Source organism: Pseudomonas sp. LBUM1657 (assembly GCF_059716075.1).
In genome coordinates this window covers 5,161,151-5,218,274 of sequence record NZ_CP166799.1, presented here as the reverse complement: position 1 = coordinate 5,218,274, position 57,124 = coordinate 5,161,151, and the positions used below count along the sequence as shown (strand labels likewise).

General features: G+C 59.3%; 53 protein-coding genes (1 of these 53 only partly in view). 26 read left to right on the top strand and 27 right to left on the bottom strand.

The window, feature by feature from the left end; translation table 11 throughout:
* Window positions 1–127 precede the first annotated feature (127 nt).
* Together ACA055_RS24125 and ACA055_RS24120 are read left to right on the top strand one after the other, a co-directional pair.
* Window positions 128–1,045: a flagellar protein MotY gene (locus tag ACA055_RS24125; RefSeq protein WP_497680910.1), complete on the top strand. Its 918-nt coding sequence runs from the start codon at window positions 128–130 to the stop codon at window positions 1,043–1,045.
* A 120-nt stretch (window positions 1,046–1,165) separates the two neighbouring features.
* Window positions 1,166–2,383: an argininosuccinate synthase gene (locus ACA055_RS24120; RefSeq protein WP_007898502.1), complete on the top strand. Its 1,218-nt coding sequence runs from the start codon at window positions 1,166–1,168 to the stop codon at window positions 2,381–2,383.
* A 141-nt stretch (window positions 2,384–2,524) separates the two neighbouring features.
* Here ACA055_RS24120 and ACA055_RS24115 read toward each other — a convergent pair whose 3' ends face one another.
* Window positions 2,525–3,208 (bottom strand): hypothetical protein, encoded by a 684-nt coding sequence (locus ACA055_RS24115; protein ID WP_497680909.1) that lies wholly within the window; start codon window positions 3,206–3,208, stop codon window positions 2,525–2,527.
* Between the two features lie 564 nt (window positions 3,209–3,772).
* On the opposite strand from ACA055_RS24115, the gene ACA055_RS24110 reads away from it, so the two are divergent.
* The gene (locus ACA055_RS24110; protein ID WP_497680908.1) at window positions 3,773–4,399 is read left to right on the top strand and encodes a response regulator; all 627 of its coding nucleotides are present in this window, start codon (window positions 3,773–3,775) and stop codon (window positions 4,397–4,399) included.
* A 92-nt stretch (window positions 4,400–4,491) separates the two neighbouring features.
* Here ACA055_RS24110 and ACA055_RS24105 read toward each other — a convergent pair whose 3' ends face one another.
* The 8 genes from ACA055_RS24105 to metG all read right to left on the bottom strand — a co-directional run bounded on the left by ACA055_RS24105 (window position 4,492) and on the right by metG (window position 11,570).
* A complete protein-coding gene (locus ACA055_RS24105) occupies window positions 4,492–4,671 on the bottom strand; it encodes a PA3496 family putative envelope integrity protein (RefSeq protein ID WP_084322711.1) in 180 nt (59 codons plus the stop codon).
* Between the two features lie 106 nt (window positions 4,672–4,777).
* A complete protein-coding gene (gene nth / locus ACA055_RS24100; RefSeq protein WP_497680907.1) occupies window positions 4,778–5,416 on the bottom strand; it encodes an endonuclease III in 639 nt (212 codons plus the stop codon).
* 25 nt (window positions 5,417–5,441) lie between these two features.
* Entirely contained in the window at window positions 5,442–6,029 is a 588-nt protein-coding gene (locus ACA055_RS24095) for an Rnf-Nqr domain containing protein (RefSeq protein ID WP_497680906.1), read from the bottom strand.
* Entirely contained in the window at window positions 6,022–6,633 is a 612-nt protein-coding gene (locus ACA055_RS24090) for an RnfABCDGE type electron transport complex subunit G (RefSeq protein WP_497680905.1), read from the bottom strand. The genes ACA055_RS24095 and ACA055_RS24090 overlap by 8 nt, the downstream gene beginning before the upstream one ends.
* Window positions 6,630–7,622 carry an RnfABCDGE type electron transport complex subunit D gene (locus tag ACA055_RS24085; protein ID WP_497680904.1) on the bottom strand — a complete coding sequence of 331 codons (993 nt, stop codon included), beginning with the start codon at window positions 7,620–7,622 and terminating at the stop codon, window positions 6,630–6,632. Before ACA055_RS24085 ends, ACA055_RS24090 begins: the two co-directional genes overlap by 4 nt.
* Entirely contained in the window at window positions 7,609–8,823 is a 1,215-nt protein-coding gene (gene rsxB / locus ACA055_RS24080; RefSeq protein WP_497680903.1) for an electron transport complex subunit RsxB, read from the bottom strand. Before rsxB ends, ACA055_RS24085 begins: the two co-directional genes overlap by 14 nt.
* Window positions 8,820–9,389, bottom strand: a complete 570-nt coding sequence (locus ACA055_RS24075) for an Rnf-Nqr domain containing protein (protein WP_497680902.1) — start codon at window positions 9,387–9,389, stop codon at window positions 8,820–8,822. Before ACA055_RS24075 ends, rsxB begins: the two co-directional genes overlap by 4 nt.
* A gap of 129 nt (window positions 9,390–9,518) precedes the next feature.
* On the bottom strand, window positions 9,519–11,570 hold the full coding sequence (metG, locus tag ACA055_RS24070; protein WP_497680901.1) for a methionine--tRNA ligase: 2,052 nt from the start codon (window positions 11,568–11,570) through the stop codon (window positions 9,519–9,521).
* A gap of 254 nt (window positions 11,571–11,824) precedes the next feature.
* Between metG and apbC the strand changes: the two genes are divergently transcribed.
* Window positions 11,825–12,919 (top strand): iron-sulfur cluster carrier protein ApbC, encoded by a 1,095-nt coding sequence (gene apbC, locus ACA055_RS24065; RefSeq protein WP_497680900.1) that lies wholly within the window; start codon window positions 11,825–11,827, stop codon window positions 12,917–12,919.
* A gap of 145 nt (window positions 12,920–13,064) precedes the next feature.
* Here apbC and ACA055_RS24060 read toward each other — a convergent pair whose 3' ends face one another.
* The gene (locus ACA055_RS24060; protein WP_497680899.1) at window positions 13,065–13,823 is read right to left on the bottom strand and encodes an SDR family oxidoreductase; all 759 of its coding nucleotides are present in this window, start codon (window positions 13,821–13,823) and stop codon (window positions 13,065–13,067) included.
* Between the two features lie 165 nt (window positions 13,824–13,988).
* On the opposite strand from ACA055_RS24060, the gene ACA055_RS24055 reads away from it, so the two are divergent.
* From ACA055_RS24055 to groL, 4 genes are all read left to right on the top strand, one after another.
* Window positions 13,989–14,720: a HugZ family pyridoxamine 5'-phosphate oxidase gene (locus tag ACA055_RS24055; RefSeq protein WP_497680898.1), complete on the top strand. Its 732-nt coding sequence runs from the start codon at window positions 13,989–13,991 to the stop codon at window positions 14,718–14,720.
* A gap of 66 nt (window positions 14,721–14,786) precedes the next feature.
* Window positions 14,787–15,263, top strand: coding sequence for an FxsA family protein (locus ACA055_RS24050; protein WP_497680897.1), 477 nt, complete (start codon window positions 14,787–14,789; stop codon window positions 15,261–15,263).
* A gap of 247 nt (window positions 15,264–15,510) precedes the next feature.
* Window positions 15,511–15,804, top strand: a complete 294-nt coding sequence (locus ACA055_RS24045) for a co-chaperone GroES (RefSeq protein ID WP_007898444.1) — start codon at window positions 15,511–15,513, stop codon at window positions 15,802–15,804.
* A gap of 49 nt (window positions 15,805–15,853) precedes the next feature.
* A complete protein-coding gene (gene groL / locus ACA055_RS24040) occupies window positions 15,854–17,497 on the top strand; it encodes a chaperonin GroEL (RefSeq protein WP_008155543.1) in 1,644 nt (547 codons plus the stop codon).
* Window positions 17,498–17,687: 190 nt separating this feature from the next.
* Here the strand turns inward: groL and ACA055_RS24035 are convergent, their stop codons facing one another.
* The gene (locus ACA055_RS24035) at window positions 17,688–18,431 is read right to left on the bottom strand and encodes a phosphatase PAP2 family protein (RefSeq protein ID WP_497680896.1); all 744 of its coding nucleotides are present in this window, start codon (window positions 18,429–18,431) and stop codon (window positions 17,688–17,690) included.
* Window positions 18,432–18,650: 219 nt separating this feature from the next.
* Here ACA055_RS24035 and colR point away from each other — a divergent pair, with 219 nt between their 5' ends.
* From colR to ACA055_RS24010, 5 genes are all read left to right on the top strand, one after another.
* Complete coding sequence (gene colR / locus ACA055_RS24030; RefSeq protein WP_008032118.1) at window positions 18,651–19,334, top strand: two-component system response regulator ColR; 684 nt, start codon at window positions 18,651–18,653, stop codon at window positions 19,332–19,334.
* Entirely contained in the window at window positions 19,324–20,607 is a 1,284-nt protein-coding gene (locus ACA055_RS24025; RefSeq protein WP_497680895.1) for a sensor histidine kinase, read from the top strand. The genes colR and ACA055_RS24025 overlap by 11 nt, the downstream gene beginning before the upstream one ends.
* A 161-nt stretch (window positions 20,608–20,768) precedes the next feature.
* Window positions 20,769–21,437, top strand: a complete 669-nt coding sequence (locus ACA055_RS24020; protein ID WP_497684478.1) for a class I SAM-dependent methyltransferase — start codon at window positions 20,769–20,771, stop codon at window positions 21,435–21,437.
* 4 nt (window positions 21,438–21,441) lie between these two features.
* Entirely contained in the window at window positions 21,442–22,155 is a 714-nt protein-coding gene (locus tag ACA055_RS24015) for a lipopolysaccharide kinase InaA family protein (RefSeq protein WP_497680894.1), read from the top strand.
* Window positions 22,156–22,157: 2 nt separating this feature from the next.
* Window positions 22,158–22,385, top strand: coding sequence for a hypothetical protein (locus ACA055_RS24010; RefSeq protein ID WP_497680893.1), 228 nt, complete (start codon window positions 22,158–22,160; stop codon window positions 22,383–22,385).
* A 107-nt stretch (window positions 22,386–22,492) separates the two neighbouring features.
* Here ACA055_RS24010 and ACA055_RS24005 read toward each other — a convergent pair whose 3' ends face one another.
* The 7 genes from ACA055_RS24005 to ACA055_RS23975 all read right to left on the bottom strand — a co-directional run bounded on the left by ACA055_RS24005 (window position 22,493) and on the right by ACA055_RS23975 (window position 34,219).
* Complete coding sequence (locus ACA055_RS24005) at window positions 22,493–25,531, bottom strand: multidrug efflux RND transporter permease subunit (RefSeq protein ID WP_497680892.1); 3,039 nt, start codon at window positions 25,529–25,531, stop codon at window positions 22,493–22,495.
* Between the two features lie 13 nt (window positions 25,532–25,544).
* A complete protein-coding gene (locus ACA055_RS24000; RefSeq protein WP_497680891.1) occupies window positions 25,545–26,693 on the bottom strand; it encodes an efflux RND transporter periplasmic adaptor subunit in 1,149 nt (382 codons plus the stop codon).
* A gap of 123 nt (window positions 26,694–26,816) precedes the next feature.
* Window positions 26,817–27,914, bottom strand: coding sequence for a DUF1513 domain-containing protein (locus ACA055_RS23995; RefSeq protein ID WP_497680890.1), 1,098 nt, complete (start codon window positions 27,912–27,914; stop codon window positions 26,817–26,819).
* Between the two features lie 14 nt (window positions 27,915–27,928).
* Window positions 27,929–28,993, bottom strand: a complete 1,065-nt coding sequence (locus ACA055_RS23990; protein WP_497680889.1) for an imelysin family protein — start codon at window positions 28,991–28,993, stop codon at window positions 27,929–27,931.
* A gap of 27 nt (window positions 28,994–29,020) precedes the next feature.
* Entirely contained in the window at window positions 29,021–30,448 is a 1,428-nt protein-coding gene (locus tag ACA055_RS23985) for a di-heme oxidoreductase family protein (protein ID WP_497680888.1), read from the bottom strand.
* Between the two features lie 187 nt (window positions 30,449–30,635).
* Window positions 30,636–31,991 (bottom strand): imelysin family protein, encoded by a 1,356-nt coding sequence (locus ACA055_RS23980; RefSeq protein ID WP_497680887.1) that lies wholly within the window; start codon window positions 31,989–31,991, stop codon window positions 30,636–30,638.
* 176 nt (window positions 31,992–32,167) lie between these two features.
* Window positions 32,168–34,219, bottom strand: coding sequence for a putative bifunctional diguanylate cyclase/phosphodiesterase (locus tag ACA055_RS23975; RefSeq protein ID WP_497680886.1), 2,052 nt, complete (start codon window positions 34,217–34,219; stop codon window positions 32,168–32,170).
* Window positions 34,220–35,040: 821 nt separating this feature from the next.
* On the opposite strand from ACA055_RS23975, the gene ACA055_RS23970 reads away from it, so the two are divergent.
* Window positions 35,041–35,304, top strand: coding sequence for a DUF6124 family protein (locus ACA055_RS23970; protein WP_497680885.1), 264 nt, complete (start codon window positions 35,041–35,043; stop codon window positions 35,302–35,304).
* 226 nt (window positions 35,305–35,530) lie between these two features.
* On the opposite strand, the gene ACA055_RS23965 is transcribed toward ACA055_RS23970, so the two are convergent.
* From ACA055_RS23965 to ACA055_RS23955, 3 genes are all read right to left on the bottom strand, one after another.
* The gene (locus ACA055_RS23965; protein ID WP_497680884.1) at window positions 35,531–36,127 is read right to left on the bottom strand and encodes a superoxide dismutase; all 597 of its coding nucleotides are present in this window, start codon (window positions 36,125–36,127) and stop codon (window positions 35,531–35,533) included.
* A 176-nt stretch (window positions 36,128–36,303) separates the two neighbouring features.
* Complete coding sequence (locus ACA055_RS23960; protein WP_497680883.1) at window positions 36,304–36,906, bottom strand: LysE/ArgO family amino acid transporter; 603 nt, start codon at window positions 36,904–36,906, stop codon at window positions 36,304–36,306.
* A gap of 5 nt (window positions 36,907–36,911) precedes the next feature.
* Window positions 36,912–37,313, bottom strand: coding sequence for an ACT domain-containing protein (locus ACA055_RS23955; RefSeq protein ID WP_497680882.1), 402 nt, complete (start codon window positions 37,311–37,313; stop codon window positions 36,912–36,914).
* Window positions 37,314–37,409: 96 nt separating this feature from the next.
* On the opposite strand from ACA055_RS23955, the gene ACA055_RS23950 reads away from it, so the two are divergent.
* From ACA055_RS23950 to ACA055_RS23935, 4 genes are all read left to right on the top strand, one after another.
* On the top strand, window positions 37,410–38,303 hold the full coding sequence (locus ACA055_RS23950; protein ID WP_497680881.1) for a LysR family transcriptional regulator ArgP: 894 nt from the start codon (window positions 37,410–37,412) through the stop codon (window positions 38,301–38,303).
* 54 nt (window positions 38,304–38,357) lie between these two features.
* Window positions 38,358–39,350: an NAD-dependent epimerase/dehydratase family protein gene (locus ACA055_RS23945; protein ID WP_497680880.1), complete on the top strand. Its 993-nt coding sequence runs from the start codon at window positions 38,358–38,360 to the stop codon at window positions 39,348–39,350.
* Between the two features lie 107 nt (window positions 39,351–39,457).
* Complete coding sequence (locus ACA055_RS23940; RefSeq protein WP_497680879.1) at window positions 39,458–40,333, top strand: ATPase; 876 nt, start codon at window positions 39,458–39,460, stop codon at window positions 40,331–40,333.
* Between the two features lie 90 nt (window positions 40,334–40,423).
* Window positions 40,424–41,272, top strand: coding sequence for a cache domain-containing protein (locus ACA055_RS23935; protein WP_497680878.1), 849 nt, complete (start codon window positions 40,424–40,426; stop codon window positions 41,270–41,272).
* A gap of 44 nt (window positions 41,273–41,316) precedes the next feature.
* Here the strand turns inward: ACA055_RS23935 and ACA055_RS23930 are convergent, their stop codons facing one another.
* Both ACA055_RS23930 and pobA read right to left on the bottom strand, forming a co-directional pair.
* Entirely contained in the window at window positions 41,317–42,834 is a 1,518-nt protein-coding gene (locus tag ACA055_RS23930; protein ID WP_497680877.1) for an MDR family MFS transporter, read from the bottom strand.
* Window positions 42,835–42,914: 80 nt separating this feature from the next.
* Window positions 42,915–44,099, bottom strand: a complete 1,185-nt coding sequence (gene pobA, locus ACA055_RS23925) for a 4-hydroxybenzoate 3-monooxygenase (RefSeq protein WP_497684477.1) — start codon at window positions 44,097–44,099, stop codon at window positions 42,915–42,917.
* 187 nt (window positions 44,100–44,286) lie between these two features.
* Between pobA and ACA055_RS23920 the strand changes: the two genes are divergently transcribed.
* The gene (locus ACA055_RS23920) at window positions 44,287–45,183 is read left to right on the top strand and encodes a helix-turn-helix domain-containing protein (protein WP_497680876.1); all 897 of its coding nucleotides are present in this window, start codon (window positions 44,287–44,289) and stop codon (window positions 45,181–45,183) included.
* Window positions 45,184–45,191: 8 nt separating this feature from the next.
* Here the strand turns inward: ACA055_RS23920 and ACA055_RS23915 are convergent, their stop codons facing one another.
* Both ACA055_RS23915 and ACA055_RS23910 read right to left on the bottom strand, forming a co-directional pair.
* The gene (locus tag ACA055_RS23915; RefSeq protein ID WP_497680875.1) at window positions 45,192–45,368 is read right to left on the bottom strand and encodes a hypothetical protein; all 177 of its coding nucleotides are present in this window, start codon (window positions 45,366–45,368) and stop codon (window positions 45,192–45,194) included.
* Window positions 45,369–45,587: 219 nt separating this feature from the next.
* Window positions 45,588–46,493 carry a LysR family transcriptional regulator gene (locus ACA055_RS23910; RefSeq protein ID WP_497680874.1) on the bottom strand — a complete coding sequence of 302 codons (906 nt, stop codon included), beginning with the start codon at window positions 46,491–46,493 and terminating at the stop codon, window positions 45,588–45,590.
* A 114-nt stretch (window positions 46,494–46,607) separates the two neighbouring features.
* On the opposite strand from ACA055_RS23910, the gene ACA055_RS23905 reads away from it, so the two are divergent.
* Window positions 46,608–47,486, top strand: coding sequence for an MBL fold metallo-hydrolase (locus tag ACA055_RS23905; protein ID WP_497680873.1), 879 nt, complete (start codon window positions 46,608–46,610; stop codon window positions 47,484–47,486).
* A 112-nt stretch (window positions 47,487–47,598) separates the two neighbouring features.
* Here ACA055_RS23905 and ACA055_RS23900 read toward each other — a convergent pair whose 3' ends face one another.
* Window positions 47,599–48,480 carry a LysR substrate-binding domain-containing protein gene (locus ACA055_RS23900; protein ID WP_497680872.1) on the bottom strand — a complete coding sequence of 294 codons (882 nt, stop codon included), beginning with the start codon at window positions 48,478–48,480 and terminating at the stop codon, window positions 47,599–47,601.
* 159 nt (window positions 48,481–48,639) lie between these two features.
* On the opposite strand from ACA055_RS23900, the gene ACA055_RS23895 reads away from it, so the two are divergent.
* From ACA055_RS23895 to ACA055_RS23870, 6 genes are all read left to right on the top strand, one after another.
* Window positions 48,640–50,277 (top strand): 5-guanidino-2-oxopentanoate decarboxylase, encoded by a 1,638-nt coding sequence (locus ACA055_RS23895; protein WP_497680871.1) that lies wholly within the window; start codon window positions 48,640–48,642, stop codon window positions 50,275–50,277.
* Window positions 50,274–51,722, top strand: coding sequence for an aldehyde dehydrogenase family protein (locus ACA055_RS23890; RefSeq protein ID WP_497680870.1), 1,449 nt, complete (start codon window positions 50,274–50,276; stop codon window positions 51,720–51,722). The genes ACA055_RS23895 and ACA055_RS23890 overlap by 4 nt, the downstream gene beginning before the upstream one ends.
* Window positions 51,723–51,940: 218 nt before the next feature.
* Window positions 51,941–53,044 carry an ABC transporter substrate-binding protein gene (locus ACA055_RS23885; RefSeq protein ID WP_497680869.1) on the top strand — a complete coding sequence of 368 codons (1,104 nt, stop codon included), beginning with the start codon at window positions 51,941–51,943 and terminating at the stop codon, window positions 53,042–53,044.
* Between the two features lie 193 nt (window positions 53,045–53,237).
* Window positions 53,238–54,146 (top strand): ABC transporter permease, encoded by a 909-nt coding sequence (locus tag ACA055_RS23880; protein WP_497680868.1) that lies wholly within the window; start codon window positions 53,238–53,240, stop codon window positions 54,144–54,146.
* Window positions 54,143–54,991, top strand: a complete 849-nt coding sequence (locus ACA055_RS23875) for an ABC transporter permease (RefSeq protein ID WP_497680867.1) — start codon at window positions 54,143–54,145, stop codon at window positions 54,989–54,991. Before ACA055_RS23880 ends, ACA055_RS23875 begins: the two co-directional genes overlap by 4 nt.
* A 13-nt stretch (window positions 54,992–55,004) precedes the next feature.
* A complete protein-coding gene (locus ACA055_RS23870) occupies window positions 55,005–56,060 on the top strand; it encodes an ABC transporter ATP-binding protein (protein WP_497680866.1) in 1,056 nt (351 codons plus the stop codon).
* 141 nt (window positions 56,061–56,201) lie between these two features.
* Here the strand turns inward: ACA055_RS23870 and ACA055_RS23865 are convergent, their stop codons facing one another.
* Window positions 56,202–57,124: the 3' portion of an AraC family transcriptional regulator gene (locus ACA055_RS23865; protein ID WP_497680865.1), read on the bottom strand. 7 nt of this gene lie beyond the right edge of the window; only the last 923 of its 930 coding nucleotides appear in the window; its start codon lies off the right edge, out of view — the gene reads right to left on this strand; its stop codon occupies window positions 56,202–56,204.

The window sequence follows — 57,124 nt, the reverse complement described above, 5'->3', positions numbered from 1 at the left end:
ATGCTACCGGAAAAGACTCTTGCAGGCACTCGCTATCAAGTTTTGCAGGAAGCTTCCGATATCCAACAGGTATGCCGTAAACATGTGTGTGTCGGTCTTTTTGTTGTAGAAGCCAGTGGAGCCTCCCGTGCGCCAGCGTTATTTAGCCTTGCTCAGTGTGTTTGCCAGCCTCCCTGCGATGGCGCTCACTTTCCAGACCCGTCTGGAGAGCATCGAGTGGACGGTCGAAGGTGACAAGTTCGAATGCCGCCTGACTCAGCCGGTCACCGATTTCGGCTCGGGTGAGTTCGTGCGTCGCGCCGGCGAGCAAGCGACGTTTCGGCTGAAGGCCTACAACTCGATGATCGGCGGTGGCTCGGCGACCTTGCTGGCGGCCGCTGCGCCCTGGCAACCGGGGCGTGGCGACATTAACCTCGGCTCCGTACGCATCGGCAGCGGCAATGTGCTGTTCAACAGTTCGCACGTACAGGCCGGGCGCCTGATCAGCGGCTTGATGGACGGCCGCAGTCCCGTCGTCAGGCATCACGCGGGCGATGGTCGGGTGGCGGAAGTGCGTTTGCTGCCGGTCAAGTTCAGCCAGGCTTACGCCGACTATCAGGGGTGCGTGGCCAAATTGCTGCCGCAGAACTTCGAGCAGGTGAAGCAATCCGAAGTCGGTTTCCCGGGCGGCGGGATCGATCTGGATGCTGATGCCAAAGCCAAGCTGCAAGTGATGCTGGAATACATGAAGGCCGATCCGACGGTCAATCACATCGAACTCGACGGCCACTCCGACAACGGCGGCAATCGCCTGACCAACCGTGACCTGTCGCGCCGCCGGGCGCTGGCGGTCATGGACTTCTTCAAGGCCAACGGCATCCAGGAATCGCAGATCACCCTGCGCTTCCACGGCGAGCGGTATCCGCTGGCGCCGAATACCAATTCCTCGAACCGGGCGAAAAATCGTCGGGTCAATGTGCACCTGGCGCGGGTCGCACCTACCGAGAAACCGGCCTCTCAGGCCACGGCATCGGCAAGCGCCACGTCGACCTCCGTAAACCGCTGAAATCGTCGCTCGCTCGACATAATCTGTCGCTTCGTCGTCATAAGCTGTCGCGCCTCTGTAAATTATTCTGCATGACCGGTAGACTTGACGGCTTTCCGTAGAACCCCGTGGAGTGATGGCATGGCGGACGTAAACAAGGTCGTTCTGGCGTATTCCGGCGGCCTGGACACTTCGGTGATCCTCAAGTGGCTGCAGGATACTTATAACTGTGAAGTCGTAACCTTCACCGCTGACCTGGGTCAGGGCGAAGAGGTCGAACCAGCACGCGCCAAGGCTCAGGCCATGGGCGTGAAAGAGATCTACATCGACGACTTGCGCGAAGAGTTCGTGCGCGATTTCGTTTTCCCGATGTTCCGCGCCAACACCGTTTACGAAGGCGAGTACCTGCTGGGTACTTCCATCGCTCGTCCGTTGATCGCCAAACGCCTGATCGAAATCGCCAACGAAACCGGCGCTGATGCCATTTCCCACGGTGCCACCGGCAAGGGTAACGACCAGGTTCGTTTCGAACTGGGCGCCTACGCCTTGAAGCCAGGGGTGAAAGTGATCGCTCCGTGGCGCGAATGGGACCTGCTCTCCCGTGAAAAGCTGATGGATTATGCTGAAAAGCACAACATCCCGATCGAGCGTCACGGCAAGAAAAAATCCCCGTACTCGATGGATGCCAACCTGCTGCACATCTCCTATGAAGGCGGCGTGCTGGAAGACACCTGGACCGAGCACGAAGAAGACATGTGGAAATGGACCGTCTCCCCGGAGAAGGCTCCTGACAAAGCGCAATACCTGGAACTGACCTACCGCAACGGCGACATCGTTGCACTGGACGGCGTCGAAATGACCCCGGCCACCGTGCTGGCGACCCTGAACCGTATCGGTGGCGAACACGGCATCGGCCGTCTGGACATCGTCGAAAACCGCTACGTCGGCATGAAGTCCCGTGGCTGCTACGAAACTCCTGGCGGCACCATCATGCTGCGCGCTCACCGTGCGATCGAATCGATCACGCTGGACCGCGAAGTGGCCCACCTCAAAGACGAGCTGATGCCTAAATACGCCAGCCTGATCTACACCGGCTACTGGTGGAGTCCTGAGCGTCTGATGCTGCAACAGATGATCGATGCGTCCCAGGCACACGTGAATGGCGTTGTGCGCCTGAAGCTGTACAAGGGCAATGTGATCGTCACCGGCCGCAAGTCCGACGAGTCGTTGTTCGACGCCAACATCGCGACCTTCGAAGAAGATGGCGGCGCCTACAACCAGGCCGACGCGGCGGGCTTCATCAAGCTCAATGCCTTGCGCATGCGCATCGCGGCAAACAAAGGCCGGAAGCTTTTCTGAGACCTTTGAGTTCGTAACGGGATGCGTGGCCTTGGCGACAAGGCCACGCATCTGAAAAGGGGGGGCGTTCTGCCTGCGTTTTCGATTCGGTTTTTTTATTTTCTGTTAATACCTTTCCGGCAATTTCCCTCTGGTTGATCTTCAAGCGCTTACTGACGGCTGCGTGTCCGTCGGAAAATTTTGATCAATTAGCGTCACGCCCTGTGAATTCCAGTTGTAGGCAATACAGAAACTTGCGCCACTGCGTTTCTTTGCGTGCCTTGAATGTTTCAGTGCGATTTCCTTCAGTAATGCCTCCGATTCGGCACAGGTTAGAAATACGATCACATGCGCAGGTTTTCCCTGTCCTTTTTGTATCTTCTCTATCAAATAACTGAACTCGACTTTTTTGCTCATCCCCCGTGCATCAATGATGTATAGATCCTTCAGTCGCTCGGGCAGACGAACGTAGTGCTGAGCGCAGAGGGGCGTGTGCAGTCGGCCCTCGGCTGGCGGGTCCTGTGGGTTACAGGGACGGTGAGCGGCTCGCCAGTGAGGCGCCCCGGGCGCGTTGCTATCCGAGCGCTCGGTATTGTCCATGACCTTTATGAAATGCTTTCCTTTTTCGAAATCGGAGGGCGCGTAAAGCGATCTATAGTTGAAGTTGAGTGTGACGAAGAACAGAAACAGCAGATAAAAAGGAAAGCTGATCAAAAACCAGATATAGATCTCTCTTTCCTTGTTGTCGAGGAAAGGTAGAGAAACGGCCGCCGATGTTTCAGACAGTGTTGCGAATATCGCGATGACGGTCATGGGATTGGTGATTCTTTTTTTGAGTTTTGTCATGTTGTGAACTCATGAAAGTTGTCTTTCTCTCGTTGCGTTGATGGGGGGGTTGGGTGTTGGTTGATATATTAGCTATATTGTCTGTGATTCGGATATATCTGTTTTTCTTGTAGTAAGAAGTGCCTGGTGTTTTTTGCGGCGGTTTGCGTTGTCGTTTCTTCATTTTTATTATCTGTTTCATCATTGTTCATGTGCGAATTTTTGCTGTAAGAGTAAGCGGATACTTTATGTGTGATATTTCTGGAATGAAGACTGAAGCTGAAAATATCGGTTACTTTTTAACCGAGGTGCAATAGCCAATCTCTTTCGGATGGCTGTTGCCAGGCCTTGTTATTTAATTTTCAGGTTGTAAATCGATACAAAAAATTGTTTAAAAGTGAAATTCCAGCAAGCGGATAAATTTTCTGATGCATTGTATTCGAGGATTTTTTGTAAGATTAATCCGCGTTGTTTGTAGGGAATGTCTCTTGGTGTGGGTGGCCGAGGGGGGCGGCATGCCATGGATGAAACGACTAGGCTATTGTGCGGGCTCTAAAAATTCGAACAGCGAAACTGGACTTGCCCATGAATAAAGTGCTGATCGTGGATGATCACCCCGTCATTCGTCTTGCGGTACGTATGCTAATGGAGCGTCATGGCTACGAAGTCATTGCAGAAACAGATAATGGCGTGGACGCATTACAACTTGCCCGTGAACATATGCCGGACATTGTTATCCTGGATATTGGAATACCGAAACTGGATGGGTTGGAAGTCATTGCGCGTTTGACGTCAGCAGCGATGACAATGAAAGTTCTGATATTGACTTCGCAGGCGCCTGGACATTTTTCCATGCGTTGCATGCAATCGGGTGCAGCCGGGTATGTCTGCAAGCAACAGGATCTGACCGAATTGCTCAGTGCAATAAAGGCTGTATTGTCAGGCTACAGTTACTTTCCTAATCAGGCTTTGCACACCGTGCGCTCCAGTCTGGGGAATGCCAGTGAAGCCGATATGGTGGATCGTCTGTCAGGGCGGGAAATGATGGTGTTGCAACAATTGGCCCGAGGCAAGACCAACAAGGAGATAGCAGACGGGATGTTCCTCAGTAATAAAACCGTCAGTACCTACAAGACTCGTCTGTTGTTGAAACTCAATGCTCGCTCACTGGTGGACCTGATCGAGTTGGCGCAACGCAACGGGTTGGTGTGATTTGCCTCAGCGTTTGGCGAGGCGCAATGAGCGGGTATTTATCAGCGTTCGGCACTTAGTAAAAAGCCTCCGTTTCGGGAGGCTTTTAGGTGTCATAAGTCAAAATCGTAATCGGCCAATTGCTTTTGCAGTCGGCGCTCCTCCAGCAGGTTGTCGATGGTGCGGCGTTTGCTCAGGTTGGTCTTTGCCACTTCAACCACCGGTTCAGCGTCATCGGCCTCAACGGGGGTGAAGTCTTCTTCTACGTCCAATTGCTCTTTGCCAGTGCTCATTTTGTTACTCCAGGCTAAGACTGCCTTTGGCGCTCCTTATAACGACAATCTCCCGGCGGGTAAAAAAGATTTTTTCAATCGATAAATCAAAAAACCTAATAGCGCCTCAATCGTCCGAGGTCTTGTGCTTGTATTCGCACAAGTCTTCGATCCGGCAACTGCCGCAGCGAGGCTTGCGGGCCAGGCAAACGTAGCGTCCGTGCAGGATCAGCCAGTGATGGGAATCGAGCAAAAACTCCTTGGGCACGAACTTCATCAGTTTTTTCTCAACCTCGACCACATTCTTGCCTGGAGCAATGCCTGTACGGTTGCTGACCCGAAAAATGTGGGTGTCCACGGCCATGGTCAGCTGACGGAATGCGGTATTGAGCACGACGTTGGCTGTCTTGCGGCCAACACCGGGTAGCGCTTCCAGCTCTTCGCGGGTCTGCGGCACTTCGCCTCCATGGCGTTCCACCAGCAAGCGACACGTTTCGATCACGTTTTTCGCTTTGCTGTTGAACAGGCCGATCGTCTTGATGTACGCCGACAGCCCCTCGACGCCCAGGGCATGAATCGCTGCCGGGGTGTTGGCCACCGGGAACAGTTTGGCCGTGGCCTTGTTGACACCGACATCGGTCGACTGCGCCGAGAGAATCACGGCAATCAGCAATTCGAACGGCGAGGAATAGGCCAGTTCCGTCTTCGGTTCCGGGTTGTCTTCGTGCATCCTGCGGAAAATTTCCAGACGTTTTGCGGCATTCATGGGCAGAGCGTTTCCTCGAAAGCAGTCAGAGTGAAGGAGTCGGACGGGCGCAGGCCTGCCATGCGGCAATCAGCAGACCGAGCAAAATAAATCCACCAGGGGCCAGGATAGCCAGTTGCAAACCGCCGTCGGCGGTCAGTACCCAGCCTTGCCAGTCCGCTTGTGTCGCACCGGCCAGCCACGACAGATGGCTGCCGAATGTTCCGCTGCCGATGAATTCGCGCAGCAGGCCCATGCCCACCATCAACGTGCCGAACAGGCCACACAGGCGCAGACGATCACGCCATGGGCTCTGGAAAAAACCAGTGTGTTCCAGCACGACGCATTGCAAGGCGATCAAACCTGCATAGAAACCCAGATTCCGATGCCATTGCAGCGACCAGGCTTGTGCAACAATTTCCGCGCAGCTGGTCAACGTTGCCGCCAGCAGGACGCCGGCCAGCAAGTGTGTCGCCGGGATGAGTCGGGATCGCAATGCGGCCATGCTCGCGCCAAAGGCACTGATCACCACCACGAACATCACCCACACGCCCAGCGCGGTCACCAACGAGTGGGTGGCACCGATCAGTGGGGCAAGCATCAGCGAGTTTTGCAGCGTCGATGACTTATTCATGGGCATTGCTCCCGATCAGCTGTTGCCGGTGTTCATCGAAGTAGCGCAGCGCATCATGGATGGCGTTGATCACCGCCCTTGAGGTGATGGTCGCGCCCGCCATTTGATCGAATTGCCCCTGATCTTTTTTCAATGCCCAGCCGCTGTCGACCGGTTCGGTTCGGGACTTGCCGGAAAATATTTGAAGCCAGGTGTTGGGCCAGTCGGCAAGTCGACCACCGAGCCCGGGGGTTTCTGATTGTTTGAGGGTTTTAACGCCCAACAATTTGCCGTTGGCACCGATGGCGATCAGCAGCTCGATGGAGCCCGCGTAGCCCAGGGTCTGGCTGCGCAACAACACGGCGGTGGATTGGCCGACCTTGGTCGCCCGGTATCCACCCAGCAGTGTGCTGCTGTCCAATGCAATGTTTTCGAAGGCGAGCGGTTGTTCCAGCGGCTGATTGTCGTAGCTGTCAGGGGGGAGCATGTCCAGCAGATTGCGGCTGTCGATCAGACGCTGTTCGGCCGCTATCCGCGGCGCACTGGCGTGTTGCGCAAAGTAGGTCGCGCCAATCCCTACGCAGGCCAGTAACACCAGGGTCGCAACGCTCGTCGTTCGGTTCATGGTGCAACCCGTTCCTGTCTGGATACGACGAGTCGTTCCAGCGCCGGCACACAAAGGTTCATCAGCAACACCGCGAACGCCACGCCGTCCGGATAACCGCCCCATGTACGAATCAGGTACGTCAGCAGGCCCACACCCGCGCCGAAAAGCAGTCGGGCACCGGGGCTCTTCGCACCCGACACCGGCTCCGTGACGATGAAGAATGCACCCAGCATGCTCGCGCCGGTGAGCAGATGAAACAGCGGCGAGCCATGGGAATCGGAGCCCGAACCGTTCCAGCACAGCAGGCTGATGATAAACAGGCTGGCGATCATGCCGACCGGCGCGTGCCAGCTGAACACTCGTTGTTGCAGCAGAAACACGCCGCCCGCCAGAAAGGCCAGATTGACCCATTCCACGCCGCGCCCACCGAATTGGCCGAACGCCGGGTTGCCGGCGAACAGTTCGTCCATGGTCAGGCTTTTGTTGATCCGCAGGCTGTCCAGCGCCGTGGCTTGAACCCAGGCATCCGGCGTCTGGCTGAAGCTGAAACCGAACACCTGCTGCAAACCACCGAGCAGGTCCATGCCATGGGACGACGGCCAGTGAGTCATCTGTTGGGGAAAGGTCACCAGCACCAGGGCGAAACCCAGCATTGCCGGGTTGAATGGATTCTTGCCGACGCCGCCGTACAGGTGCTTGCCGAACACCATCGCGAAAGCCGCAGCACAGACCGTCAGCCACCATGGGCAATAGGGCGGCAAGGCCAGCGCCAGCAGCGTCGCACTGACCAGGGCGCTGCCATCGCTCAAGGTTGGTTTGAGCGGCCGCTTGCGCAGGTGCAGCACGGCAGCTTCGACGGCCATTGCAGTAATGCCGGCCAGAATCAGGTTGATCAATACGCCCCAACCATAAAACCAGAATAACGCCAGCGTTCCCGGCACGGTGGCCAGCAATACCAGCTTCATGGCCTGCTGTAGGCGTTGGTCGACCGACTCAAGGGGCGACATAGGCATCCACCTGACGCTCGGCTTCCTGCAGGCGGGCACGCGCCTTTTCGAGCAGCTCGACGGGGGTGTCGATGCGCCGTTCGAGTTTGTTGACGTCGGCGCGGGCGTAGGCCAATTCGGTTTTCAACTGTCGAAGTTGACTGTCGATGGGACGTTTTTCGATGCGCGCCAAGTCAGGCAAAGGTTGTTCACTGGCCGCTTCAGCAGCGTGCAGGTTTTCCTCGGCTTCACTGAGTGCGCGCTCCAACGTTTCAATCTGCTCAACCGGTGCTTCGCTGGTTTGAGCTTTCTTGAGTTCGGCGCGGCGCATGGCCAACTGGATTTTTGCCCGTTTCAATTCGGCATCCTTCGCCGGAGCAACAGGCGTCGCCGGTGGCGGTGTGATGCTTTCCAACCGGGCCAAAGCTTGTTCAGCGGCTTCGAACTGCTGTTGCAGAACGATCAACTGCGACTGCTGTTCGAAGGTCGGCGGATGTCCGAATGCCTTGAGCGACTTGTTCAGTTGCGCCCGACTCATGGCCAGATCGATCTTGGCTTTTTTCAACGCCGCATCGGCATTCGCTGCTTTCTGGATGCGAACCCGCTCCAGGGCGGCTTGCACTGGGTCGATCGTCACTTCGCTGAGCGGCTGCGGGGCGCGATGTGCCCGGGCCTGACGTTCGGCAAGTTTCTGTTGTTCTTCGCGCTGTAAACGGGCGTTGCGCTGTTCGAAGCGCCGCCGTGCATGGTTACGTTTGGCGGTGCGAGCCCGTTGCTCTTCAAGATTGAACGCCAGGCCACCGACAATCGGCACCACAGTGGCCAGAGGCAACGGCCGCATCTCGATGCAATCCACGGGGCAGGGCGCTACGCAGAGGTCGCAACCGGTGCATTCATCGACGATCACCGTATGCATCAGTTTGGCCGCGCCGACAATGGCGTCTACCGGGCACGCCTGGATGCATTTGGTGCAGCCGATGCATTCGGCCTCGCGGATGTACGCGATCTGCGCTGGCGCCGAGCCGCGACTGACGTCCAGCTCCAGCACCGGTACTTTCAACAGTTCGGCCAGGGCCGAGATGGTTTCACTGCCACCGGGTGGGCACTTATTGATCGGCTCGCCGTTGGCGATGCCTTCGGCGTACGGCTTGCATCCGGGATGGCCACACTTGCCGCACTGAGTCTGCGGCAAGAGGGCGTCGATGCGTTGAATCAGACTCATGTTTTGATCAGTCCACTGAATCCGAGAAAGGCCACTGCGATCAGTCCGGCGCCGATCAGATCGATCGGCAGGCCGCGAAAGGGCAGGGGAATATCGTTGTCGAGTGTGCGTTGGCGCAAGTCGTTGAACAGACTCAACACCAGCCAGAAACCCAGCCCGACGCCGAGGCTCAGGGCCGCGGCGTGGAAGAAGCCTTTGTCATCCCCGGCATTGAGCAGTGCCAGTCCGAGCACGCCGGCGTTACCCAATAGCAGCGGCCAGAGGCCCTCAAACGAAAGCTTTGCAAACAGTCGTGAAAGCAGCGTCAACAATGGACCGATCAGCAGAACGCTCAGGGGCAGGAACACGAACAGGCGCAGCGCCGTCAGCTCCAGCGGTAGCAGCAGCCAGCGGTAGAGCGCATCACCCAGAATCCCGACGATCAGCATCAAACACGTCGTTGCCAAGCCCAGCGCATGGACCTGACGACGCGCGCTGGCCAGCAACGGATCGACGCCCAGCGGCCAGTGCAACACGAGGTTGTTGATCAAGGCTGCGCTGATAAGCGTAAGAAGTATCTCGGTCATGATCGTGCCGGCAAGAACAGGGCTGTCTAACAAGACTAGGCATTATCCGGCAAGGAAGGAGGGTGGGCCAGACATGAAAATCCCACAGTCGCGCCAGGCACGACTGTGGGATCGATTTACCGCAGAACCTTACTTGATCCGCTGACCCGGCTTGGCGCCGCTGTCGGGGCTGAGCAGGTAGATTTCTTCACCGCCAGGGCCGGCAGCCATCACCATGCCTTCGGAGATCCCAAACTTCATTTTGCGTGGCTTGAGGTTGGCGATCATCATGGTCAGGCGACCTTCGAGCTTGGCCGGGTCCGGGTAAGCGCTCTTGATCCCGGAGAGCACGTTGCGTTGCTCATCACCGATGTCCAGGGTCAGGCGCAGCAGTTTGTCGGCGCCTTCAACCGCTTCGGCCTTGAGGATCAGGGCGACGCGCAGGTCGACAGCGGCAAAGGCATCGAACTCGATTTCTGGCGACAGCGGGTCCTTGGCCAGTTCGCCGTTACCGACCGGTGCAGCATCGCCGGTGTCGGTCTGGCTGGCGGTCAGGTCTTCTTTCGAAGCGTCGGTCATGGCTTGCACTTTTACTGGGTCGATTCGGGTCATCAACGGCTTGAACTCGTTCAGCTGGTGATTGCTGAGCAAGGTCGCGTGGTCGTTCCAGGTCAGCGGCGCGACGTTGAGGAACGCCTCGGCGTCGGCGGCCAGCAGCGGCAGTACCGGCTTGAGGAAGATCACCAACTGGCGGAACAGGTTAATGCCCAGGGCGCAGATTGCCTGGACTTCTTCCTGCTTGCCTTCCTGCTTGTTCAACGACCACGGTGCCTTGTCGGCGATCCAGGCGTTGGCGCGGTCGGCCAGGCCCATGATCTCGCGCATGGCGCGGGCGAAGTCGCGAGCCTCGTAGGCTTCGGCGATGCTCGGCGCGGCCGCCAGGAATGCTTCGGTCAATTCCGGCGCGGCGTTACCCGCCACCAGCACACCGGCGTTGCCTTTCTGGATGAAACCGGCGCAACGGCTGGCGATGTTGACGACTTTGCCGACCAGGTCGGAGTTGACCTTCTGCACGAAGTCTTCGAGGTTCAGGTCGAGGTCGTCGACACCACGGCCCAGCTTGGCCGCGTAGTAGTAGCGCAGGTATTCCGGCGACAGGTGATCCAGGTAGGTCCGGGCCTTGACGAACGTGCCACGGGACTTGGACATTTTCTGGCCGTTGACGGTCAGGTAGCCGTGCACGTTGATGCCGGTCGGTTTACGGAAACCGGCGCCTTCGAGCATGGCTGGCCAGAACAGGGCGTGGAAGTTGACGATGTCCTTGCCGATGAAGTGGTAAAGCTCGGCGGTGGAGTCTTTGTTCCAGAACGCGTCGAAATCCAGTTCCGGCGTGCGGTCGCAAAGATTCTTGAAGCTGGCCATGTAGCCGATCGGCGCATCCAGCCAGACGTAGAAATATTTGCCCGGCTCGTCGGGAATTTCGAAGCCGAAGTACGGTGCATCACGGGAAATGTCCCACTGTTGCAGGCCAGCATCCAGCCATTCGGCGATCTTGTTGGCGACCGCGTCTTGCAGCGTGCCACTGCGGGTCCAGGCTTGCAGCATTTCCTGGAAGTCCGGCAGTTTGAAGAAGAAGTGCTGGGAATCCTTGAGCACCGGGGTGGCGCCGGAGATCGCCGACTTCGGGTCCTTCAGATCAGTGGGTGCGTAGGTCGCGCCGCATTTTTCGCAGTTATCGCCGTACTGGTCTTCGGTGCCACATTTCGGGCAGGTGCCCTTGATGAAGCGGTCGGCCAGGAACATTTTCTTTTCCGGGTCGAAGTACTGGGTGATCGAACGCGTGGCGATGTGCCCGGCGTCGCGCAGCTTCAGGTAGATCTGGCTCGACAGCTCACGGTTTTCTTCGGCGTGAGTGGAGTGGAAGTTGTCGAAGTCCACCAGGAACTCGGCAAAGTCGGCGCTGTGTTCAGCCTGGACGTTGGCGATCAGTTGTTCCGGGGTAATGCCTTCCTTTTCCGCGCGCAGCATGATGGCCGAACCGTGGGCGTCGTCGGCGCAGACATAAATGCATTGATTGCCACGGTGCTTCTGGAAGCGCACCCACATATCGGTCTGGATATATTCCAGCATGTGGCCAAGATGGATCGAACCATTGGCATAGGGCAGGGCGCTGGTGACGAGGATCTTGCGTGGCTCGGACATGGGGCTCGGCTACTTGATGAAACGGAGGTCGGCCACTATAAAGCGCTGGCGCATATTTTTCACCCCGTGCACCTGTTTCATTGGATGAGTAACGAGCGAAGCAATCAAAAGATCGCAGCCTTCGGCAGCGCCTACAGGGCTTGCGGTGAACTTGTAGGCGCTGCCGAAGGCTGCGATCTTTTCGGCATCCCGCCAAACGATCAGAACAGGTACGATACCCGCCTGATTTTCCAGTCTTGCTATCGGAGTTGCCCATGAGCGCCGTCAATCGCGCAGCGGTGGAAGCCGTCCTTCGCCAATACACCGACCCTTACCTGAACCAGGACCCGGTCAGCGCCGGGTGTGTGCGCAGCATCGACATCCAGGGTGATCGCGTCAGCGTCCAGCTGGAACTGGGCTACGCCGCCGGTCTGTTCAAAAGTGGCTGGGCGCAGCTGCTGCAAATGGCCATCGAAGGCCTGGACGGCGTGACCATCGCTCGCGTCGACATCACCAGCGTGATCGCTGCACACAAGGCCCAGGCGCAGATTCCGGGCCTGGCGAACGTCAAGAACGTCGTGGCCGTGGCGTCCGGCAAGGGCGGTGTGGGTAAATCCACCACCGCCGCCAACCTCGCACTGGCCCTGGCCCGCGAAGGCGCCAAGGTCGGGATTCTCGACGCGGACATCTACGGTCCGAGCCAGGGCATCATGTTTGGTATTCCCGAAGGCACCCGACCGAAGGTCAAGGATCAGAAATGGTTCGTGCCAATTGAGTCCCATGGCGTCGAAGTGATGTCCATGGCATTCCTGACCGATGACAACACGCCGATGGTCTGGCGTGGGCCGATGGTCTCCGGCGCGCTGTTGCAACTGGTCACGCAAACGGCCTGGGGCGACCTGGATTACCTGGTCATCGACATGCCGCCAGGCACCGGCGACATCCAGTTGACCCTGGCGCAAAAAGTCCCGGTGGCCGGTGCGGTGATCGTCACCACCCCGCAGGATCTGGCATTGCTGGACGCACGCAAGGGTGTGGAGATGTTCCGCAAGGTCAACATTCCGGTGCTGGGCGTGGTGGAAAACATGGCCGTGCACATCTGCTCCAACTGCGGGCATGCCGAGCATCTGTTCGGTGAGGGCGGCGGGGTGAAACTGGCCAACCAGTATGGCGTCGAACTGCTGGCATCGTTGCCGCTGTCGATGGTCATCCGCGAGCAGGCCGATGGCGGCAAGCCAACGGTGATCGCCGAGCCAGACAGCCAGATTGCGATGGTTTATCAGGAACTGGCCCGCCACGTCGGCGCGCGGATTGTGTTGCAGGAAGCGGTATCGCCGGCGATGCCGAACATCACCATCAGCGACGATTGATCCGCTGAACAAATGCGATTCATTATGGGAGCGGGCTTGCTCGCGAAAGCGGTGTGTCATTCAACGGATAAGTTGACTGATCTACCGCATTCGCGAGCAAGTCGAATCGTCGCACCGCCGCTCCCATATTTGTTTTGCGGTGGCCTTAAATGCGCAACCCGCCATCCAATTCCAGAATCCGCCCGGTGTAGTAATCGTTCTCGAAAATGTAGGCCGCCGAATGGGCGATCTCTTCCGGCTTGCCCATGCGCTTGAGCGGAATCCCTGACGTCATCTTCTCCAGCGCTTCCGGTTTCATGCCCAGGGTCATCTCGGTTTCGATGAAGCCCGGCGCAATGCCCGCCACACGAATGCCGTAGCGCGCCAGTTCCTTGGCCCAGGTCACGGTCGCCGCGGCCACACCGGCCTTGGCGGCGGAGTAATTGGTCTGGCCGACGTTGCCAGCACGGGAGATCGACGAGATATTGATGATGGTGCCGCTGTTGTTCAGCTCGACCATTTTCGCCGCGACTTCACGGGTGCACAGGAACACGCCGGTCAGGTTGACGTCGATAACCGCCTGCCACTGGGCCAGGCTCATCTTGGTCATCTCGCCGTCCTTGACCTTGAGCAACAGGCCATCGCGCAGAATGCCGGCATTGTTGATCAGGCCATGGATCGCGCCGAAATCTTCGGCCACCTGGGCAACCATGTGGGTCACTTGCTCTTCATTGGCGACGTTGCACAGGTAGGCGCGGGCCTCGACGCCCTTGGCCTTGCACGCGGCGACGGTGTCGTCGAGCTTTTCCTGGTTCAAATCGACCAGCGCCAGTTTCGCGCCCTTGCCGGCGAAATACTCGGCCATGGAACGGCCTAAACCCTGGCAACCGCCAGTGATAATGATTACTTTGTCAGTGAGTTGCATTCGCATGCCCCAATAGCAGGTCAGAGTGGTTTCCTTCTAGAGGGCCTCTCGATCTGCACCTGATGTGGCCTGGTTGCACATGAGAACTGCCCCGATGGTGTCACTGGAACTTATCCCCAGGCACCTGTCCGTTTTTTCGACGGATTCTATATAAGGAGTCATAAATTGAGCGTTGAAGCGGCTAAGAATGCACGAGAATTGCTTCTCAAGGAATACCGCGGAGTGCTCTCGACGCACTCCAAGGCAATGCCCGGTTTCCCGTTTGGCTCTGTGGTTCCGTACTGTCTGGACGAGCAGGGCCGGCCGCTGATCCTGATCAGCCGCATCGCCCAGCACACGCATAACCTGCAGAAAGATCCGAAATGTTCACTGTTCGTGGGCGAGCGTGGGGCCGAAGACGTGCAGGCCGTTGGTCGCCTGACCTACCTGGCCGAAGCGGAAAAACTCGAAGACACCGCCGCCATCGATACCGCCGCGCAGCGTTACTACCGTTACTTCCCGGATTCGCAGAACTATCACAAGGCCCACGATTTCGATTTCTGGGTACTCAAGCCGGTGCGTCACCGTTACATCGGCGGTTTCGGGGCGATTCACTGGGTCGATCAGCTGACCCTGGCCAATCCGTTCGCCGGCAAGGCTGAAGTGAGCATGGTCGAGCACATGAACGCCGATCACGCCAAGGCTATAGCGCACTACGTCGAGCTGGCCGGTCTGCCGAAGACCGAGCCGGCGCAATTGGCCGGTATCGACACCGAAGGCATGCACCTGCGCATTGGCCAGGGGCTCTACTGGCTACCGTTCCAAGCGCCATGTAATACGCCGACACAAGTGCGGGAAGCCTTGGTTTTTCTGGCTCACGCTGAACATTGGCCGAAAAATGAAGTGGCCGACGCTTGAATTCACGAAACGGCGACGTCATCTAGGGGAGACTGGCAAGGCATTCTTGCGTTGAGGAACCATTTGATGCGCCCTTTTTTATTGCTCTTTGTACTGTTCCCGGTGTTGGAGCTGTTCGTATTCGTCAAGGTCAGCGGGGCGATCGGGTTTTTCCCGGCCCTGCTGCTGGTCATTCTCGGCTCGATGCTCGGCGTGTTCGTGCTGCGTATCGCCGGTCTGGCAACCGCGCTGCGTGCGCGTGAAAGCCTGAACCGCGGCGAGCTGCCGGCCCAGACCATGCTGGAAGGTTTGATGCTGGCACTGGCCGGCGGCCTGTTGATCCTGCCGGGCTTCGTCACCGACGTGCTGGGCCTGATCATGCTGCTGCCGATCTCGCGTCGACTGCTGGCCAATAAAATGCGCCTGCGCGCCGAAGAGGCGGCGATCCGTCAGCGTGCATTTGCTGATGATCTTCAGCCCCGTGGCGGTCCCGCTCCGCGTCAGCCGCTAGGCCGCGAACCCGACGTGATCGAAGGCGAGTTCGAACACCGCGATTCCAAGTAAACCGATTCACCTGCACGGCACCTTCGGGTGCCGTGTTCGTTTTCGGGGTAACAATGTAAAAAATTTCGATCCCCGCCCTTGTAATCAGCTTGTGCGCCCTTATGTAACGGTCACCGCAAGGTTTCTGGCGATCACGCCAGACAGACTTCCGCGGTTCGCTTGACGAACCGCACCCGGCACCGCCGGATTTGTTAAACCCGCCGGGAATACACCGGCCGATGAAAACCACAATTAGGAGAGATCGACAATGAAGCTTCGTCCTCTGCATGACCGCGTCGTCGTCCGTCGCAGCGAAGAAGAAAAGAAAACCGCTGGCGGTATCGTCCTGCCAGGTTCGGCTGCTGAAAAGCCAAACCAGGGTGAAGTCCTCGCTGTAGGCCCAGGCAAAGCGCTGGACAACGGTGAAGTGCGTGCGCTGGCCGTGAAAGTGGGTGACAAGGTTGTGTTCGGCCCTTACTCCGGCAGCAACACAGTGAAAGTCGACGGCGAAGACCTGCTGGTAATTGGCGAGAGCGAAATCCTCGCTGTTATCGAAGGCTGATTCCCCGCTCATTTTCCCGCTACTACAAAGTATTTAAGGAATATCGATCATGGCTGCTAAAGAAGTTAAATTCGGCGATTCCGCCCGCAAGAAAATGCTCGCCGGTGTCAACGTCCTGGCTGACGCAGTAAAAGCGACCCTGGGCCCTAAAGGCCGTAACGTGATCATCGAGAAGAGCTTCGGCGCTCCGACCATCACCAAGGACGGCGTTTCTGTAGCCAAAGAAATCGAGCTGAAAGATCGCTTCGAAAACATGGGCGCGCAGCTGGTCAAAGACGTTGCCTCCCGTGCCAACGATGACGCAGGCGACGGCACCACCACCGCTACCGTTCTGGCTCAATCGATCGTCAACGAAGGCCTCAAAGCCGTCGCTGCCGGCATGAACCCGATGGACCTCAAGCGCGGTATCGACAAAGCGACCATCGCTATTGTCAAAGAGCTGAAAGCCCTGTCCAAGCCTTGCGCTGACACCAAGGCCATCGCTCAGGTCGGCACTATCTCGGCCAACTCCGACAGCTCCATCGGCGACATCATTGCCGAAGCCATGGAAAAAGTCGGTAAAGAAGGCGTGATCACCGTTGAAGAAGGCTCGGGCCTGGAAAACGAACTGTCGGTTGTTGAAGGCATGCAGTTCGACCGTGGCTACCTGTCCCCGTACTTCGTCAACAAGCCAGAGACCATGACTGCCGAGCTGGACGGTCCGCTGATCCTGCTGGTCGACAAAAAAATCTCGAACATCCGCGAAATGCTGCCAGTACTGGAAGCCGTTGCCAAAGCTGGCCGTCCACTGCTGATCGTGGCCGAAGACGTTGAAGGCGAAGCCCTGGCGACTCTGGTTGTGAACAACATGCGTGGCATCGTTAAAGTCGCAGCCGTCAAGGCTCCAGGCTTCGGCGACCGTCGCAAGGCCATGCTGCAGGACATCGCTGTTCTGACTGGCGGTACCGTTATCTCCGAAGAGATCGGTCTGAGCCTGGAAAGCACTACCCTGGAACACCTGGGTAATGCCAAGCGCGTGATCCTGTCCAAAGAAAACACCACCGTGATCGACGGTGCCGGCGTTGAGGCTGATATCCAGGCTCGCGTTCTGCAGATCCGTCAGCAAGTGGCCGACACTTCGTCCGACTACGACCGTGAAAAACTGCAAGAGCGTCTGGCCAAACTGTCCGGCGGCGTTGCAGTGATCAAGGTTGGCGCTGGTTCCGAAGTTGAAATGAAAGAGAAGAAAGCCCGCGTTGAAGACGCCCTGCACGCTACCCGTGCAGCCGTTGAAGAAGGCGTGGTACCTGGCGGCGGCGTGGCACTGGTTCGCGCTCTGCAAGCTATCTCCGAGCTGAAAGGCGACAACGATGACCAGAACGTGGGCATTCAGTTGCTGCGTCGCGCTGTTGAAGCGCCACTGCGTCAGATCGTTGCCAACTCCGGCGACGAGCCAAGCGTAGTTGTAGACAAGGTCAAGCAGGGTTCGGGTAACTACGGTTACAACGCTGCGACCGGCGAATACGGCGACATGATCGAAATGGGTATCCTGGACCCGGCCAAAGTGACTCGTTCGGCTCTGCAAGCGGCTTCGTCGATTGCCAGCCTGATGATCACCACCGAAGCCATGATCGCCGAGATCAAGGAAGACGGCCCAGCTGGCGGCGGCATGCCAGACATGGGCGGTATGGGCGGCATGGGCGGCATGATGTAAGCCAGCCTTACCCCTGTACTAAAAACCCCGTCTGCGAAAGCAGGCGGGGTTTTTTATTGCCCGGATTTTGAGCGCAACATCGGTTTAGCGTGGGAGAGGGCTTGCTCGCGAAAGCGGTGGATCAGTCAGCATATCCGTTGCCTGACACACCGCTTTCGCGAGCAAGCCCGCTCCCGCATTAGATCTGTGTTCAGGCGCTGACCGATTCCGCTTCGGGCACTCGCTCAGCCTTGGAAGCCGGTCGATACAGGATGTAGTAATACGCCCCCAGACAAATCAGCCAGCAGAAAATCGCTGTCCACACGTTGTGCGAAAAGAAGTGCGCACCCTGCATCATCCGGCTGATGGAAAACACAGAACCCAGGGCGAAAGCAAAGACTAACGCCTTGCGTGCCAGTCGTGGTCGACGGTCGCGCAACACGAAGAACAGTGCAAACAACGTGAAACCGGTCGCTGCGTGACCGCCGGGCCAGCAACGGCCAGGTTTGTCGGTGGGCGGACGATGGCTCAGCAACTCGCTGTAGGTTTCGTGACCGCCGAACTGTTCGAGGCTCCAGGGGCATTGCACCGCCGTCACCGCTTTGACTGGTGTGACAAAGGAGGTCGCCAGCCCCAGGGACAGCACCAGGCAGCCCAGTTCCCGTTTGAACGGTTTGAGCCTGTTCATGAAGAAGGAGCCGATGTAACCCAGGATGGCCAGCACCGAAAAGGCGATAACCACTTGCTTGGCGCGGTCATGCAGGATGTTTTCGAGGAAGTAACTGTGTCGCCCGATGAAATTCCCCGCGACCGGGTCATAGAACAGCCTGGCCAGGTCCATGTCCAGGGAGGTCAGTTCGAGCAGCACCAGAATGATCGCCGCAACGGCGGGAACACCCAGGCACACCCAGAAATTGAGGGGGCGGGAGGCGGGGCGGACAGTAGTCGACACCATGGCAGTTCCTTGGTCGGTTAAAGGGTCTGAAGAGCGCAACCGCGCGGAGTCTGAGCCTGCTCCTGTCGCCAGCCTGTGAATCGATAGTGAAAAAGTCGTTAACGTGAAAACGGGTTTAATGGCGGGATTGACCACTGCACGCAGTCCTAGCCCTGAGCCACACTTGGCCTTAAGCTGCGCGGTCCAAGACGGCCGTAACTGTGTACGGAGGAGGTGCCCATGCGAATTCTATTGGTTGAAGACAACCGCGATATCCTGGCCAATCTGGCGGATTACCTGGGACTCAAAGGCTACACCGTGGATTGTGCACAGGACGGTCTGTCGGGTCTGCACTTGGCTGCCACCGAGCACTACGACTTGATCGTGCTCGACATCATGTTGCCCGGCATCGACGGCTACACGCTGTGCAAGCGCCTGCGCGAAGACGCCCGCCGCGACACACCGGTGATCATGCTCACCGCCCGCGATCAACTGGATGACCGGTTGCAAGGCTTCAAATCCGGTGCGGATGACTACCTGATCAAACCCTTCGCCCTGTCCGAGTTGGCCGCGCGTATCGAGGCGGTCATGCGTCGTGCCCAAGGTGGCGGTCGCCGAACGTTGCAAGTGGGCGATCTGAGCTACGACCTCGATACCCTGGAAGTGACCCGCGAAGGTCGTCTGCTGAAACTCAACCCGGTAGGCCTGAAATTACTGGCCGTGCTGATGCAAAAAAGTCCTCACGTGTTGCGCCGCGAAATTCTCGAAGAAGCGCTGTGGGGCGATGACTGCCCGGACAGTGACAGTTTGCGCAGCCACGTCCATCAACTGCGCCAGGTGATCGACAAGCCGTTCGCCAAACCGTTGCTGCAAACCGTGCACGGTGTGGGTTATCGCTTGGCTGAGGGTCGTGATGGAGTTTAGACAGAGCCTTGCTCAACGGATCATCATCGCCTTCGCGCTGATGAGCGCACTGGTCGCGGGCGCCTTCGCCATGGGCATTGTGGCGACCGTGCACCTGGTGGAAGAAAAACTGATCTCGGCAGGTCTGGGCGGCGATCTTCAACGTTTGTTGTTGATGGACAGTGTCTCGGACTGGAGCCATCGCCCGGAGCCGGACCAGTTGTTCTATTTCAGTGGCGGGCCGGGCGACTTCGAGCTGCCCAAGGATTTGCGACACCTGGACCCCGGTTTTCACGAAGTATTTCGCGAGCAGCTGTCGTACCACGCGATGGTTGAAGTCGTCGATGGCCGTCGTTATGTGCTGTTGCAGGATCAAAGCGATTTCGAAGAACGTGAGCGCGTGCTTTTCGCGGTGGTGTTGGTGGGCTTCGTACTGAGCCTGGCGTTGGCGGTGTTCCTTGGCTGGGTGCTGGCGCGCAAGGTGATGGCACCGGTGGTGCGTCTGGCTCGTCAGGTGCGTCACCGCGATCAGCTATTGGGTCTGGCACCGCCGTTGGCACCGGATTACGCCGCCGATGAAGTGGGCGAACTCGCCGTGGCCTTCGACGCCACCCTTGGGCGCTTGCGTCAGGCACTGACCCGGGAGCGGCTGTTCACCAGTGACGTCAGCCACGAACTGCGCACACCCTTGATGGTCCTGGCCAGTTCCTGTGAACTGCTGCTGGAAAACCCCGGTATCGATCAGCGTGGCCGGGCTCAGGTCGAGCGGATCGCCCGGGCCTGCGGGGAGATGCGTGAGTTGGTGCAGACCTTTCTCATGCTGGCCCGTGCTCAACATGAAGATACCAGTATGTCGCCACAGCAAAACCTGAGCCAGGTGGCTGACGGGCTGGTCAATCAATGGCGTGAGCCGATCGAGGCCAAGGGTTTGACGCTGATCTTTGAGCCGGGCCATCCGACAGGCACCTGTTACAACGCAACCCTCCTGCACGCAGTGATGGGCAACCTGTTGCGTAATGCACTGCATTACACCGAACGCGGGTTCATCCGCTTGACCTTGACTGCCACCGGATTCGTGGTCGAAGACAGCGGGGTGGGCATTCCCGAGGAAAAACGCTTAGCGATGTTCGAACCTTTCGTGCGCGGCAACGAAAAGCGCGGAGAGGGCCTGGGGCTTGGGTTGTCGCTGGTGCAACGGATCTGTGAGAACCAGGGATGGAATGTCAGCCTGACGAACATGGAACCCAATGGCTGCCGTTTTCAGGTGGACCTGGATTCAGCGGCGGTGAACTGATAGGTCTCTAGGGGGTGGTGGCCCAGAGCCATTACCGGCTCCCTGTAAAACGCTGAAATAGTTCGGGCTGTTACATGACAATTTTTTCACAAAGGCACGACCTGACGCTGACACGGCGCTACCTAACGTAGTGGTCATAAGCAGCTCAGGAGCCCTTGATGATGGATAACCCGATCAAACTCGATTTTTCCGAAAAGTACGACGATCAACACGCACAAGAATACCTGCTCAAGCATCAGGATGGCCTCAGTCGCAAACTGTCCCATTGGCGTGACGAGCAACTGGCGCGAAAAGCACTGACGCTGGTGGGTGAGCCGGGGCTGGTCCTCGATTTGCCGTGTGGCGTGGGGCGCTTCTGGCCGTTGCTGGCGGAAAAACCCAATCGCGTGATCATCGGGGCCGACAACTCCGAGTCAATGCTGAAGGTGGCTACCAAGGCACAACCCGCCGATGTGGTGAAAAGGGTACAACCCTTGCACACATCTGCATTCGACATCGCCTTGCCTGATAACGCCGTCGACAGCATTTTCTGCATGCGTTTGCTCCATCACATCGGTGAAGCCACGCATCGACTGGCCATTCTCCGTGAATTCGAGCGCGTCACGCGAGACAGCGTGATCCTTTCGTTTTGGGTGGACGGCAATTTCAAAGCCTGGAAACGCAAGCGCCTCGAGTCCACGCGTGAGCAGGAAAGTTACCAGAATCGATTTGTGTTACCGGCTGCCACGGTTGAACAGGAGTTCGAGCAAGCAGGTTTTCGCATCCAGGAACGACTGGATTTTTTACCGCTCTATGCCATGTGGCGGGTCTACGTTTTACGCAAGAGGTAACACAATGGCAGTGCCATGTGCAGCACAAGCGCAAGTCGCTCCTGAGGATCGCTTCGACTACTTCTGGAATCTGCGCGGTGAGTGGGTAGAAGAACCCAACGTTCGTCGCGGTGGGGAAAGTGGCGTCCAGCGCGTCCTGGACAGTAATGGACAGCTGCTCTACACCAAACGTCAGACCGGGCACATCTATCGCAGCGGGAAGCATCCGTTCGGCCGGCCGACTGTGCTGCGCGAGCGTGATGCTCTGATTGGCCTGAGCAGGATCGATGTTCGCGTTCCGGAAATCGTTTACTGCGGTGCACAGCGTGATCCTGTGCACAAATGGCGCGCGTTGCTGGTGACCAAATCGCTGGACGGCTTCGAGGAAATCGAGCACTGGTACGCTGGTGGCGGTCGCGAGCGGCACGGCGAGGTGGCGCATGATCGGATCTTGAAGGACTTGGCCGACAATCTGGCCCGAATGCACAAGGCCCGTTGGCAACACAGCTGTCTTTACGACAAGCATGTATTCGTCCGTGTTATCGGCGAAGGAGAGTCTGCCAAGGCCGAAGTGGCCTTGATCGATCTGGAGAAGTGCCGGCAGCGATTGACCGCCCGTCTTGCGGCTAGCCATGACATGAAGCAACTGCGCCGCCACTCGTCGTTCAGCACGACGGACTGGCAAAAACTCGTCTATTTTTATGAGACGGCGTTTGGCAGCGCTATCAAAGGTTTATAGCAATGAAACTCGAAATTGCACGAGGTGTATTTTTGTTAGGAGCCTTGGCAGTTGCTTCACTGGCGGTGGCGGCTTGGGAGCAGCCTCGCCCGCAAGTTTTGAGTTCAGTAAACGGTGACGCGCACTGTCCGTTGCCACGAGTTGCCAAGGCATCCGTGGCCACCCAACCCGATCATGATTTATTGCTGTTCATGTTCGGACTTTCTCAAGGACTGAGGCCACAAAGTTGAACAAATTGAAGCCCAAATAAAAGGCCTCGCCAATGCGAGGCCTTTTTTATTGCCCTAACTTCAAAATTCACGCGGTCAAAAGTGGGAGCAAGCCCGCTCCCACAGGTTCATCGATGATCTTCAGGTTTATCGGGTTTAGCCAGCAAGGTGTACACGCACGGCAATACGAATAACGTAAACAACGTCCCGATCGACATCCCCGTGGCGATCACCGTGCCGATGTCGAACCGGCTGACTGCACCCGCACCCGTGGCGATGATCAGCGGCACCATGCCGAACACCATCGCGGCGGTGGTCATCAGCACCGGGCGCAGACGAATGGCCGCCGCTTCCTCCACGGCCTCGCGCGGTGTCAGCCCTTTTTCCTTGCGCAACTGGTTGGCGAACTCGACGATCAGAATCCCGTGCTTGCTGATCAGCCCGATCAACGTCACCAGGCCGACCTGGGTGTAGATGTTCATGCTCGACCAGCCCAGGAACAACGGGATCAACGCGCCGCAGATTGACAGCGGCACGGTCACCAGAATCACCAGCGGATCGCGGAAGCTTTCGAACTGGGCCGCCAGCACCAGGAAAATGATCGCCAGTGCCAGGGCGAACGTGACCCACAGCGCACTGCCTTCCTGAACGTATTGCCGTGACGCACCGGCATAGTCGAAGGCATAACCCGCCGGGGCTTCTTCCCCGGCGATCAGGCGCACGGTGTCGATGGCTTCACCCATGCTGACCAGCGGCACCCCGGACAGGATCGCCGAGTTGAGCTGCTGGAACTGATTCAACTGGCGTGGCCGCGCTCGGTCGGTCACGGTGATCAGGGTCGACAAGGCCAGCAGTTCGCCCTGGGTGTTCTTGACGTAATAGTTGTTCAGCCAGTCGGGGTTATCCCGGAAAGGTCGCTCGACCTGAGCGATGACTTTGTAGCTGCGACCTTCAATGGTGAACCGGTTGATCTCCGCCTCGCCCAGCAACGTCGCCAGTGTTCCGCCCAGATCCTGCATCGAAACGCCCATCTGTGCAGCCTTGGCGCGATCGATATCCACCACTACTTCAGGCTTGTCGAAGGCCAGGTCGACGTCGACGAACGCGAACTTGCCGGATTCCATCGCGCGCTTTTTCACCCGGTCGACCACTTGCAGCAGCGACTCGTAATCGTTGGCGGAGTTGATGACGAACTGAAACGGCAAGCCCTCACCGGTGCCCGGCAGGGACGGCAGGTTGAAGCCGAAAATCTGCAGCCCCGGAATGCTCTCCAGTTTCGCCTGAACCTCGGGCAGGATCGCCATCTGGGTTCGGTCCCGGTCGTTCCACGGTTTGAGCAGGAAACCGCCGATCCCCGATTGCACGCCGTTGAAGCCATTGATCTGGAACGAAGAGTAGTACTCGGGAAACGCCTTGAAGATGGTGATGAACTCGTCGGTGTAGGCGTTCAGGTAGTCGAGGTTGGTCGGTTGCGGGGCGTTGGCTAGCATAAAGATAATGCCCTGGTCCTCATCCGGTGCCAGCTCCGCCTTGGTGAACTTGAGCAGCACCGGAATCAGGCACAGCACAATCACGGCGAACACCAGCACCACCGGCCGGGTGTTCAGCGTGCCGTGAAGCATGCTTTGGTAGCGGCGTTTGAGACCTTCGAAAATCACGTCCAGGCGATGGGCCAGGCCGGTAGGGTTTTCATCGTGACGCAACAGGAAGGCGCACATCATCGGCGACAGGGTCAGGGCGACGACGCCGGAAATCACCACCGCCCCGGCCAGGGTCAGGGCAAACTCCTTGAACAATGCCCCCGTCAGCCCCGTCAGGAAGCCGATCGGCGCATAGACCGCCGCCAGTGTGATGGTCATCGAAACCACCGGCATGGCGATTTCCCGTGCGCCCTCGATGGCCGCATCCAGCGGCGTCTTGCCTTCTTCGATGTGCCGATGGATGTTTTCCACGACCACGATGGCGTCATCCACCACCAGGCCGATGGCCAGGACCATCGCCAGCAGCGTCAACAGGTTGATCGAGTAACCCATCATCTGCATGAAGAACATCACGCCGATCATCGACAGCGGGATGGTGACCACCGGAATCACCACCGAACGCAGGGCGCCGAGAAACAGGAACACCACCACGATCACGATCAGCACCGCTTCGAACAGGGTTTTCACCACTTCGTCGATCGAGGCCTGGATGAACAGAGTGGCGTCGTAGGCGATTTCACCTTTGAGATTCGGCGGCAGCTGGGCTTCCAGGTCCGGCATGATCTTGCGCACTTCCTTGATCACGTCCAGCGGGTTGGCACCGGGCGTGGCCTTGATGCCGATGTACACCGACGGCGTGCCACCGAAAGAACTGATGGTGTCGTAGTTTTCCGCACCCATTTCCACCCGTGCGACATCGCTGAGCAGTACACGACTGTCGCCATCGACCTTGAGCGGAATCGCGGCAAAGGCCTCGGCGGATTTGAGCTCGGTGTTGGCGTTGATGCTGGTGACCACGTACTCGCCTTTCACTTCGCCGGCGGCGGAGAGGAAGTTGTACTGGCGCACCGCATCGGTCACGTCGCTGGCGCTCAGGCCGAAACCGGCGAGCTTGATCGGGTCCAGCCACAGGCGCATGGCGAATACCTGGTTGCCGAGAATCTCGGCTTCGGCCATGCCCGGCAGGGTCGCCAGTTTCGGCTGGATCACCCGCGACAGATAATCGGTAATCTGCGGGTTGTTCAGCTCCTTGCTGAAGAAACTGATGTACATCAGCGCCGAGGCGTCGGCGGCTTCCTTGCTCAGGACCGGGTCTTCGGCGTCCTGGGGCAGCTGGTTCTTGACCTCGTTGGCCTTGGCCAGCAACTCGGTGAACAAGCGGTCGCTGTTGGCGCCGATGCGCGCATAAATCGAGATCACCGAGAAGTTCTGACGACTGACCGAGGTCATGTAGTCGATGCCCTCGGCGCTCGCCAGGCTCTGTTGCATCGGTTGGGTGATGTAGCCCTGGATGGTTTCGGCGTTGGCCCCGGGATAAGCGGTGGTCACCGTGATCAGGGCGTTTTCCATTTGTGGATATTGGCGCAGCGGCAACTTGCTCCAGGCCTGGAAACCCAGCAGCACAATCAACAGGCTGACCACGGTGGCGAGCACCGGGCGGCGGATGAACGGGTCGGTAAAAGCCATGGGGATTCCTTGATCAGTCCGCGCGCGGCGGACTGCTCTTCTCGGCTAAAGTCTTGTCTTCGCTGATGGCAATGTGTGCGCCGTTATCCAGTTTGATCTGGCCGGCCGTGACCACTTTTTCGCCGTTCTGCACGCCTTTGGTAATCACCACCACCCCGTCGCGTCGCTCGCCGGTTTCGATGAAGCGCCGTTCGGCGATCAGGATCGGTTGGCCCTTGTCGTTTTTTTCGACGCTGCCGTCTTCGGCTTTTTTCTGCGCGACGACGTAGAGCGAGTTGCCGTAAAGGGTGTAGGTGATCGCGCTTTCCGGCACGACGATGCGTGGCTGCGGGTCTGGCAACATCACTTGCAGGTTGGCAAACATCCCCGGTAGCAGTTTGCTGTCGGGGTTGGCCAGGGTGGCGCGCACCAGCACGTTACGGGTGGTGTCCTCGACTTTCGGGTTGATTGCGCTGATGGTGCCGGGGAAGTTTTGCGTCGGGTAGGCCGAGACAATGACCTGCACCGGCTGGCCGATCGCGAGCTTCGGCACCGACTGCTCGGGCACATAGAAGTCGACATAGAGACTGCTGAGGTCTTGCAGGGTGGCGATCATGGTGCCGCTGGCGAGGTAGTCGCCGACGTCCACCTGACGAATGCCGATGGTGCCGCTGAACGGCGCGACGATGCGTTTTTTCGCCAAGGATGCCTTGAGCTGATTGACTGTGGCTTTGTTCTTTTGCAGTTGCGCCGAGAGGCGGTCGAATTCGCCTTTGGATATCGCCCGGCTGCCCACCAGTTGCGCGCCGCGGCCGTAATCCAGCTGGGCCAGCCCGAGGTCCGCCTGAGCGGTTTCCAGCAGGGCGCTTTCGACGTCGCTATCGAGTTGCAGCAGCGGTTGTCCGGCTTTGACTTTCTGCCCTGACTGGAACTGCACATCCGTGACGGTGCCCGCGATCTCCAGGCTCAGGTCGACGCCTTGCAGCGCGGTGAGTGTGCCGACTGTCGGCAGGCGCGCTTGCCACGGCTGTTCGGAGGCCGTAGCCACGGCCACATTGATCGGCGGTTTCGGCGCGGAGAAGCCCTGAATCATCGTGTAGATGGAGAAGGCTTTGTAACCGGCCAGGACCAGCACGATCAGCAGAACAACACCCAACATGATCAGCATGCGGCGGCGCAGCATATTTCCACTTCCTTGGAGAAAATCAGGTGACAGGCGGGCACATTACTCCGAGTGGGAGGGTGATTCCAACTGACACTTCTTGCAGGCAGACCCTGCGCCGAAATCGACGCAGGGAAGGGAAGGTCAGATCAAATGAAGATGGTTGTCCCAGAGACCTGCCGGAAGCTCCAGGGGTTTTGCAACCAAATCTGTCTGACGACAATCGTAAAACCGGCAACGCCCCTGACCCGACGTCACGACAAAACCATCGGCCACCGCCCCGACGCCGGCGCAATCGGGAAGCGGCGCATCCAGGCGCACTTCACCGCTGTCCAGGTCCCAGATGAAAAAACGGTTGCCCCGAGGCGCCGTCAACGCGACCAGGCGCAGCTCGCTGTGCACCGCGACGCTGGCGGTGTAATGCCCCATGGCCTGTAGTTGATGCTCGGGCACGGGAAAGGCTACGAACGGTAGGCCTGGCCGCTTGATCGCAAGCAGCTCCGAAGACTCATGAGACGGCCCCATGAACTGTTGACCGGCAACGATGGTGCCATCGCTGGCGATCCCCAGGTGACGCACGCTGTTCATCTGTTGGGCCAGGGTTTCCTTACTCAGCAGGGTGCCGTCGCGTTGCATCAGGACCAGGCTCGGTTCCATGGCGTTGAGGTTCATTTCGACCCGGCTTTCGGCCTCGGTGCGAATCCCGCCGTTGGCCACCACCAGGGTTTCGCCATCGGGCATCCACGACACCTGATGCGGGCCAACGCCGTGGGTGGGGATCTCGCCGCTGTGGATAAGTCGCTCACCGTCGAACTTATACACACCCAGCAAGCCACGACCCGGATCGGAAGTGTCGTTCTCGGTGGCGTACAGCCAGTCACCGCCCTTGTGAATTACCGCGTGCCCGTAGAAATGCCGGTTCGGCTGCGAGACCACGGTTTGCAGCAGCGAGCCGTCGCGCAGGTCGATCAGGTAGCTTTCGGTGCCCGGACGCCGGGCAACGAACAGCGCGATCGGCAGCGTCGGGTGGTTGATGATGTCGTGGCAACGCTGGCCGACCTGGGTGGCGAACACCCGGGTGCCGTCCAGCCGATAACCGACGGCGTAGTGTTTGCCGTCGGTATCGTCCCGCGCCGAGAGCAGCAGTGGGCTCTTGTCCTTCTGCTTGAACAGCGTCCAGCCGCCCAGTGTCACCGCACCCAGCAGCAAACTACCTAACGTCAGAGCCTGGCGTCGCAGCATGGCACTCGCCCTCATCAGTCACCGTCGTTGGCGTTGAAGCCCAGTTGAATGCCCAGCGCCTTGGCCAGTTCGCCTTCGTGCAGGCGGTGGACGACGTTGAGGCTGTCGTAGATAGCGTTGAGTTGCTGGCGCCCGGCATCATCATTGAGCATTTCGGTCAGCGAGCGCTGGTTGCTGGCAAACAGCTTCAGCGACGCGGCATAAGCGGCGTCGATCTTGTCGGCCAACGGCTTCTGCTCGCTCGGCAAGAGGCCGCGCAGGCCTTTGTTGTCGACGCCTTCCCACACCGTTTTGGCAGCAGCGAGGCTGGCTTCGAGGCCGGCCAGGGACGACTGGCTACGCCAGGCATCGGCCTGGAACGGTTGCGGCACACCCTTGCTCTGACGGCCCATTGGCGTGCCGAGTTTTTTCTTCAAGCTGTCGAGGGCGGTAACTTGCACGCGCAACAGATCGGCGATGGCTTCGTGGGAATCGGCGTAGCGCTGGTTCGGAAACTTGCTCATCTGCGCGAGCATGCCGTCGGTGTTGTTCCAGCTTTTCAGAATGTCTTCGGCCAACAGTTTCTGCCGCTCGCCAATGGCCTTGAGCAACGGGCAGTACTTGGCTTTCTGTGCGTCGTTGGCCACGTCAGGCTTGCTGTCGAACAGGATGTATTCGTAGGCCGAGAGACCTTGAACCACGACGCTGGACTTGGCCAGGCCGGCGGCATCGATCTGCGGCTGCGCGGTCACCAGTTGCTCGACCTGACGACCGACGAGGTTTTTCTTGTCCGGCCAGAACTGCACCTGCCAGGCTCGATTGCCTTCGGCCAGCGGCCCGATCAGCAAAGGCTGCAACTCGGCCCAGGCTTTTTGCGCGTGTAGGAAATCGGCGCGGGCGGTGTCCAGGTTTTCCTTGCCTTCGCAGTAGGCGAGGGCGCTGACGGCCAATTGGCGATCGGCTTCAACCCAGCGCGTGTAGGTCGGCAGGATCACCGATTTGGCGATGGCCGCCGAGGTGACGGCCTGCGGATCCTGCGGCGAACAGGCGCCCAAGGCTAGCGCGGCAAGGCTGGTGAATAACAATTTGGGACGGAACATGTCGGGCTCCCGCTGATGAAAGGGGTATTAAAGGGAATTCAAAAACGCCAGCAACGCAGCACGCTGCTCGGCATTGAAAGACAAAACTTGTTGTTGCGCCGCCTTCGCCTCGCCGCCGTGCCAAAGCACGGCTTCGAGTAGATTGCGAGCACGGCCGTCATGCAAAAACTGGGTGTGGCCACTGACCGCCTGCGTCAAGCCGATGCCCCACAACGGCGGGGTGCGCCAGTCGCGGCCACTGGCCTGGAATTCTGTGCGGTTGTCCGCCAGACCGTCGCCCATGTCATGCAGAAGCAGATCGCTGTAAGGGCGAATCACTTGATTGGCCAGTTCAGGTTCGGCGGCATTGGCAGCGGTGGTGTATTTCGGGGTGTGGCAGGACTGGCAACCGGCCTGGAAAAACAGATTCTTGCCGGCCAGCACTTCAGGCGTACCGACATCGCGGCGGGCCGGTACGGCGAGGTTACGGCTGTAGAACAGCACCAGGCGCAGGATGTTATCGCTGACTTCCGGCTCGCCATCCGGGCCGTTGCCGTTGGGCGCCTGCTTGCAATCGGTTTGCGCGTCGCTGCAGTCATCAACCGGCCTGAGGTGGGTGGTCAGGCCCATATCACCGGAAAACGCGTGAACATTCTGCTGATTGAGGTTCGGTTGCCCGGCCTTCCAGCCAAACCGGCCGAGGACGGTTTTCTGCTGGGCGTCATCCCAGACCTGATTCGGGCGTCCGGCGATGCCCTTGTTATCTTTTTCCTGAGCGTCGGCGTTGGCCAGGATCGCCTCGTCCGGGATGGCTTCGAGCAGGCCCAGGCCGATCATTGGCGGTGCAATGCGGGCCGAGAAACGGGTGTCGGGGTGCATCGGGCCATAGCCCAACTGGGTGATATTCAAGCGAGGTTTGCGCAACTCGACTTCAGTGCCGTCCTTGAAGCGGATCGGCACCGGGGTGTAGTCGACGCGCACTTTGCCTTCCGGAGCGACGCCGGGCACGGCCATGTCCTGGAACTGTCCGCCATAGACCGGTTCGGGCACCACGCCGAGCTGCTCGATGACCTTGGCATACGCCGGTGCATCGGGGATTGACAGGCGCACCAGCATCGACACGGCATTCGGCGCATCAGGCGTCGGCGGATGACCGCGACCGTCCTTGATGTGGCAGTTCTGGCAGGCGTTGGTATTGAACAGCGGTCCGAGGCCATCCCGGGCGGTGGTGGTCGACGGGGCGATCACCCAGGGGCTGCGGAAGAAACTGTTGCCGACACTGAAATCCACGCGCCGCGATGGGGGCAGGTTGGCGGATGGCAGGGAGAATGAGTTCTGATCGGTCTTGCGTACCGTCGCGCTGCCACCGGACCGGGCTTCACCGGGTTCGGCCTGGGTAAAACGTGGGGCGTCATCGCAGGCACTCAGGCCCAGGGCCAGAAACAGTGCGGACAAGCGAAGAGGCAGCGAGGGCATCAGACATCCTGCAAGACGAGCAAAACAAAGGCGCAAAGTCTAACAGGGCAGGGGAGATTGAATAAGAGGAATTATCGTTTGGTTGATGTGGGGCAGGTTTAGCCTGGCCGACGATCTCCTGTGGGAGTTCGGCCCAACAAAAAAGGCGACCCGAAGGTCGCCTCTTTCGTCACTCAGCCAGCGTTGATCAGAACTCGTGATCAGCGTTGTCCGGGTTCAGGTCGCTGATGCCCAGTTTGCCGGCAGCCGCTTCGATCGAACCGGTCTGCTTGACCAGGGAGGCGATGGCGTCACGAACGATCTGGTTGCCAGCGGTGTTGCCGGCCGCGATCAGTTGATCGTAGTGCTCACCCTTGTTGGCGTGATCGACGATGACCTGCATTTTGGCTTCGGTTGCAGCCAGGTCGGCTTTCAGCGCGGTGTCGGCAGCCGGGTCGGCTTTGGCCACCAGGGACGACAGGCTGGCGCCGGTCATTTTGGTGCCGTCGACGCGGGTGTATTCGCCCAGGTAAACGTTACGAACGCCTTTGGCATCGTAGAACTGCGAGTTGTGGGTGTTGTCGCTGAAGCAGTCGTGTTCGTCTTCCGGGGAGTTGGCTTCCAGGGAAACCTTCATGCGCTCGCCCGCCAATTCGCCCAAGGACAGGCTGCCCATGCCGAACAGCATTTTGCGCAGGCCGGTTTCAGCCGGTTCCGCTTCCAGGGTGGCGCGGTAGTTGTCGGCCACGTTCGGCTTCCAGTTACCGACCATTTCTTCCAGGTCGTTGACCAGCAGTTGGGTCACGGACTTCAGGTAAGCGCGACGGCGATCGTTGTGACCGCCGGTGGCGCCTTTGCCTTCCAGGTAGTCGGACACCGGGCGGTTGCCGGCGCCAGGGCCGGTGCCGTTCAGGTCCTGGCCCCAGAGCAGGAATTCGATGGCGTGGTAGCCGGTGGCGACGTTGGCCTCGGAACCACCCAGCTCATTCAGGCTGGCGAGTTTTTCCGGGGTGATGTCTTTCACGTCGATCTTGTCTTCGCCGACCTGAACCTGAGTGTTGGCGATGATGTTGGCGGTGGCGCCCGGGTTACCCAGTGCGTGCTCGTAGGATTTGTCGACGTAGTCGATCAGGCCTTCGTCCAGGGGCCAGGCGTTCACCTGACCTTCCCAGTCGTCGATGATGGTGTTGCCGAAGCGGAACACTTCGCTCTGCAAGTAAGGAACGCGGGCTGCGACCCAGGCAGCCTTGGCGGCTTTCAGGGTGTCGGCGTTCGGCTTGGCCAGGAAGGCGTCGACGGCGGTTTGCAGGGTTTTCGCGGTGGATTCGGCATCGCTGTAAACGGCGAAGACGATGTCGGCGTAATGCGCGACAACGGCTTTGGCAGCGGCTTCGTCGACTTTACTGGCAGCGGCAGGTGCCGTGGCAGGCGCAGCCGGAGTAGCAGTGCTGGCGGCCGGTGTAGGCGTTTGCGGAGCGGCAGCCTTGTCTTTGCCTTCGCCGCAACCGGCGAGGGAAATAGCGATGGCCAGCAGACTGGCGGTAGCCAGAGGCATACGAATCATGGCGAACATCCTGCTTCGGTGATTGATTGGACAGGCGCGGGGTGCGCAAAACTGCGACATAATGCAAATCTTTCGCATTATGTGTAAAGAGTTGTACCTGTAAATATTTCTTATTCACGGTACGTGACTGTAGCAGCTGGCGAAGCCTGCGCCAGAGGCTAAACGGGCACGCCAGATCAGTGAATGGCCGCGCTACTGCGCTGGGCCTGCTTCAGATAGGCACTCAATTCCCGTGCCGGTAGCGGTTTGCTGTAGAGGTAACCCTGACCTTCGTGGCAGCCTTCGGAGATGATGTAAGCTTCTTGCTCCGGGGTTTCCACGCCCTCGGCAATCACCTGCATGCCAAGGCTCTTGCCCAGCTGGATGATGGCCCGGACGATGGTCGCATCGTCGTCGTCATCGAGCAGGTCCTGAACGAAACTCTTGTCGATCTTGATCTTGTCCAGGGGCAGGCTTTTCAGGTAGCTCAGGGACGAATAACCGGTCCCGAAATCGTCGATAGCGATCAACGCACCGGACCGGCGCAGGCTCAGCAAGTGCTGAGCGGCGGTGCTGATGTCTTCCATCAGGCCGGTTTCAGTGACTTCCAGCTCCAGGCTGCGCGGAGGCAGGCGGTACATCTGCAGCAGGTTATTGACCACCCGAGGCAGCTCGGCGTGGTGCAGCTGTACGGTGGACAGGTTCACCGCCATGCGCAGGTCGACGAAACCCTGATCATGCCAGTCGCGCAATTGCTTGCACGCCTGATCCAGCACCCATTCACCGATGGCGATGATGGTGCCGTTCTGTTCGGCCAGCGGGATGAACAGGTCTGGCGGAACCAGGCCATGTTCCGGATGTTGCCAGCGAATCAACGCCTCGACGCCCACCACCCGGTTATCGCGGTAGCTGATCTGCGGTTGATAAACGAGAAAGAACTGGTCACGGGTCAGGGCATCACGCAGGTCTTTTTCCAGTTCACGCCGGCGGCGCATTTCGGTGTCGACGCTGGCGATATAGAACTGATAGCGGTTGCGCGAGCGTGTCTTGGCCAGGGTCATGGTCTGCTCGGCTTTTTGCAGCAGCTTTTCGGTGCTGTCACCGTCTTCGGGGAACAGGGTGATGCCGATGGTGGCGCGCAGGCGAATTTCTTGATGATCGAGGGCAAACGCCGCTTCCAGGTCATCGAGAATGCTTTGGGCCAGTTCGGCCGCTTCGTAGGGTTGTTCAATGTCGGCCTGAACCAGCGCGAACTGGTCGCCGCCGAGGCGGGCGAGGGCGCCGAGGCGACCGCTGTGGGCCCGCAAACGATCGGCCAGGGCCAGTAGCAGTTGGTCGCCGGTCTGGTAGCTGAACTGTTCGTTGATGCCCTTGAAGTCATCAAGGCCGACCACCAATACCGCGACCCGTCGTTGCAGTTTGCCGGCGTCGACGAGGATTTTGTCCAGCTGTTGCTGCAACTGCTGGCGGTTCGGCAGACCGGTAAGGAAATCGTACTGGGCCATGCGCAGCAGGCTGTTTTCCGCTTCGTGGCGCAGATGAGTGTTGCGCTCGATGGACTCGAGCAACTGGTTGGCGGTGTTGATCCAGATGCCTAGTTCGTTTTTTTCGTGGCCCTTGAGCAGCGGAATCTTGTGTTCGCTGGGGCGGTCCGGATTGATTTCCGTCAGGTGCTCGATGATCCGCGACAGCGGTTTAGTCAAAAGCCAGTGATAGACCAGGTACAGCACCAGCCCCATGGCGAGGGCGCGCAACACGCCGGAGATGAAGATAATGACCGAACTGACGATAAAACCCTGGCCGTAGGTGGCGGTATCGAGGGTGATGCTCAGATCGCCGTAGTACTCGCTGTAAGGACCGCGACCCACCAGTTGAGTGGTGAAGGTGCGTTCCTTGCCGAGGATCAGATCGGTCAGCCAGCGACTGCTTGAATGCTGCAACTCGCGAGACTTTTGCGCGAGCATCGCTTCGTTGGGATGGCCAATGGAGGCCTGGCGCACGGCGTCGTCCTGAAACAGGCCTTCGATCACCTGCATACCCATTTCCCGGTCCAGGCTGTAGACCGCCTGGGTCGAGGGATCGCGGAACATGTCGAGGATGCGCTCGGCGTCGCTGGCCACGGCCTGGCGTGTTTTATAGGCATCAAAAACGATCTGCGCGCAGCTCAAGACCACGCCGACGATCAATGCCGACAGGAGCACGACCCGGAGCAACTTCACCGACAAGCTGTTCTTGAGTTCCAGCTTCAAAGAGTCATTCCTTGTTCCGTGCGGGTAGCATCAAGTTGCCATGAGTATTGGCAATCCGGTGATGGCAGTCAAAGGGACAATCAATCACAGGGGAATTTGCCTGTGGGCTTGGCCGATATGCTGTTGTTTGGAGTAATTGCCCTATTAGTACTGTGTCGGTTGTCGAGTCCTTCAACTTGAGGGGGATTTGGACATATTTTCCATTTGGTTGATGGTAGACGGCTGTGGCGTTGGGGCAAGGGGTTGAATGCTGGTTTCATTGTGGGAAATTGCCCCAGTTTTTTCGGATGTATGCGTTTTAACTGTGGGAGCGGGCTTGCTCGCGAAGGCGTCCTGATAGACGACCTGATTTAGACATGTGTACTCGATTTACTGTGGGAGCTGGCTTGCCTGCGAAGGCGACCTGACAGCCGACCAATCCCTTTCCACTACCCCCAACTGATCATTTCCACGCTCCCGCCTGGGAATGCCGCCAGAGACGTCCGCGTTCCACTTTTGCGTGTTTATACAATGTGTAAATCGCCAGACGTTTCCCACGCAGTTTTCAGGTTGTCCGTCGGAAGCGGGCTGAATAACCTTTGGCTGTCGCTGAACCTCAGCGATCGGGTGTGAGAACCCGGCAACTTATGGTCATACAGAGCCCGTACACGCATAATTGCGGCCAGCTTATCCTGTCGTAAATGCGTTATGGCGGCTGTGTGCGGGCAGACTTTTGTCTGGCCCGGGTGTCCATGACCGGTTTCTCACCCCGCACATAGCTGCCACCTCTCCACCGCGTGAGAACGGTAAGTGGTAGCCCTCAACGCGTGAGGAATTGTTCCATGGATAAATTAATCCCAGACCCACCCTTCAACACCACCAAACCCCATCACACCACCCCCATGTTCATGATCGCCCCCGACATGGATACCGAAAGTCTCCTCGCCCACGCCTGTGAGTCATTGGCTTCAGCCAGTGTCATGGCCAGTGATTTCGCCACCTATCTGACCGGCCCTCAGCGCAGCACGGCGCTGGCCATTGCGCAGATCGTTATGTTGGCGGAGCTGGCAGTGAACCGCGCGCTGGATAACGTTGATCCGCAGTAGTCAGCAGGCTAACCGCGTTATCGTTCTTCGCGAGCAAGCCCGCTCCCACATTAGATCTGCAGTGATCACAGAATTGTGTGCGACGCGGATCAAGTGTGGGAGCGGGCTTGCTCGCGAAGACGGCCGGACAATCGACTGATTTTTTATGGCTGTACCCGCTTCCCGGATTTTCCCGCGTCCATAAAAAACCCCGGCATAAAGCCGGGGTTTTTGTCTGGCATCGAGCTTAAGCGGTGAAGGTTTTGCCTTCGAACTGCTCAGCCACGAATTTCCAGTTGACCAGGTTCCAGAACGCTTCGACGTACTTCGGACGCAGGTTGCGATAGTCGATGTAGTAAGCGTGTTCCCAGACGTCGCAGGTCAGCAGCGGGGTGTCGCCGCTGGTCAGCGGGTTGCCGGCGCCGATGGTGCTGGCCAGGGCCAGGGAACCGTCAGCCTTTTTCACCAGCCAGCCCCAACCGGAACCGAAGGTGCCGATGGAAGTCTTGCTGAACTCTTCCTTGAACTTGTCGAACGAACCGAAAGCCGTGTTGATGGCTTCAGCCAGTGCGCCGGTTGGTTGACCGCCGGCGTTTGGCGCCAGGCAGTTCCAGTAGAAAGTGTGGTTCCAGACCTGAGCGGCGTTGTTGAAGATACCGCCCGAGGAAGTCTTGACGATTTCTTCCAGAGTCTTGCCTTCGAACTCGGTGCCTGGCACCAGGTTGTTCAGGTTCACGACGTAGGTGTTGTGGTGCTTGTCGTGGTGGTATTCCAGAGTTTCCTTGGAAATGTGCGGCTGCAGGGCATCGTGTGCGTACGGCAGCGGCGGCAATTCGAAAGCCATGATGATTCTCCTAATCAGGTCAGTTGCGGTGAGCGCAAGGCCGATCACGGGCGGCCAAACAAGCGCCGGGGAGTTTGTACTCTTTGCGGCGCAGGGTTCGGATCATAGCACCGGGGGTGCGGCATAACCACGCAACAACTGTGTGGAATAGAGGTTCCAGAGCCTTTTGGAATAAATCAGCCGCTGGTGATTAGTTGAGCCGCCACAGTGAACATCATCACCGCCACCAACAGATCAAGAATTCGCCAGGTACTCGGGCGAGCAAGCCACGGCGCGAGCCACGCCGCACCGAGCGCCAGGGTGAAAAACCACAGCAACGAAGCACTCGCCGCGCCCACTACATAGGCGCCGGGCTCGGTTTGTTGCGCGCCAAGAGAGCCGATCAACAAAACGGTGTCCAGATAGACATGCGGGTTGAGCAACGTCACCGCCAGTGCGCTGAGCATCACCGCCCGCAGCGAGCGTACGGTCTGGTTTTCACCCTGTTGCAGACTTTGTTTCGAACAGGCCCGACGCAACGCCAGGCTGCCGTACCACAGCAGAAACGCCGCGCCACCCCAACGGGCGATGGCCAGCAATGTGGGGTTTTGCGCCAGCACGGTCGCCAGGCCGAACACGCCGGCGGCCACCAGTAGCGCATCGCAAGTCACGCAGAGTGCCGCCACTGGCAGATGGTGTTCGCGCCGCAGACTTTGAGCCAGCACAAATGCATTTTGAGTACCGATCGCCATGATCAGCCCCGCGGCCACTAGCAGGCCATTCACATAGCTTTGCCACATAGTAATTACTCCGCGTTGGCTGCCAGGTCGCGCAGTACTTGCATGGCGCGTTCTGCATCGGCTTGGCCGACGAATAAATGGTCGTGGTAATAGCCGGCGATCACGTTGCAGCTGATGCCGGCCTGGCCCAATGCCGTGGCGAATGCGGCGGTCAGGCCGACGGCTTCGAGGGCTGAGTGCACGTTCAAGGTGATCCAGGCGGCGACGTAATCGAAACTGAAACCGGCCTTATCGGCGTGGGATCGTTCCAGAATGACCGTCAGACCTTCTTGCTCGCGGAAGCTGCCGACAATCTCAAGACCCGCCGGCAACTGACCATCGCGCAGGGTGCAGAACACGTATTCGCCGGCGTTGAGCTGCGGGCTCATGCTGCGCAGCAGGGTTGTCAATGAGGTTTCGCCAGCCATGTCGGTGATCCTTGTTCAAGAGTTCTTGCTGGCCATTCTCCGGTGTCAGGCTGTATAAGAAAAACCAATCATGCTGATCGCTCATTAGGAAAACTGATGTTCGACTATAAATTACTTTCTGCCTTGGCCGCCGTGGTCGAGCAGGCCGGATTCGAGCGCGCGGCGCAGGTGCTGGGGTTGTCGCAATCAGCGATTTCCCAACGCATCAAGTTGCTGGAGGCGCGGGTCGGTCAGCCAGTGCTGGTGCGGGTTACACCGCCAGCCCCAACGGAAATCGGCCGACGCCTGCTCAACCATGTGCAGCAGGTGCGTTTGCTTGAACGCGATTTGCAAACCCTGGTGCCGGCGCTGGACGAAGAAGGCCTGCCGGAGCGTCTGCGTATCGCCCTGAATGCCGATAGCCTCGCTACCTGGTGGGCTGTGGCAGTGGGCGACTTTTGCGCGGAGCAGCATCTGTTGCTGGACCTGGTGGTCGAAGACCAGACCGTCGGCCTCAAACGCATGCGCGCCGGTGAAGTGGCAGCGTGCGTTTGCGCCAGTGAACGCCCGGTGGCCGGTGCGCGCAGCGTGTTGCTGGGGGCCATGCGTTATCGGGCGTTGGCCAGTCCGGCGTTTATTGCCCGGCATTTTCCTCACGGTGTGCGCGCCGATCAGTTGTCGAAAACCCCCGCGCTGGTCTTTGGCCCGGATGATTTCCTACAGCATCGCTACCTCGCGTCTCTCGGCGTCGATGGCGGTTTCGAGCACCATTTATGCCCATCGTCCGAAGGCTTTATCCGTCTCACGGAAGCGGGTCTTGGTTGGGGACTGGTGCCTGAATTGCAGGTGCGCGAACAACTGGAACGCGGCGTATTGGTGGAGCTTTTGCCAGATAAGCCGATCGATGTGCCGCTGTACTGGCATCATTGGCGCAATGGCGGTCAGCTGTTGGGTTTACTCACCGATCAATTGGTGCGCTCGTCGAAGCAATGGCTGGTGCCGTTGGACTGACGGGCAGCGTCAAGACCTCACGAAATACGCAAAACGAAATATTCGGAGCAATTCATGAAGATTCTGGTTACCGGCGCAAGCGGCTTCATCGGCGGGCGCTTTGCGCGTTTCGCCCTGGAGCAGGGCCTGGACGTGCGGGTCAACGGTCGCCGGGCCGAGAGCGTGGAGCATCTGGTGCGCCGTGGCGCCGAGTTCATTCAGGGGGACTTGAGCGACCCGCAACTGGCGCGCGATTTGTGTTCCGACGTCGAGGCGGTGGTCCATTGCGCCGGTGCCGTCGGCTTGTGGGGGCGTTATCAGGACTTTCATCAAGGCAACGTCCAGGTCACCGAAAACGTGGTCGAAGCCTGCCTGAAACAGCGGGTCCGGCGACTGGTGCACTTGTCGTCGCCCTCGATCTACTTCGATGGCCGCGATCATCTGGGGTTGACCGAAGAACAGGTGCCCAAGCGCTTCAAGCATCCCTACGCCGCGACCAAATACCTGGCCGAGCAAAAGGTGTTCGGCGCCCAGGAATTCGGCCTCGAGACCTTGGCCCTGCGCCCGCGTTTCGTGACGGGCGCCGGCGACATGAGCATCTTCCCGCGCCTGTTGAGGATGCAGCGCAAGGGACGGCTGGCAATAATCGGTAACGGTTTGAACAAGGTCGATTTCACAAGCGTGCAAAACCTCAACGAAGCGTTGCTCAGCAGTTTGCTGGCCAGCGGTTCGGCCTTGGGCAAGGCCTACAACATCAGTAACGGTGCGCCGATTCCGTTGTGGGACGTGGTTAATTACGTCATGCGCAAGATGGATGTCCCACAGGTGACACGTCACCGTTCTTACGGTCTGGCCTACACCGTCGCGGCGCTCAACGAAGGGGTGTGCAAGCTGTGGCCAGGCCGTCCCGAGCCGACGCTGTCGCGACTGGGCATGCAGGTCATGAACAAAAATTTCACCCTGGACATCAGCCGAGCCCGGCATTATCTGGACTACGATCCGAAAGTCAGCATCTGGACGGCCCTCGATGAATTCTGCGGCTGGTGGAAGGCTCAGGACATTCACTGACAGCCCCCGGCACTGAACGGAGTTCGGGGTTCAGGGTCAATCGATGCGGCAGTGGGGTTTATACTCGCCGCATCACGCCATCACCGCGTTCCACAAAGGTTGACTCAATGTCCATGCGTAACGATGCCAACGACGATTTCGACGATGTACCGAGCCTGCGTGCCGACAGCCTCGACGACGATGATTTTGTGCCTGCTGCTCGCACCCCTGTGCATTCGCGGACCGCTCCGGTGGCCAAGGTCAAAGGCCCGAGCACCGGCCCTCTGTGGGCGCTGGTCGGCGCCTTGTTCTTTGCCTTCGCCGGCCTTGCCTGGTGGAGTTTTCAGCAGATTTCGCTGATGGAACAGCAACTGGTGGCGACCCAAGAAAGTTTCGCGCGTATCAGTGAGGAAGCGGCGGGGCGTTTGCAGGACATTTCCGGCAAGGTGGTCGCCAGCCAGACCAACGTCACCAGCGGCAGCGAAGCCCTGAAGCTGCAAATCAAACAGCTGGAAAGCAAACTCCAGGATCAGAGCAAGCAGCAGCAAGGTGTTGTCGGCCAGGCTTCGGAACTGGACAAGCGTCTGGCGCAAATGACCGCGCAGACCACCGATCTGGACAAACGCCTGACGCAGATGACCACCCAGAACACTGAACATCAGACTGCCAACACGCAATTGCAGGCGCAGGTCAAAGAGTTGAACAGTGAATTGGCCGCGCTGAAAAACGCTCCGGCCGACACCAGCAAAGTCGACGCGCAGTTGAAAAGTCTCGGCGCCGACATCGCTGCGCTAAAGAAACAAGGCAACCCGAATGCAGCCATCGAGAGCCTGGAACAGGACTTGATTGTGCTCAAAAGCCAACAGGACAACCGTCCGGCCGCCACTCAAGGCGCCACCAACACCGCCGAGTTCGACGCCTTCCGCGCTCAGGTCACCCGCAACATCAACACCCTTCAGGCGCAGATTCAGAATCTGCAGCAGCAGTTGCGCGCACGACCGTAAGAATCGGTTACAGAGCGCTTCCCTGAATACTCGTACATATCCCCAAGCCGTCTACGCTCTTGAAACACCGAAAAGAACGAGGGATGCGCAATGGGGGTTCTGCATAAGTTGGCCTGGCTGGGCGCGATGCTGTTGCTGTGTCTGGGTCAGGCGCAAGCCGCCGGGACGGAAAAGGATGACAGCAAGGCCGCCATCGCCTTGCTGGAAAAGGCCCTGGCCTACTATCACGACAATGGCGACAAAGCCTTCGCGGCATTCAGTCGCCAGGGCGAATTTGTCGACAAGGATCGTTATGTCTTCGTGGTCGACACCAAGGGTGTGATGCTTGCCAGCGGCGGACCGTCCTCGGCGCTGATTGGCCGGGATGTGTCCGACGTACTCGGGCCGGACTTGCAGAAAGCCTTCAAGAATGCCTTGAAAGTGCCCGAGGGCAACGGCATTCAGCAGGCGGAATATCGCTGGCAGAACTGGTCCGACGGCAAGGTCGAGCGCAAGCATGTGTTCTATCAGCGTATCGGCGAACGGATTCTGGCGGTCGGTTACTACCTGCCACGAGCTTCGGCGGAGCAGGCGATGGCCTTGCTGAACAAAGCGGCGACGGATCTGGCGAAGGACGAGAAGGGCACCCTCACGGCGATCAATTCCCTCAAGGGCGGATATTTGCAGGATGACCTGTATGTGTTCGTCGTCGATCTGGACACCCAGCGTTATGTCGCTCACGGCACCAACTTGCGATTGATCAATACCGATTTCGGCAAGATCAAGGACCCGGAAGGCAAGCCGGTGGGTGAGCCGATCCTGGCATTGATCAGCAAGCAGGATTACGGCGAATACGAATACCGCTGGAAAAACCCGGTGACCGGGAAGGTCGAAGACAAGCATGCCTATCTGAAAAAGGTCGGGCATTTTCTGGTGGCTGTCGGGTATTACAGCCCTTGATTCGTAGTGACTGACAGGCCGCATTCGCGAGCAACTCGGTCCAACTATCGAACCTTGTCCTCCCGCCCCCGCAACAACATATTCGGCATGGCAATCGCCGCCGCCAGCCCCAGCAACGACACCGCCGCGCTGACCATCAACAAATGCCGGAACGTCAGCAGCAGCTCCGCCCGCAAGGCGTTCTGCGCATCTCCCGGTGCCGCGTTCAAACCGTCCAGCAAGACATTCCCCGAACTGCCCTCGCCAATCATCGAAGAGCCGGCCAGGTGAGCGAAACTCGAATCCTGCAGCAACGCCAGCAGCAGCGCCGACATCAACGCCACACCCACTGCGCCGCCCAGCGAACGGAACAGGTTGGTGGTGCTGGTGGCGACACCGATGTCCCGTTGATGCACCGAGTTCTGCGTTCCCACCAACGAGGTCGGGAACTGCATGCCGGAGGCGATCCCACTGAGCACCATGAACACACTGCTGAACAAAAATGCCTGAGGCGGACTGAACGCCATCCCGAGAATCGAGATCGGCATGAGCACGGCGCCGGTCAGGATCATTGGCTTGTAGCGACCGGTCACCGAGGTTCGGCGTCCGGCGAAATACGCACCGATCGGCAAGCCCATGGCCAGCGGCAACAGGTGCAGCGCGGCGCTGTCGGCCCCGGCGCCGGTCACGCTCTGGAAGCGCAATGGCATCAGCACGATCAGCGAGATCGCCTGGAAACTGGTGAAGAAAATCGTGCACCAGCACAGGATCGCATTGCGGTTGGCGAACAGGTGCATCGGCAGCAGGGGCTCCCGCGTCCGGCGCTCATGCCAGACGAACAGCCCCAGCCCCACCACTGCACAACCGAGCAGGCCCAGCACTTCGACGCTGTGCCACGAATGTCCCTGACCCACCTCGGTTATGCCCAGCAGCAACGCGGTCAAACCGATGATCATCAACAACGTGCCGAAGTAATCGATGATCGGTTTACGCTGCGGCACCGGCAATCCCACCAGCGTGCGACTGGCCACCAGCCAGGCACCGAGCCCCAGCGGCAGGTTTATCAGAAATACCCAGCGCCACGACAGATACTCGGTCATGTAACCGCCGAGCACCGGGCCGGCCACGCTGGCGACCGCGTACATGCTGCTGAAATAGCCTTGATAGCGGCCGCGCTCCCGGGGCGGCACGATGTCGCCGATGATCGCCTGGCTGACCGAAATCATCCCGCCCGCACCGATGCCCTGAAAAATCCGTGCGAGCACTAACTGCTCCATGCTCTGGGCCATGCCGCAGAACAACGAAGCAAGCGTGAACAACCCCATGCCGAACAGCATCAACTTGCGCCGACCGTACAGATCGCCCAGCTTGCCGTAGATCGGCACTGCCACGGTCATCGCCACCATGTAGCCGGAAATCACCCAGGCCAGCAGGCTGACATCTTTGAACTGCGCGGAAATGGCCGGCATCGACACCGCGACAATGGTCTGGTCCAGCGCGCCGAGAAAGATCGCCAGCATCAGGGCAATCAGCACGCTGCGAATGGCCGGTTTGGGCGTTTCAGGCTGGCTGAGATTGGTCACGGGTTAAAACCTGCGGACAGAAATTGACCCGCAAGGAGCAAGGCGAGCGGGAATACTCGCCAGTGTAAGTCGATAGGAAGCTATTCGATAGCCTCATATGGAAGGCCGACGTAATTTTCGGCAATGGTTTTTCGGCCGGCCTCGGAGTCGACGAAGTACGCCAATTCCGACTCGGCGATGCGCTGACTGAAGGCGTCATGATCATCGAAGCGGTGCAGCATCGAGGTCATCCACCAGGAAAATCGCTCGGCTTTCCAGACCCGGCGCAGGCAGACCTCAGAGTATTTTTCCAGCAAATCCACACGCCCCTCGCGGTAAACCTTCAGCAGGATGTTGAACAGCGTGCTGACGTCACTGGCCGCCAGGTTCAGGCCTTTGGCACCGGTGGGCGGGACGATGTGCGCGGCGTCACCAACCAGAAACATCCGCCCGTACTGCATTGGTTCGACCACGAAACTGCGCAGCGGCGCGATGCTTTTTTCGATGGACGGCCCGGTCACCAGTTTTTCAGCCAACGCTTCTGGCAGGCGGGATTTGAGTTCATCCCAGAAACGTTGATCGGACCAGTTTTCGACCTGCTCACCGGCTGACACCTGAAGGTAATAACGAGAGCGAGTTGCCGAACGCATGCTGCACAGGGCAAAACCGCGCTCATGGCGGGCGTAGACCAACTCTTCATGCACTGGCGGAGTGTCGACAAGAATCCCGAGCCAACCGAACGGATAGACCCGCTCGAACACCTTCAGGCATTCGTCGGGAATCGACTGCCGCGCCACGCCATGGAAACCGTCGCAACCGGCGATGTAGTCGCAATCGAGCCGCCACGTCTCGCCATCCTGTTCGAATGTCACGAAAGCTTCGTCGGTTTTCATGCCGTGGGGCACGACGTTGTTCGCTTGATAAATCGTCTTGGCACCGGCGACCTGACGAGCGGCCATCAGGTCGCGGGTGACCTCGGTCTGCCCGTAGATCATCACGGTTTTGCCATCGGTCAGGGCTTGCAGGTCGATGTGCACCTGACGCCCGTCCAAAGCCAGTTCGAAGCCACCATGCACCAGCCCTTCGGCGTCCATGCGCTGGCCCACCCCGGCCTGACGCAGCAGCTCTACCATGCCTTGTTCGAGGACACCGGCACGGATTCGACCGAGCACATAGTCCGGGGTCTGGCGTTCGAGAATGAGGGTATCGATGCCGGCGTTGTGCAGCAGCTGGCCAAGCAATAAACCGGAAGGGCCGGCACCGATAATCGCGACTTGAGTTTTCAGCGTTTTCATTGTTTTTATGACTCGCAAGCGCCACGCGACCAAGGCCGGTGAATGATTTTTATGGATCGAGTGCTTGCATTTTTCACTTGCGAGTCTGTCAATTGAAGGTGAAAACTGAGCCGATACCTGTACATTCTGCCAATCGGTGCGATTATCGCCCGCTACCCCTGAGGCCTGGATTGAAGTGATGAACAAGCCTGACTTGCCTTCGATTCCAGTGTTCAAGCTCTACGGTGAAAGCCTGGACTGGCCGACCCCCGACTTGCTGCACTGTGAAACCATTTCCCAACGCAGCCGCGAACATCAATGGGAAATCAAACCCCATCGTCACGCTGATTTGTGCCAGTTGCTCTTCGTATTCAAAGGTCAGGCAGAGCTTGAAATCGAAGGCAAACGCACGCAAATGACCGAGCCGGCGATTCAGGTCTTGCCGCCCTTGTCAGTCCACGGCTTTCGGTTTTCCGAGGACGTGGAGGGTTTTGTGGTGACCCTGGCCGCACCGCTGATTGCCCATCTGCAGGCGCAACTGGGGCATTCGGTAAGTGCCCTGGCCCATGCCGAGAGCTATCCGGCGGGCAAGGACGGCGAGTACCTCAACAGTCTGTTTGCCGCGCTGCAAAACGAATACACCGGCCATCAACCGGCGCGGGAAATGCTCATGCATTCGCTGGTCAGCGTGATCATGGTCTGGGTCAGCCGTCAGGTGATTCAGCGCCGTTCCTCCAGTCAGCGTCCGCAGCGCGCCCGGGAATACCTCAACGGTTTTATTCAGTTGGTGGAGGAGACCTACCGCCAGCACGTCAAGGTCGAGGACCTGGCCCATCGGCTGGGGATTTCCGTGTCTCACCTCAACGGCACGTGCCGTGAGCTGGCGGGACAACCGGCGTTGCAGATCATGCACGAGCGGCAATTGCTGGAAGCCAAGCGCTTGCTGACTTACACCAGCATGACCATTTATGAAATGTCCGATGTGTTGGGCTTCTCCGATCCGACCAACTTCACGCGTCTGTTCCGGCGTCGAGTGGGGATCTCGCCCAAGGCTTTTCGCGACCGCTTGAAGGCCGATCAGGACAACGAGGCCTGATCCCTTCGTTACCGGAGGGCGTTGAGGGTCGCGTTGTGGGGAATGCAGCGTTCGAAGTTGCAGCTCGCGTATTCGCGGGGCGATTGTCGCAATTGCTCGACACGCCAGGCTGCGGTGCCATACAACGCGAGCGTGGCCGCGCAGGTGATGAAAATCGCGAGGTATCTTTTTGTTTTGATGTTCATGGCGTTGACCTCTGAACGAATACCCTTCGGTACTCCTTTGAGCATAGGTCAGCGCCGGTGAGTTGCCAGCAAAGCGGCTTTTGCATGTAACCCGGTATTCAGAACACTGATATCCCCATTGTGAGAGCTGGCTTGCTCGCGAATGCGGTTTAGCATCCAGCATTGATGCAAGCTGACCCACCGCCTTCGCGAGCAAGCCCGCTCCCACAGTCGTTCCGGTTACAGGCCGATATCCCAGGCGGGTTCTTCGGGAAATCTGAGTACCAGAAAATCCAGCATGCTGCGCAGCGCAGCCGGCATGTGTTTGCGTGAGGCATACACCGCGTACACGTTCATCTGCCGGGGTTCGGCCTGGGACAGCAGGCGGATCAGCTCGCCGCTGTGGATGTGCACGCCGGCCTGATAGCTGGGCAGCATCGCCACACCTGCGCCGGCCATCGTTGCGCGCAGCAGCGTGCTGGCTTCGTTGGCACTGATGTTGCCTTGCACCGGCACCGAGACCGGCTCGCCGTCCTGCTCGAAATGCCAGAGACTTTTGCCGAAGTAGGAATGGGTCAGGCAATTGTGCTGGCTCAGGTCCTCGACCCGCAGCGGCGTCGGATGTTCGCGCAAGTAAGCGGGGGAGGCGCAGATCACCGAGCGGCAGACGGTCAGTCGGCGGGCGATCAGGTTCGGGTCCAGGTCATTGCTGGTGCGAATCGCCAGATCGATGCGCTCATCCACCAGGTTCACCGTGCGGTCGAGCATCTGCATGTCGATGCTGACGCCGGGATAGCGTTTGACGTAAGCCGCCATGGCATCGGCCAGCTGCGCCTGGCCGAACGACGTGCTGACGCTGATCCGCAACAGCCCGCGTGGTGCTTCGTCCGGTTCGCTGACGGCGGCCTGCATGTCGGTGGAGAGGTCGAGCATCTGCCGACAGCGGGGCAGGATTTCGCTGCCAGCGGCAGTCAGACTCAACTTGCGCGTGGTGCGGTGCATCAGGCGCGCGCCGACCCAGTCTTCCAGCTCCGCCAGATAGCGGGAAACCACCGGGCGCGACAGGTCCAGGTGATCAGCGGCGGCCGATTGGCTGCCGAGGTCGACCACCGAGACGAACACCCGCATTGCTTGTAGACGATCCATGATTTGCCCGATTTCAGAAACAAACTATGTTCCAGCATCGCATTTTTTGTACTGAGTCAGGCAACTAAGCTCTGTTCCATCGCCAGGCATGGCATTCGGACTACGGAGTAACAGATGATCGGCTTCACCTCGTTCAAACGCGTTCTGCTGGCAACCGCCGCATTGGGTTTCGCGGCCCATGCGTCGGCATCGACCCTGGCATTGGATGTCTACAACCCCGGCGATAAGGCGATCTTCCCGGTCACTTCGGTGCTGGTCAGCGGCGAGAAAGACGCCATTTTGGTGGACGCGCAATTCGGCAAATCCCAGGCCGAGCAGGTGGTGGAAAAAATCCGCGCCAGTGGCAAGCGACTGACCACCATCTACATCAGCCACGGTGATCCGGATTACTACTTCGGCCTCAATACGCTGACGGCCGCATTTCCGAACGCCAAAGTGCTCGCCTCGCAGCCGACCGTTGATCACATCAAAAAAACCGTGGACGGCAAACTCGCGTTCTGGGGCCCGAAAATGGGCGCTGACGTACCGGCCAAAACCATCGTGCCGGGCGTGCTCAAGGGCGATAGCCTGATGCTCGAAGGGCAGAAGTTGCAGGTGATCGGTTTGGACGGCAAGCAGCCGGATCGCAGCTTCGTGTGGATTCCGTCGCTCAAGGCGGTGGTCGGCGGGGTGGTCGTCGCGGAAAACATCCACGTGTGGATGGCCGACACCCAAACCCCGCAATCCCACGCCGATTGGCTGACGACGTTGCACGCCATCGAAACCCTGAAACCGACCACCATCGTGCCAGGTCATTACCTGGGTGAAAGCGCCCGGTCCCTGGCTGCCGTGCAATTCACCGCCGATTACATCAAGGCCTTCGACGAAGAAACCGCCAAGGCCAAAGACGCTGCCGCACTGATCGCCGCGATGAAAAAACGCTACCCGACACTGGGTGAAGAAAGCTCCCTGGAGCTAAGCGCAAAAGTCGCCAAGGGCGAGATGAAGTGGTAACCCGCTGTACCTGAAGTTGAAACAGTTTGGCTCCCACACTTGATCTCTGTCGTACACAAATGCTGTGTTCACCGGAGATTCAACGTGGGAGCGGGCTTGCTCGCGAAGCTTTTCAGCGGCTCTGCGCCTGTTCCACCAACCACCCCATCAACTCGCGCAACTTCGGCGAAGGCCCGGGTTTTTCAGGGAACACCAGGTAATACGCCAGCCCCGTTTTCACCTTCAATTCAAACGGCATGACCAGCCGCCCGGCACTCAGGTCATCGCCTATCAACGACCAATCCCCGATCGCCACGCCCGTCCCTTGGGACGCCATCGACATCGCCAGGTCCAGTGTTTCGAAATGCTGGCCCTTGCCGACATTGCTCAAATGAATATCCGCAGCTTTCAACCAGGCGTTCCAGTCGCGTTCATCGCGGGTGGGGTGCAGCAACAGGTGCTGCTGCAGATCGGCCGGCGTCTGCAAGGCCGTTGGTCCTTCCAGCATCGGCCGGGAACAGACCGGCGTCAGTTGTTCATCGAACAGGTGATAAGAGGCCAGAGCGCTATCGGGAGGTGCGCCGTACATCACCGCCGCATCGAATTGCTCACGATGAAAATCCACACCGTGCTTGACCGTGGTGGTCAATTCCACTGGCACGTCCGGGCGCTCCCGTTGCCACTGCAACAGGCGTGGCAGCAGCCAGCGCATCACGCAGGTCGGGGCCTTGAGTTGCAGGGTTTCACGCTTCTCGCCGATCTGCTCTACCGCTTCGTCGATCAAGCCGAAAATCTGCTGGACCCGTGGCAGCCATTCCCGCCCTTCGGCCGTGAGATCGAGACCGCGGGCCTGGCGAATGAACAGCTCATAACCCAAATGATCTTCCAGCCCGGCGATCTGCCGACTCACGGCGCCTTGGGTGATGTGCAGCTGCTCGGCGGCCCGGGTGAAGTTGCAGCACTGCGCGGTGATCAGAAAAGTGTGCAGCGCCGGCAGGGGAGGCAGTCGTTTCATTGGGTTCCAAGGTATGACGTGAGGACATGGCTAGTATGACTTTTTATCCATTGTTGCGGCTACGTGTCGCCCGTTCCAATGAGGCCATCCCTGGACCTGCCAATCCATCATAAACACAGCGCAGGCCCGGCGTCTCAAACGAACAAGAAGGGCAATGACATGGCGACGTGCGGCGAAGTATTGGTCAAGTTACTCGAAGATTACGGGGTTGAGCAGGTGTTCGGCATTCCCGGGGTACACACCGTGGAGCTGTATCGCGGGCTGGCCCGTTCGAGCATCAACCACGTCACGCCGCGTCACGAGCAGGGCGCCGGTTTCATGGCCGACGGTTACGCCCGCACCAGCGGCAAGCCGGGTGTGTGCTTTATTATCACTGGCCCCGGCATGACCAACATCACCACCGCCATGGGCCAGGCCTACGCCGATTCGATCCCGATGCTGGTGATCTCCAGCGTACAAACCCGCAACCAGTTGGGTGGCGGGCGCGGCAAGCTTCACGAGCTGCCGAACCAGAGCGCATTGGTCGGCGGCGTGGCAGCGTTCTCCCACACCCTGATGTCGGCGTCCGAATTGCCCGGCGTCCTGGCCCGCGCGTTTGCGCTGTTCCAGGCCGGTCGCCCGCGTCCGGTGCACATCGAAATTCCATTGGACGTGTTGGTCGAAGAGGCCGATGACCTGCTCGCCAGCGTGCCGGTGAATATCGACCGTGCCGGCGCATCGCCGACCGCGATTTCCCGCATGACCACGTTGCTGGCCGGTGCCAAGCGACCACTGATTCTCGCCGGTGGCGGTGCCATCGATGCCGCCGCCGAGTTGACTGAACTGGCCGAACTGCTGGACGCGCCGGTGGCGCTGACCATCAACGCCAAAGGCATGCTCGAATCCAACCATCCGTTGCTGATCGGTTCGACCCAAAGCCTGGTCGCCACCCGCGCCCTGGTGGCCGAGGCTGACGTCGTGCTGGCGATCGGCACCGAGTTGGCCGAAACCGACTATGACGTCACCTTCGCCGGTGGTTTCGAAATTCCCGGCGCACTGCTGCGCGTGGACATCGACCCGGACCAGACCGTGCGCAACTATCCGCCGCAGGTGGCGCTGGTGTCCGACTCGCGCAATGCCGCCCAGGCTTTGCTGAGCGCGCTGTCGCACAAATCCCTGGCCGAGCGCCGCAACGATTGGGGCCAGGTCCGTGCCGCGCGTTTGCGTGAAGAACTGGCGGCCACTTGGGATGCGCCTACCCTGGCCCAGACCCGCTTCCTGGAAACCGTGCTGCATGAATTGCCGAACGCCGTTTTCGTCGGCGATTCGACCCAACCGGTATACACCGGCAACCTGACGTTCAACCCGGAACGTCCGCGTCGCTGGTTCAACTCGTCCACCGGTTACGGCACCCTCGGTTACGCTTTGCCGGCGGCGATTGGCGCCTGGCTCGGCGGCAGCGTTGAAGGCGGTGCACGACCTCCGGTGGTGTGCCTGATCGGCGACGGCGGCCTGCAATTCACCCTGCCGGAACTGGCCAGCGCCGTGGAAGCGCGCACGCCGGTGATCGTGCTGTTGTGGAATAACCAGGGCTACGAAGAGATCAAGAAATACATGGTCAACCGCGCCATCGAGCCGGTCGGCGTGGACATCTACACCCCGGATTTCATTGGTGTGGCCAAGGCCCTGGGTTGTGCGGCCGAGGCCGTCAACGGCGTCGAGCAACTGCGCAACGCCTTGCGTGCCGCCACCGATCGCCAAGGCCCGACCCTGATTGAAATCGATCAGACCCAGTGGATGAAGGCGGTGTCGAAATGAGTTTTCCAACCACGTTGGACGGTCTGTTCATCGATGGCGAATGGTCAGCCGGTAGCGAACATTTGCGCGTGATCAACCCGGCGACTGAAGCCTTGTTGACCACCGTAAATGGCGGTGATGAACACGCGGTCGATCAAGCCGTCAGCGCCGCGACCAACGCCTTCAAGCAATGGTCGAAAACCACCGGCGCCGAGCGTGGCGCGATCCTGCGCAACATCGCGGCGGGCGTGCAGGCCGGTCGCGAACAGTTGATGCATCTGCAGTCGAGCAACAACGGCAAGCCGCTGTTTGAAGCGGCCATCGACGTCGACGACGTGATCGCCACGTTCGAGTACTACGCAGGTCTGGCCGAAGGGCTCGACGCTAAACAGGACAGCGCTGTAGAGCTGCCAAGCGACGACTTCAGCGCCCGCGTGCGCCGTGAACCGTGTGGTGTTGTCGGCCTGATCGTGCCGTGGAATTTCCCGATGGTCACCACCGCCTGGAAACTCGCCCCGGCCCTCGCCGCCGGTTGCTGCGTGGTGCTCAAACCATCCGAAGTCACGCCGCTGCCGGAGCTGGAATTGGCGGCAATCATCGCCGAAGCCGGCCTGCCCAAAGGGGTCTTCAACCTGGTCTGCGGCACCGGTCTGGCGGTCGGCGCGCCGCTCTCGGCAGATCCGCGTATCGCCAAGATTTCCTTCACCGGTAGCAACGCGGTCGGCGTGCAGGTGATGCAACGTGCTGCGGAAACCGTGAAGGGCGTGAGCCTGGAACTGGGCGGTAAGTCCTCGTTGCTGGTGCTCGCCGATGCCGATCTCGAACTGGCCGTGGAAGTGGCCTGTGGTGGCGGTTTCTTTAACGCCGGGCAGATGTGTTCCGCCACCAGTCGCGTGCTGGTCGCCGATGAATTGGCTGATGAATTCCTCACCCGTTTGAAAGCCCGCGCCGAAGCGATTCGCGTAGCCGACCCGTTCGATCCGAACGTGGAAATGGGCGCGTTGGTCAATCAGGCGCAATACCAGCGTGTGCTCGGTCACATCGATCGTGGTTTGAGTGCCGGCGCCAGGCTGATCTGCGGCGGCAATCGTCCGGCGGACCTGCCGCGCGGATATTTTTTGCAGCCGACGATTTTCACCCACGTGCCCCTCGACAGTGCGCTGTGGTGTGAAGAGATTTTCGGCCCAGTGATCTGCGTGCGCAGTTTCACCTCTGAAGCCGAGGCGATTGCCCTGGCCAATGACAGCCAGTTCGGTCTGGTGGCCAGCGTGGTCACCCGCGACCACGAAGCCGCGGACCGGGTCGCCAACGCTTTGCAGGCGGGGCTGGTGTGGGTCAACGCGCCGCAAGTGATCTTCCCGCAGACCGCTTGGGGTGGCTACAAACAGAGCAGCATCGGTCGCGAGTTGGGGCCGTGGGGCTTGCAGGCTTTCCAGGAAATCAAACACGTGATTCGAGCCGTCTGAAGGCGCTAAAACGGTGAGCGCATGCCTCTTGATGAGGCATGCGCTGGCGTCATGGCTTCAATGAGTTTTTATCGATAGTCAGGTGTTTTGCACGACCTCAGGATGAACCCGTCGGATCAGCCAAGACCCTTTGAAACCGGGGGCTTGAAGCAGATTCGACCGCGCGGATGCAAGGGTTGCGACCAACCTCATACTTAAAAAAACAAAGGGAGTCCTTCATGGGCGAGCATGATCTGAACAGACGTCAATTCATCAAAACCGTGGGCGTGGCGTCCGTCGCCGCGGCGGCCATGAGTCTGCCCTTCGTCCGGGCCAATGCCAGCGATACGCGCTTCCAGGGCAAGACCCTGCGCCTGCTGACCTGGTCCGATGACACGGGCCTGGCTGCGCTGCGTAACATCGCGGCAACCTTCGAGGACAAGTACGGCTGCAAGGTCATCGCTGACCGCACCGGCAGCACCTCGGAAATGGTCGCCAAACTCAAGGCTGCCGGTGATCGTCCGCAGTACGACATCATCACCCTGGCCGGCGTCGGCGCCGAAGGTCTGGCAGCCGCCGGGCTGCTGGAAAAACCCGATCTCAACCGCATTCCCAACCTGGTCGATGTCCCGGAGAAATACCGCACCGGCGCCAATGGCCACGGCATCGGTTACCTGCTCTGGTGCAACAGCCTGGTCTACAGCACCCGTACTGTAAAAGAAGCACCGAACAGCTACGCCGCCCTGTGGGACGCGGACCTGTCGCCGAATATCTTCCTGCCGCCGCCGAACTGGACCGAGGCCATGGACCTGATCATCATCGCCGCGAAACTGGCCGGCGGTGACGAACACAACATTGAACCGGGCTTCAAGAAACTCGCCGAGCTCAAGGATCGCGTGGTGACCCTGGGTGAAAACCCGAACCAGATCGCCGAACTGTTCCGCACCGGCTCCCTGGACATGGGCGGCCTGTACGCACCGGCGTTTTTCCCGAAACAGATCCGCGACCCGGCCTACGGTCTGGGCGCTACGTTCGGTATGAAGGAAGGTTTCTACACCGACCTGATGCTCTCGGTCATGCCGAAGAATCGTCCGGGCGATACCGACCTGGTCTACGCCTTCATCAACCACTCTCTGGACCCATTGGTGCAGGGCAAGATGGCCGAAGACATCTACAACGGTCCAGTCAACGCCAAGGCGATCATCTCTGCCGAAGCGCGCAAGAGCCCGTTCATCCTGACGCCGGAGCAGATTGCCGAGAAAGCGATCATGCACGACAACGCCTTCCTGGCCTCCGTGCATGACCAATGGATTCGTCGTTACACGGAAATCTTTTCTTCCTGATCGAGTGGCGAACACAGGATCTTCAACCACTGAAGATCCCCTGTGGGAGCGAGCTTGCTCGCGATTGCTGACTGTCATTCAACATTGATGTCGACTGATACACCGCTATCGCGAGCAAGCTCGCTCCCACAGGGGCTGATGTGGATTAAGGAATTGTGTTTGTCAGCTGCTTTCCATTGACGAGACCCTTGCTATGGAACACCAACCTCTGACCCATCCGGTAAGTGTCGCTCCCGTGCGCGCCCATCGGGGTGTTTCGCCGACGACCCGCGCCTGGTTTTTCCTCTCGCCGTCGATGCTGTTTCTGGGCGTGCTGATTGCCGCCAGCCTCCTGGTGCTGCGCATGAGCGTGGGCACCAAAGGCGCGGAATGGACCGGGTTCAGCCTGGCCAGCTACGCCCAATTGCTGGAACCGTATTACCTCAAATCCTTGCTGCTGACCCTGCGCCTGGCTCTGATCAGCGCAGCGATCGCCGTGGTGCTGGCGATACCGGTGGCCTACACCATGTCGCGCCTGACTTCACCGTTTGTGCGACGGATCTTCCTCGCTGCGGTGCTGCTGCCGTTGCTGGTCAACCTGTTGCTGCAAAGCTACGGCTGGCTGGTGATTCTCGGCCCGGGCGGGATGCTCAACCAGGCGCTGATGGGCCTGGGCCTGATCAAGCGCCCGATCATGCTGCTGTACAACCAGAACGGCGTGTTGATGGGCCTGGTGCAAACCGCGTTCCCGCTGGCCGTGTTGCCGATTGCCAGCGCCATGCGCGGCGTTGCCCGTACTTACGAAGAAGCCGCCGCGACCTTGGGTGCCAGTCGTTTGCAGGTGTTCCGCCAGGTGGTCTTGCCGATGAGCATGCCGGGGATCATCACCGGTGCGACGCTGGTGTTCGCCTACAACGCCAGCAGCTTCGTGGTGCCCTTGCTGCTCGGCGGCCGGCGCGTGCCGATGCTGGCGGTGATGGTGCATGACCAGATCGCCCCGCTGATGAACTGGCCCGCCGCGTCCGCTGCCGGTGTGGTGCTGATCGTTACCACCCTCGCGATCATGACCTTGTCCGAATTCATCACTGGCCGTCGTCGGCGCATGCTGGAGGCTTCCCAATGAGCACCCTGATCAAGAAGCGCTACTCGCTGTTGCCGGGCGAGACCGGCAAGTTCGCTGGCATCCTGTCGGGCTTCATCCTGCTGCTGGCGGTGTTGCCGATCCTGACGATGATCGTGATGTCGTTCAGCGGCGCGTCGAACCTCGATTTCCCGCCGAGCAGCTATAGCCTGCAATGGTACAAGGCCGCCTGGCACACCTTTGTCTCACCCGATTCCAGCGATGTGCTGAGCCTGGGCAAAGCCATGAGCACCAGCCTGATGGTCGCGTGCCTGACCATGGTGTTCGCCACGATTGTCGCGGTGCCCGCCGCTTATGCCCTGACCCGTTGCGAGTTCCGCGGCAAGGCCGTGGCGCTGCAATTGATGTCGCTGCCGCTGGTGTTTCCGATGGTGGTGTTGGGCCTGGCGTTGCTGCTGGTGTTCGACAGCCTGCCATTCCAGATGACGACGTCGCGGTTGGTGATCGCTCACGTGATCCTGGCGTTGCCGTTCGTGGTGAAGAACTGCACGGCCGCGATGCTCTCCATCGGCAGCGAAGTCGAAGAAGCCGCGCAGATGCTTGGCGCTTCGCCTACCCGGGCGATTATCGATGTGGTGGTGCCACTGATGAAGTCCGGGATACTGGCGGGCATGCTGCTGGCGTTCATCGTTTCGTTCAACGAATTCACCGTGACCTATTTCCTCTACACCATTGACGTCATGACCGTGCCGATCTGGATGTACAGCCGCACCGTGTCTTCGCTCGACCCTACCGTTTTCTCGTTTGCCGTGCTGATCGTGCTGATCGACTTCGTCCTGATCTGGGCGTTGGAGAAGCTGGTGGGCGAGGGCGGCGTTTCCTTTTGATTTGAGGTGCAACATGACTGGTCTGATTCTGGAAAACGTCGAGAAATATTACGGCTCGGCCTGCGCGGTAAAAGATGTAAACCTGCATTTGCCCGAGGGCAAGCTGGTGTGCTTTCTCGGCCCTTCGGGCTGTGGCAAAACCACGTTGCTGCGGATGATCGCCGGGCTCGAAACTTTGAGCGGCGGCGAGATTCGCCTGGACGGTGAAGACATCGGCCACACCCCGGCGCATCAGCGCAATTTCGGCATGGTGTTCCAATCCCTGGCGCTGTTCCCGCACATGACAGTGGGGGAGAACATCGCTTATCCCCTGAAGTTGCGTGGGGTCAGCAAGGCTGATCAGCAGGCGCGGGTAGTGGAACTGCTGCAACTGATTCAGCTGCAAGAGATGATCGACCGTCCGGTGTCGAAACTGTCGGGCGGGCAACGTCAGCGCGTGGCGATAGCCCGGGCGATTGCCAATCACCCGAAGATCCTCCTACTGGATGAGCCGCTGTCGGCGCTGGACGCCAAGCTGCGTGAGTCGATGCAGGTGGAAATCCGTCAGCTGCAACAGCGCTTGAACATCACCACCATCCTCGTGACCCACGACCAGCGCGAAGCCATGACCATGGCCGATATCGTTGTCGTGTTGGGTGAACATCGGGTGCAGCAGGTGGGCACGCCGATCGAGATTTACCGGCACCCGGCCAATGAATTCGTCGCGGACTTTATCGGGTCGGGCAACATCTTCCCGGCCACCGCGTTGGGCAACGGCAAGGTCAGCCTGCCGGGCGGCGATGCGCTGGAAGTGCCGATCTGCAGCAGCATCGTGGTTGGCGAGAAGGTCAAGATGCTGATTCGCCCTGAAGACCTGCAACTGTCGAATCCGCAAGCCACGGCGGGCAATCGGTTGCTGGGCAAGGTGACGTTTGTGCGGGATATCGGCGCGACGATTGAAACCACGGTGGAGTGTTCCGGGGTATCGTTTACCGCGTTGAGCACGCCGTGTCAGGGGATTGGCTTGAGCATTGGCAATCCGGTGTCGGTGACGATTCCGGCGGAGGCTTGCCGCGTGTTGAGCGCCTGACTTTAGAGGTGGGTTGTTCTTACAGGCCTCTTCGCGAGCAAGCCCGCTCCCACAGGTTGACCGCGTTCTCAGGAACCAATCTGTCTAATGTGGGAGCGGGCTTGCTCGCGAAAAGGTCAGCACCACCAATACAAATTTCAGCTAGACACTCAACCGCAACCGCGCCAAATCCCTTAACGGCGGCGCCCCGAACAATCGGCTGTACTCACGGCTGAACTGCGAGGGACTTTCATACCCCACCCGATACCCTGCCGCTGATGCTTCCAACCCTTCCGCCAGCATCAACCGCCGCGCTTCTTGCAGGCGCAACTGCTTTTGATACTGCAACGGACTCATGGCGGTCATCGCCTTGAAGCGGTGATGCAACGTCGACACACTCAGGTTCACTTCCCGCGCCAGGTCATCGATACGCAGCGGCTGCTCATAGTTGCCGTTGAGCCATTTGATCGCTTGGCTGATGCGGTGGCTCTGACTGTTTGCGATGGCGATTTCATACAACCGATGGCCCTGCTGGCTGCGCAACAACCGATAAAGAATCTCCCGGCGAATCAAGGGCGCGAGCATGGCGATGTCTTTCGGTGCGTCCAGCAGCCGCGCCAGACGCAGCACGGCGTCGAGCATGGCGGTGTCGATCCGCTCGACGTACAAACCGCGCCCCGTCGGACGGGTGGGGACACCCAGGGGACCGGCGTCGGCAATCAGCGCGGTGATTTCTGCCGGGTCGATGTCAAGCCGTACCGCGAGGATCGGTTCTTCAGACGTGACATTCACCACGCGCCCACTCAGTGGCATCGAGACCGAGACCACCAGGTAATTCAGTGGGTCATAATTGAAATATTCATCGGCCAGCCGAACCTCTTTGCGCCCCTGAGCCATGATGCACAACGCCGGTTGCGCCAGCACCGGGGCAAAATCATGGGACTGGCTGTGGCGCGACATGAACAGCGAACCGACGGCAGTGGCATAAGTGCCATCCTCCGTGGTGTTGCGGCGGATGATCGCGGCCAGTTCCGCGCGCTGTTTCTCCATGTCGGCGTCCAGCGGAGCGTGAAAATGATCGAGCG

Coding starts and splice junctions, on each gene's coding strand:
- ACA055_RS24120 (WP_007898502.1), top strand. CDS start 1,166: ATGGCGGACGTAAACAAGGTCGTTCTGGCGTATTCCGGCGGCCTGGAC.
- ACA055_RS24115 (WP_497680909.1), bottom strand. CDS start 3,208: ATGACAAAACTCAAAAAAAGAATCACCAATCCCATGACCGTCATCGCG.
- ACA055_RS24110 (WP_497680908.1), top strand. CDS start 3,773: ATGAATAAAGTGCTGATCGTGGATGATCACCCCGTCATTCGTCTTGCG.
- ACA055_RS24105 (WP_084322711.1), bottom strand. CDS start 4,671: ATGAGCACTGGCAAAGAGCAATTGGACGTAGAAGAAGACTTCACCCCC.
- nth (WP_497680907.1), bottom strand. CDS start 5,416: ATGAATGCCGCAAAACGTCTGGAAATTTTCCGCAGGATGCACGAAGAC.
- ACA055_RS24095 (WP_497680906.1), bottom strand. CDS start 6,029: ATGAATAAGTCATCGACGCTGCAAAACTCGCTGATGCTTGCCCCACTG.
- ACA055_RS24090 (WP_497680905.1), bottom strand. CDS start 6,633: ATGAACCGAACGACGAGCGTTGCGACCCTGGTGTTACTGGCCTGCGTA.
- ACA055_RS24085 (WP_497680904.1), bottom strand. CDS start 7,622: ATGTCGCCCCTTGAGTCGGTCGACCAACGCCTACAGCAGGCCATGAAG.
- rsxB (WP_497680903.1), bottom strand. CDS start 8,823: ATGAGTCTGATTCAACGCATCGACGCCCTCTTGCCGCAGACTCAGTGC.
- ACA055_RS24075 (WP_497680902.1), bottom strand. CDS start 9,389: ATGACCGAGATACTTCTTACGCTTATCAGCGCAGCCTTGATCAACAAC.
- metG (WP_497680901.1), bottom strand. CDS start 11,570: ATGTCCGAGCCACGCAAGATCCTCGTCACCAGCGCCCTGCCCTATGCC.
- apbC (WP_497680900.1), top strand. CDS start 11,825: ATGAGCGCCGTCAATCGCGCAGCGGTGGAAGCCGTCCTTCGCCAATAC.
- ACA055_RS24060 (WP_497680899.1), bottom strand. CDS start 13,823: ATGCAACTCACTGACAAAGTAATCATTATCACTGGCGGTTGCCAGGGT.
- ACA055_RS24050 (WP_497680897.1), top strand. CDS start 14,787: ATGCGCCCTTTTTTATTGCTCTTTGTACTGTTCCCGGTGTTGGAGCTG.
- ACA055_RS24045 (WP_007898444.1), top strand. CDS start 15,511: ATGAAGCTTCGTCCTCTGCATGACCGCGTCGTCGTCCGTCGCAGCGAA.
- groL (WP_008155543.1), top strand. CDS start 15,854: ATGGCTGCTAAAGAAGTTAAATTCGGCGATTCCGCCCGCAAGAAAATG.
- ACA055_RS24035 (WP_497680896.1), bottom strand. CDS start 18,431: ATGGTGTCGACTACTGTCCGCCCCGCCTCCCGCCCCCTCAATTTCTGG.
- colR (WP_008032118.1), top strand. CDS start 18,651: ATGCGAATTCTATTGGTTGAAGACAACCGCGATATCCTGGCCAATCTG.
- ACA055_RS24025 (WP_497680895.1), top strand. CDS start 19,324: ATGGAGTTTAGACAGAGCCTTGCTCAACGGATCATCATCGCCTTCGCG.
- ACA055_RS24020 (WP_497684478.1), top strand. CDS start 20,769: ATGGATAACCCGATCAAACTCGATTTTTCCGAAAAGTACGACGATCAA.
- ACA055_RS24015 (WP_497680894.1), top strand. CDS start 21,442: ATGGCAGTGCCATGTGCAGCACAAGCGCAAGTCGCTCCTGAGGATCGC.
- ACA055_RS24010 (WP_497680893.1), top strand. CDS start 22,158: ATGAAACTCGAAATTGCACGAGGTGTATTTTTGTTAGGAGCCTTGGCA.
- ACA055_RS24005 (WP_497680892.1), bottom strand. CDS start 25,531: ATGGCTTTTACCGACCCGTTCATCCGCCGCCCGGTGCTCGCCACCGTG.
- ACA055_RS24000 (WP_497680891.1), bottom strand. CDS start 26,693: ATGCTGCGCCGCCGCATGCTGATCATGTTGGGTGTTGTTCTGCTGATC.
- ACA055_RS23995 (WP_497680890.1), bottom strand. CDS start 27,914: ATGCTGCGACGCCAGGCTCTGACGTTAGGTAGTTTGCTGCTGGGTGCG.
- ACA055_RS23990 (WP_497680889.1), bottom strand. CDS start 28,993: ATGTTCCGTCCCAAATTGTTATTCACCAGCCTTGCCGCGCTAGCCTTG.
- ACA055_RS23985 (WP_497680888.1), bottom strand. CDS start 30,448: ATGCCCTCGCTGCCTCTTCGCTTGTCCGCACTGTTTCTGGCCCTGGGC.
- ACA055_RS23980 (WP_497680887.1), bottom strand. CDS start 31,991: ATGATTCGTATGCCTCTGGCTACCGCCAGTCTGCTGGCCATCGCTATT.
- ACA055_RS23970 (WP_497680885.1), top strand. CDS start 35,041: ATGGATAAATTAATCCCAGACCCACCCTTCAACACCACCAAACCCCAT.
- ACA055_RS23965 (WP_497680884.1), bottom strand. CDS start 36,127: ATGGCTTTCGAATTGCCGCCGCTGCCGTACGCACACGATGCCCTGCAG.
- ACA055_RS23960 (WP_497680883.1), bottom strand. CDS start 36,906: ATGTGGCAAAGCTATGTGAATGGCCTGCTAGTGGCCGCGGGGCTGATC.
- ACA055_RS23955 (WP_497680882.1), bottom strand. CDS start 37,313: ATGGCTGGCGAAACCTCATTGACAACCCTGCTGCGCAGCATGAGCCCG.
- ACA055_RS23950 (WP_497680881.1), top strand. CDS start 37,410: ATGTTCGACTATAAATTACTTTCTGCCTTGGCCGCCGTGGTCGAGCAG.
- ACA055_RS23945 (WP_497680880.1), top strand. CDS start 38,358: ATGAAGATTCTGGTTACCGGCGCAAGCGGCTTCATCGGCGGGCGCTTT.
- ACA055_RS23940 (WP_497680879.1), top strand. CDS start 39,458: ATGTCCATGCGTAACGATGCCAACGACGATTTCGACGATGTACCGAGC.
- ACA055_RS23935 (WP_497680878.1), top strand. CDS start 40,424: ATGGGGGTTCTGCATAAGTTGGCCTGGCTGGGCGCGATGCTGTTGCTG.
- ACA055_RS23920 (WP_497680876.1), top strand. CDS start 44,287: ATGAACAAGCCTGACTTGCCTTCGATTCCAGTGTTCAAGCTCTACGGT.
- ACA055_RS23915 (WP_497680875.1), bottom strand. CDS start 45,368: ATGAACATCAAAACAAAAAGATACCTCGCGATTTTCATCACCTGCGCG.
- ACA055_RS23910 (WP_497680874.1), bottom strand. CDS start 46,493: ATGGATCGTCTACAAGCAATGCGGGTGTTCGTCTCGGTGGTCGACCTC.
- ACA055_RS23905 (WP_497680873.1), top strand. CDS start 46,608: ATGATCGGCTTCACCTCGTTCAAACGCGTTCTGCTGGCAACCGCCGCA.
- ACA055_RS23900 (WP_497680872.1), bottom strand. CDS start 48,480: ATGAAACGACTGCCTCCCCTGCCGGCGCTGCACACTTTTCTGATCACC.
- ACA055_RS23895 (WP_497680871.1), top strand. CDS start 48,640: ATGGCGACGTGCGGCGAAGTATTGGTCAAGTTACTCGAAGATTACGGG.
- ACA055_RS23890 (WP_497680870.1), top strand. CDS start 50,274: ATGAGTTTTCCAACCACGTTGGACGGTCTGTTCATCGATGGCGAATGG.
- ACA055_RS23885 (WP_497680869.1), top strand. CDS start 51,941: ATGGGCGAGCATGATCTGAACAGACGTCAATTCATCAAAACCGTGGGC.
- ACA055_RS23880 (WP_497680868.1), top strand. CDS start 53,238: ATGGAACACCAACCTCTGACCCATCCGGTAAGTGTCGCTCCCGTGCGC.
- ACA055_RS23875 (WP_497680867.1), top strand. CDS start 54,143: ATGAGCACCCTGATCAAGAAGCGCTACTCGCTGTTGCCGGGCGAGACC.
- ACA055_RS23870 (WP_497680866.1), top strand. CDS start 55,005: ATGACTGGTCTGATTCTGGAAAACGTCGAGAAATATTACGGCTCGGCC.